Origin of the sequence: Fructobacillus papyriferae, assembly GCF_018437225.1 — a bacterium.
In the GTDB taxonomy this organism is placed as follows: Bacteria; Bacillota; Bacilli; order Lactobacillales; family Lactobacillaceae; genus Fructobacillus; species Fructobacillus papyriferae.
In genome coordinates this window covers 56,418-112,613 of sequence record NZ_JAAMFI010000002.1, presented here as the reverse complement: position 1 = coordinate 112,613, position 56,196 = coordinate 56,418, and the positions used below count along the sequence as shown (strand labels likewise).

Genomic DNA, 56,196 nt, shown 5'->3' with positions numbered 1-56,196 from the left:
TCAGGCGACAACTCGTCTTCGATTCCTTTTTTGAAAGCCTCGACCGTTTGTGCAGTCAAAAAGCCCTGCTTTGCCAACTCCCGGTAGGTAATGCCATGCATCACCAAGTGATGCAAGCGACTTGCAATCGTCACAAGCTGTTGATCCAAGCCGTCATCTTCAAAGGTCAAGCCAAAGAAAATTTGGGGTACGATCCCGTTCAACGAAAGCAACAGTTGGAGTAGTTCATTTCCGATCACGAAGTCGGATTCGGTCGTGTCGGGCAATTCAATCAAAAGTCGGTCAGCCAAAAAAGATTGCTGAACCCGATCCATTCGCAAGAGTCCAGAATGCGCATCCCCCGTTCGAACCATAACGGTTCCAGGGTAGGTCTGATTCACTTGTTCCAATAATTGTTCTAGTTTAGGCGTCATGTTGTCGTTCTTCTCCTAAAATTCGTGTGGCCGTTTTTTCGTCGATCGTTTTTTCTTTTGCTAAGCGGTCAGCGACACGGTTGACTTCGCTGCCGCTTGCCCCAACTTGAATGGCGAGCGCCCGTGCCTGCATGCGCATGTGTCCCTCTTGAATACCTTTACCAGATACCGCCTTTAACGCGGCCAAGTTATTGGCTAAGCCAACTGAAAGCATAATGGCCTTTAGTTCGGCAACCGTGGGATTGCCCATGAGTTCCAAGTTCTTTTGTGCCATCGGCAAAGCACCAATCGCCCCGCCAAGAATTCCGATATTCAACGGCAGGGTTAGCCGCCCCTGCAAAAATTTTTGGTCAGCACTTAGCTGCCAACTCGACAGGGACTGATAGTGACCCGATTGTGAGGCAAAGGCATGTCCAGCCGCTTCCACCGCTCGGTAATCATTACCAGTTGCCAACAAAACCGCGGATAGACCGTTAAAAATGCCTTTGTTCTCAGTGACCGCACGATCCGAATCGACTTTACCAAATTCAGACAAAGAAACGATTCGCTCAGCCGCTTTTATCCCACCGACAATCTCGACTGGCAGTTGGGCAGAAACACTGACTTCGGCACCGTGGCCGGCATTGGTCAAAATGGCGCCAACCAGCTTTTCTGAAAAAGGTGCCATCACGTCTTTTACCGCCTCTAGAATCGTATTGACGGCATTAGCCCCCATGGCCTTTCCAGACTGTACCGAAAGTTCAAGAACACTGTGGCGCTGGTCAATTATTCGAAAATCAACCTTCTTCAGTCCATCGCCACGCGCGACAAGCGAGGGCTTGGCAAGCGCCGCGGTTTCGAAAATGGCTGCTTCGTTGGCTTCAATATATTCGCCCAAGGCATCCAGATCCGCATCCAAAAAAAGCAACTGTCCGCCAACAAGGGCTTGACTTTGCCCTTCTTCTTGAAAGCCACCCCCAAGTGCAACCATTCTGGCTCCGTTGGCAGCCGCGGCCACGACGGATGGTTCCTCAACAACCATGGGCACTCGGTAGTGCTTTTCATTAACAGTTAGGTCAGGCAACACACCTTCCGGTAACTTAAAATCCGCCACGTAGTTTTCGATCAAATCAGGCATTTCAGATGACTGTCGAGCCAAAAAAAAGCGTTGTAGCGACTCGTCGGTGGTCATCTTTTCCAGTCGTTTTTCTGGCGATAATTGATAAAACTTTTCGCTCATATTTAATGAAATTCCTTTTGAATCAACTCAAAAATGAGCCCTTCACGAACACCAGACTCAGAGAAAATAACCTTTGGTGAATGGAGTTGTCGAACCAAATTCAAGACGGGCAACAAACCGGAAATAATAATATCTGCTCGGCTTTTTTCCAGACCAGCGAAATGTTCACGTTCCTGACGGTCCATTTGTGCAATTTCAAAAAAGACCTCTTCGACATGCTCAGCCGTCAAAAAGAGACCGTGCAGGCTCTTTTGGCCTTGTTGTGTCCAGCCCTTTTTTTCCGCCATTTTTGCAAGGGAACGGTTAGCGCCCCCCAACAAAATGATCGGCTGCCCTTGATTGCTTTTGATAAAAGGCAATTGGGCGTAAGAAGTCGCCACTTCCCGGCAAGCCGCCAAAATATCTGCTTGCTTGACCTTGTCGGCCAGGTGGTATTTTTCCGATAAATTCACCGCACCAAAGGGAAGCGACACCTCCGCTTCAGCCTTTCGATCACGATAAGGAACCAATTCAACCGAGGCGCCCCCGGTATCCAAAATAACGGCAGAACGTTCTTCTGGAAGCGAGGTCAAAACACCGAGATAGTCATAGTGTGCTTCCTCTTCTCCGGTTAAAACCCGCAGATCAAAACCAAAGCGCGCTTTGACGCGTTGCAAAAAGTCTGCTTGATTCTTAGCCGTCCGTACTGCCGCTGTGGTAATGGCATAAACCTGATCCACCGAGTAGGTCCGAATCACCTGTTGATACTTTTCTAAGACTGAAAAGGTCTTTTGAATTTGCTCTTCTTTTAACAGTAAGGCAGTCCCCATTCCTTTGGACAAACGGGTATCTTCTTTCACTCGATAAAGTTCCCGGTATGAGCCGTTCTCTTTTAATTTTTCAACGACCAGGCGAGCTGAATTACTGCCCAGGTCAATAATGGCAATCGTTTTTTCACGCATCAGAGGCCTCATTTAGGGATTATTCTCCAGTATAACACGGATTTAAGGCAAAGAAAAAAAGCACGAGAACAAGTCTCGTGCTTCACTTTCTTAATCATCTAGTGCTTCACCGATTTGCGCCATAACATACTTGGCAATGGTTCGACCAGACGTTGGTACCTCACCACCGAACTGCGAACCAGTCTCTTTTTCCTTGAGGTCAAGTTGCGAACGAAGCTTGTTGGTAATTCGTTGCTTTTCTTCCACCTTAACCGCTTGGTAGGAACCGTTGTAATCAACGCCCGTTCCTTGTAAGTGATCGGAGTCTTGATGCTTGGCAGCTGAACGATACTTCTGTGCTACCTTGACGATATCATTAAAGGACAAATCCGTCTGTGCATACTTGGAAAGCGAACGGATAAAGGAAGCGTTCAGCAGCGTCTCGGCATTCACCGCTTTTTTAATCATCGCTTGCATGACCAAACGTTGCCGTTGCTGACGACCATAGTCTCCTTGTGGATCGTCATATCGCATTCTTGAGAAGGCCAAGGCAGCATCACCGGTCAACTTTGTCTTAGAAGAAGACCAGGTAGCCCCATTGTCATCCGAGTATTCCCACTTCGTTGAGCCCTTGTGGAAACGATACAGATCAGAACCATAAGCATGCGCCGTTTCTTGACTGTACTGGAAGTCCATTGGCGATTCAACAGAGACACCACCAACCTTATCAACCAAGGTTGAAAGCCCCTTCATGTTAACCATGGCATAAGAATCAACCGGCACGTTCAAGTAGTTTTGAACGGCTTGCATCGTTGCGCCAACGCCTCCAAAGGCATAGGCTGCGTTTAGCTTTTGTGGGAAAGAATCTTCATGATCGGGAATGGCCGTCATGATATCACGAGGAATCGACACCATCGTGACCTTGTTCGTCTTCGGATTAACCGTTACCAACATCATCGAATCAGTCAAAGCCGTCCGATCACGGTCTAATTCACCGACATCGGCCCCCATAACCAAAATGGAGAAAGGCTTACCCGTTGCAATCAAGTTCGACACGTTCCGCGTCTTATTGATCTTAGCGGACTTTTGAATATCATCGATTGAGCCTTTGTATTGCGCATAGAGATAAGTTCCCCAGCCAGCGACTGCTAGAATAATAACGACAAGAATCGACATGATCCATTTTCGGAGGCGACTCTTTTTCTTTCTCTTTTCTCGAACGCCATCGTACCGCGCTTTCCGCGAGTACTGATTTGGATTCTGTTGCATAAAACTAGTGCTCTTCTTTCTAAAGAATTTTGGTATAGCTCTTAACTTTTCTTATTCTATCACAGCACATGTTAAACAGAAGTTAAAGTCCTGTAAAAATGGGCTTTCTTAGAAAAAGCTTTACTTTTGAAATAAAAAAACGACTAGGAAAACCTAGCCGTTTAGGAAAGTTTTATTCATTAACCTGCGATACCGACGATCGTGTCACCAACCATGGCGAAACCAACGCGAGTAAATGAAGCGTTCATCAACCAGTTGTGGTGAGCAGGAGCGGCAACCATACCAGTTTCGTTGTACCATGCATCAACGACAGCTGATGGTGCCCAACCGATGGCAACAACTTCAGGACCAGCAACTTGTTGGAAGTGTCCTGATGGAAGGCCGCCGTTAGCAACCGCGTTTTGGGCACGTGAATAAGCAGTTGAAGCCAATGAGGCATCGTATGATACAGGTGCCAAACCGGCAGCTGCACGCTTAGCGTTCATTGCGTTCACAACCGTTTGCATTGAGCCTGCACCGGCCGCATATGATGAGTAATCAACAGATGAAGTCGTTGCGGCTTCAGCTTGCGTGTTGACATTTGTCACCGCTGCTTGGTTCGTATCGTCATCAGAAGAAGTTGCTTGAACACCTTCATCCGTTGAAGCCGTTGCCGTAGCAGAAGCATCAACGTTCGCAACACCATCCGTTGAGATCGTGCTTCCTGCGATGATCAAATCAGCGTTGGCGATGTTGTTCTTCGCAACCAATTCTTCAACCGTTGTGTTGTTATCTTCCGCGATTTGTGACAATGTGTCACCATCTTGGATAGTCAATTCGTTAGCAGATGCTTGAGCGCCAGCAGCCGCGAAAGCAGTTGCGGAGGCCAAAGCAGCTAAGATCGTCTTAGTTACATTATTCTTCATGAGAGAGTCTCCATTATATTAATGTCTAGGGATATTTCGCACAAGACACCATGCCAAGTGCTAATCTATAGTACCATTTTAGGCTTCCCGCATTTCTGTGAGATAACCCTCAGGTTACATTCATATTACAATAAAACAGGAATTCGCGCAACTTAAAATGAAAGCAAGAGCGACCCGTAGGTAAAGCCAGCCCCAAAGCCAGTCAGCAGCACCTTCTTTTTCGTCAGGTCGACCGCCGAGTTCAGCTGGTCAAAGGCCATGGCAATTCCAGCAGAAGAGGCATTACCGTACTCTTCGACATTTGTGACAAACTTATCCATTGGTTGTCTTAACGTGTCCGCTACGTTTTCAATCATGCGCAAATTGGCTTGATGCAACAAGAAATAGTCAACGTCGTCCAAAGTCAGCTTCTGCTTTGCCAAAAAATCTTTGATGTGAGCAGGAATTTTGGTTGTCACTTCGTTGAAGACGGACCGTCCCTCTTGGGCAAAAGCATCGATCTTGGGGTAGTTATCCGCAGAAAGGCTTGTCAAGGGGGCAATGCGACCGGAGTGAACCACTTTTTCATCCCCGATTGTGTGCATCTCCTCACCGACCAATTGCCCCTCTTCGCCTAAGCCAAGTAAAACCGCCCCGGCCCCATCACCGAAGAAGACCGTAGACGTCCGATCAGAAAAGTCCATCATCTTGGAATTCACTTCTGCAGAGATCACCAAGCCATACTTATAGCTGCCCGTTTTCATAAATTTGTCAGCCGTTGACAAACCAAAAACAAAGCCTGCACAAGCGGTTGATAAGTCAAATCCCCAGGCGTTTTTGGCCCCCAAATTACGCTGCACCAAAGCGGCCGTCGACGGGGCCAAACCATCTGGCGTAAAGGTCGTCACGATGATGAAGCCGACTTCCTCAGCTACCACACCGGCTCGTTTTAGGGCAATTTCAGCGGCCTTTGTCGCTAAATCCGAGGTATTTTCTCCTCGCAAAGAAACCCGCCGACTTTTAATTCCAGTGTGGGCCACAATCCACTCATCCGAAGTGTCAACCACTTCCGCTAACTCATCGTTAGTTACGATATCTTTTGGCACATAATGGCCAGAGGCCAGTATCTTACTTCCAGTCATAATCATTCCTATACTTGATTGAAGCTTTCGGCCGATGCCTCGAGCTTCAATTTACTGTACTCAACCTATACTAAACTAACATAAAAACCCCACCTGACGGTGAGGAATTTAACCTTTGTTCATTATATGAACTCTTTAAGCCTTCTTCAAGTCGGATAGGCGCTTCTTTGTCGCTTCCGCCTTTTCTTGCCAATCCGAAAGCTTTTCCTTTTCCTTGGCCACAACGGCTGCAGGAGCTGAAGAAACAAACTTTTCGTTTGCAAGCTTGCCCTGACCTCGCTTGACTTCCTTGTCAAACTTGGCGAGTTCCCCTTCCAAACGCTCGATTTCGGCATCGATATCAATCAAGCCCGCAAGGGGTACGTAAACCTCCGCACCCGTGATAACTTGTGACATGGCCAAATCAGGCACGTCCACATCTTTTGCAATCGTCAAAGACTTTGGCTTAACGAAACGATTGATGTAATCCGCGTTATCGTTAAAGATTGCAACCAAATCAGCGTCCTTAACCTTAATCATGACGTCGATTTCCTTAGACATTGGCGCCTTAGCTTCGGCACGAATCGTCCGAACCGCCACGATCAAGTCCTGCAAAGACTTGAAGGAAGCGGCTGCTTCAGCGTTTTCCAGTTCCTTTTGATAAACCGGGTAAGCCTGAATACCCAAGTGCGCATCCTTGCCAGCTTGTTCTGGCATTTCTTGCCAAATGGCTTCGGCCATGAACGGCATGATTGGTTGGAGCAAACGCAAAGTCTGGTCCAAGACGTAAGCCAGCGTTTCTTGCACGGCCGTCTTGTCGCCATCCCCATTCAAGGATTCCTTGGTCATTTCGATGTACCAGTCGGCAAAGTCCGACCAGATGAAGTTGTACAAGTCACGTCCAGCTTCACCGAATTCGAACTTATCAAACATCGCTGTCACATCCTTGACCGTCTTGTTCAAACGATCCAGGATCCACTTGTCAGCCAGTGACAACTTGGAAGCTTCCGGTACACGGGCCACCGTGTCTTCTTCCAAATTCATGATGACGTAACGGGAAGCGTTCCAAATCTTGTTGATAAAGTTCCAGGCCGCGTCCATCTTTTCATAAGTAAAGCGAACGTCTTGACCAGGCGTTGAGCCGGTTGCCAAGAACCAACGCAACGCATCGGCCCCGTACTTTTCGATGACGTCCATTGGGTCGACACCGTTTCCGAGTGACTTGGACATCTTGCGTCCTTCCCCGTCACGGATCAACCCGTGAATCAAAACGTTTTTAAATGGCCGTTCGCCAGTAAATTCCTTACCCTGGAACATCATGCGGGCAACCCAGAAGAAGATGATGTCATAACCCGTTACCAAGGTGTTGGTTGGGTAGTACTTCTTGAAGTCTGCGGCGTCTTCGTTTGGCCAACCCATAGTTGAAAATGGCCAGAGGGCTGATGAGAACCAAGTGTCCAAAACGTCTTCGTCACGAACCCAGTCTTCACCAGGCGCTTCTTCACCAACGAAGATTTCTTCTTGAGCCGTTCCCTTGTTCTTGTACCAAGCAGGGATTTGGTGACCCCACCAGAGTTGACGAGAGATGACCCAATCGCGGATGTTGTCCATCCAACGGGTAAAGGTATCTTCGAAACGACCAGGAACGAAGTTGACTTTCTCATCTTCGTTTTGCTGCATGGCCAAGATTTGCTTCGCCAATGGCGCCATTTTGACAAACCACTGGGTCGACAATCGGGATTCGATGGCTACACCAGTCCGTTCGGAGTGACCAACCGAGTGCGTGTATGGTTCAATGCGGAGCATGTCGCCCGCTGCTTCCATATCAGCAACCATGGCCTTACGGGCTTCGAAACGGTCTAAGCCTTCGTACTTGCCCGCGTTTTCGTTCATGTGGGCGTCTTCGGTCATCGTGTTAATGCGTTCCAAATCATGGCGGTTACCAACTTGGAAATCGTTTGGATCGTGAGCTGGCGTAATCTTCACCATTCCCGTTCCAAAGTCCTTTTCGACGTATTCGTCTGCGATAATTGGAATTTCACGACCAACCAACGGCACCTTGACCGTCTTACCAACGATGTCCTTGTAGCGTTCATCCGAAGGATTGACCGCAACGGCCACGTCACCAAAAATCGTTTCGGGACGGGTTGTGGCGATTTCGATGTAGTCCTTACCATCCAAAGTCGTACCGTCTGTGAATGGGTACTTGACGTGGTAGAAGGCCCCTTCATCGTCTTGGTAGATCACTTCGATATCGGACAAAGCCGTACGAGCCTGTGGATCCCAGTTGATGATGTATTCACCACGGTAAATCAAGCCCTTGTTGTAGAGGTCGATGAAGACTTTGTTCACCGCTTCGTTCAAGCCCTTGTCCAAAGTAAAGCGTTCGCGGCCATAATCCAGTGAGAGGCCCATCTTTCCCCACTGGGTCTTAATGGTCGAAGCGTATTCATTCTTCCAGTCCCAGACTTGTTCCACGAACTTTTCACGACCCAAGTCGTAGCGAGAAATTCCTTCACCACGAAGGCGTTGTTCGACTTTGGCTTGCGTGGCAATTCCGGCGTGATCCATTCCAGGTAACCAGAGTGTATCAAAGCCTTGCATCCGCTTTTGACGGATAATCATGTCTTGCAAGGTCGTATCCCAAGCGTGACCCAAGTGGAGCTTTCCCGTCACGTTTGGTGGTGGAATCACGACTGAGTAGGGTTCTGGTTCATTGCCCTGGATGGCCTTGTTGGCTTCCGGTGCAAAAAGTTGGTTATCCAACCAGTCTTGGTAACGACCGGCCTCGACCGCTGTTGGGTCGTATTTAGTTGACATGTTCACTTCACGCATGCGCTTCTCCTTATTCTTCGCGGCGGTTTTTAAATCAAAAAACGCCCTAATCTCTCGATTAGGACGCCTAACACGTGGTACCACCTAAATTGCGCTTGGCTAGCCAAGCACCACTTCATTATGAACAGTTTTTAACGGCTAGCAACCTTCGGCATTAACTCTCCCGTTTTCCACCAGCCAACGGGTCTCTATCAGTAGCGCTTGCCTACTCCTCTAGTTCACTTCAGTTTACAAAGCTTTTTAAGGATAGTCAAGCTTTTGTTAAGGAGGAGTCGCTCCCGTTTTAATCATCCCAGCAAAAAAGCCAGCTGTATCACAGCTGGCTTTTAAATCGTTATTCTTCAGGATCTTCCGTTGCTTGCTGCGCTTCTTTTTCTTCAGCTTCCTGCTGTTCCTTTAGCGCTTTTTCGCGTTCGGTTCCTTCTTTTACTTGACGCTTGTATTCGTCTTTATACAAATCAACCGTCTTCTTCGATACCCCGATCTGATCCGTGTTAATCTTCAGAACAGGCAACTCATCTGGATTATCTTGGTTTTCATCATAGATACCGTAGGCGTTTCCGGAAATCGTCTCACCAGGCTTCAACGTCCAGCAGAGGTACTTGTAATTAGCCCCGACACCAAGGGTGACACCGCCCTTTTTCTTCAAGCGGTCGGAGATCAAGTTGCTATCCTTCAGATTGCCCTTGTCGTTAGCATACATGCTGACAGAAGACGTCCAGTACTTAGCCGAAATGCTGTCCGTTGCCATCCCCGTCAAATTCCAGTTTTCTGAATTGGCAAAGCCTACATCAAAGGCCCCATGAGGAGCTGCGGCCACCACGTAGAGTTTTGAATCGGTTGTGTTCTTCATTTCCAGTTGAAGTTTCACAACACTGCGTGTATTAAAGGCCTTGTAGTCCGTCTTTTTTAAGGACTTCACATGAATTTTTAGCCCATTGACCGTTTTCGTGTCGCCACTTTTCATGTTTAGCATTGGCTCAACAGTCTTACGTAGCTTCACGGATTTTGATCGTGCAGCTGCCCGCTCTTTACTGCGAGCTTGCGCCTGCTGCAGCAAGACCACCGTCACAGTAAGTGCTGTCAAAAGAATCACAACGGCCGACCAAATGATTTGTTTACGTTTCATACCAATAACCCTATTCAATAGTTCCAATAGATTTTAGTATACTCTTGACGGGGTTTTTGTATACAAAAAAACAGCCATTTTAGACTGTTCTTAAACATTTTAACCGGAATTAAGTTTTTAATCAGTTTTGCTTGTTGTCTTGCTGATTATTGTTTCCGTTATTCGTTTGGTTATTGTTGTTTGTGTTGTTTTGGTTCGCCTTGGCAGCGGCATCTTCAGAAGCCTTTTTAGCAGCATCTTCAGAAGATTTCTTCGCTGCATCTGACGCAGCAGCTGAGGATGCGGCCCGGCGTGATGAATCGGCTGCAGCTTGTGCATCCGAAGCGGCCTTGGCATTTTCTTCTGACTTGGCCTTTGCCTCGGAGCTAGCCTTGGCAGCAGCATCTTCCTCTTCCGTGTCTTCGTCTTCAGTATCATCGTCGCTAGATGATTCGCTGACCTTTGACGTGTGCTTCTTAGCGGAATAAGAGATGTCTGGCGTTGGGGAATCATCTTCTGACTTGGATGATGAAGCGCCAACTGCGTAGAGGGCAATTCCCCCAACAACCAACACGATCAACAACCAAAACCACCACTTCTTATAAAAAGTCAATCCGCGCTTATCGGTTTGACGACGTTTTGAACGTGATAACATATTTCAAAATCCCTTCCATAACAAAAAACAATGATTTAGCGACCGATTCGATTTAAGAGGTCGCGAATCTCTTTACGATAATAAATGATAAAGGCAGCAAAGACAACCGGCCAAGCACTTTTCGTCATAATCGCCATTAAGAGCTCGCCCAGATAGTTAAAGACCGCGTTAAAAAGCGATCCGAACAACAAGCGAATCAAGACCAAAAAGACGATCACTGCAACCACAACCACCACGGGGTTGGACCATTCCGTGCGCCCTTTTACCTTCCCGTATGCGGTCTTTGCAGAATCAACGGCGGAAAGCGCCCCTTTTTGGACATCTTCTTTGGCTTGCGTCAATCGATCCGGCGCGTCTTTTTCTTCGACCGGTTGTGCTGCCTGGTTCTTCTTTTCTGTGTCGTTCGTTTCCTCTGCCATCTGCAAAATCCTTTCAAAACAAACTTGAGTTCACTTCCTATTCTAGCAGGATTCAGATAAAAGAGCCAATGGCAATCAAAAAACCAATGCAGGGGAACATTGGCTTTTTAAAACGCAAAAAACGGCCCGGAGGCCGCCTTTTAATTCAGTTGTTACCAGACGAAAAGGCCAACCATGGCCGCTGAGAAAAGCGAAACCAAAATACCTGACAAGAGCAGGTAGCTAACGTTTTTAGCAATGACCTTGCTCTTTTCATCTGAGACCATTCCCTTAAAACAACCAACGATCATACCGACCGTCGAGAAGTTGGCAAAGGAAGTCAAAAAGACTGTCAAAACCGCCGCATAGTGGTCTGGGAAATGACTCATCTTATTGGTTACCGTTCCCATGACAACGAATTCGTTGGTGACCAACTTCGTTCCCATGAGTTGGGCTAGATCAAAGGCGTGAGATCCAACACCAAGCAACCAAGCAAATGGATACATGATAATACCCAAAATATGTTCAAGAGACAGCCATGGGTTGACAAAGCTCAAGAGCTTATCAACCATTGCCGCCAAGGCGACGAAGGCGATCACGTTGGCCGCAATAATCAAAATCAGCCTTCCAGCGCCAAGGATCGAATCACCCAAGAAAGAGAAGAATGGTTCACGTTCTTCTTTTTGCGCTTCCTTTGCTTCTGATTCGGCCAACTTTTCGGAACCAGAATCAATATCTTCAGCAGCAGCTGGTGCCGCCCCAATGGTTGCAATCGTGTCCTCTTCAGGCGTCACATCAACCGGGTTCAAGATCGCCGTGACGATCAATGCGTTAATCACGTTGATCGGAACCGCCGTTAAAATGTAACGACCAGGCATCATGAGCGTGTAGGAACCAATAACCGAAGCCGTCACACAAGACATGGACATCATGGCCAGCGTTAACATACGATCCGCTTTCATCTTCTTCAATTGCAAAGCAGAGACGGCCAAGGCTTCCGTATTCCCCAAAAACATCATTTCAATAGAGAAGAAAGATTCAAACTTAGGTTGTCCGAAAAGCTTGGACAAGCCCTTCCCCAACCACTTGATAATGAATGGCAAAATACCAAAATACGTCAAGATGTCAAAGAGTGGCACGACCAACAAAATAGGCAGCAAAACAGAAATAAAGAAGTTTCCCGGTAGGCTCATTCCCGTTGGCTTCAAAGCAAAATCGATTCCTTCGCGTGCAACGGAAACCAATTCGGTAAAGCCACCAGCCGCCGCGTCCACCATCTCACGACCAACCGAAAAGGCGGTGAAGAACCAAGCCAAGGCCAAGTTCACCACGACCATCGTTAGAATCGAGCGCCAGCGAATTTTGGACCGATTCTTCGAAAATAGGACTGCTAAACCAATAAAGATTAGCAGTCCTATCGCGTTAACCAATAAGTACATGTCGATACCCCCTGTGTAATTCCGACAACAATACATAAACACTTTAATTATACCTGGTGAAAGTAAAATGCACAGCCAAATTTTATTTTTCTGACGTTTTTTAGCCGAACATTTCATGAAAATCAGTCAAATTGTTCGGAATTCAGCCCTTCCTTTTTTCTGCTTTCCTTATCGTTACTAGCTATTCTTTTCAAAAGAAACGCCTGTCAACTATGCTATAATCGACACGTTTATCAATCCTGATAAGCTTCTAATCCGGTGCGTTGCTTCCGATAACGGCACCTAAAAAACAATAGGAGAAAAACATGAACCAAAAAGAAACCACACTGGCCCTGACCTTCCATCCAAAAGCGATCGCTTCGGACCTTCTCACACTAAAGAAAGCGACCAAAGGCTTGCTATTGATCATGGTTGGCGCCCAGCTTCTCACCTTCGCTCTTTCCGCCGATCGTTCGAATCTCGCTTGGCTCAGCCTTTTTACTGGTTTAGCCGCGGTCACCAACCTTGCCTTAGTCGATCAAGGAAAACAATCCAATTTCTTTTGGGGACTACTTGCTACATCCGCTTGGCTACTGGTCGCCTTCCATTCGAGAACCTTTGGTGATGTCTTTGCCCAGGGCTTTGCCTTCATCATGCAATTTTACGGCATCCATCTCTGGGGAAAGGCCCGCGATGCTTCAAAAGGCGAATTAAAAGTCAAAAAAATGACTAAAGGGCTTGTCTTGACCACCTTGGTCCTCACCGTTTTGACTTATCTGACCGTCTTGATGGTCTCCAAACACCTTCACGGCTTACAAGTTTATTTGGATTCGGCCGTTCTTCCGTTAAACATCGTCGGACAGATTCTTATGACCTACGGCTATCGCTTTCAGTGGTTCTTTTGGATTTTAGTCGACATCGTGCAAGTGATGGTTTGGTCGAAAAATCTCTTTGTCCTCGACGGTTCCTATGCCGTTTCCATGCTCGTCTTGCAACTCGTGATGCTTTCAAACGCCCTCTACGGCACGTGGTATTGGTATCAAAAAACAACTTAATTCATTAAAAAAATCCTGTTCTCAAATCATGAGCGCAGGATTTTTCCTTTTTAGGCTAAAAGACGATCCAGGTGCTTGGCCAAAAGTGATAGCAAATAATTCACGATAAAATAACAAAAAGTCATAAAAATCAAAACTGGCACAATAAAGTGGCTGTTTTGTGCGTAGACCACTTGGCCCCGGAAGGTTAAATCGGCCAACACAACGCCAGAAGCAAGGGACGTGTCCTTCACCAGTGAAATCAATTGTGAAATCAAAGGTGGAATCATTTTCTTGTAGGCCTGGGGTAAGATGATGTGTGTCATCGTCTGCCGGTTAGACAACCCGGTCGATCGCGCCCCTTCAAACTGCCCTTTATCAATGGCATCGAGCCCACCGCGAATGATTTCAGACAACATGGCTGCTTCAAAAAAGGACATCGCAACCACCGTTGACCAAAAAACCGGCAGACGAATACCAATTTGAGGCAGGGCAAAGTAAGAAAAGAAAATAATCAAGAGCAGTGGTAAGTTCCGAACGATATTATTCAACGTCCCAACTAAAGAAGAAAAGTAAGGAATTTTTTCAAACATCACAATTCCAACCACCGAGCCAAGAATAAGCGAAATGATGATCGAAAGCAGGGAAACCGCGACCGTTATCCCTAATCCCTGCAACAGGTAACTCAGGTTATCTTGGGTTAACGCATTGATAAAGTCCGTCATTTTTCTTTCTCCTATCGACTTTCTTGTAAGTGTTCTTCTAAGTATTGCATGACATAGCTTAACGGCAAGGTCAACACAAGATAGAAAAGGCCCACCACAAGGTAAGACGTGAACGTATCAAAGGAACTAGCGGCCACCAGATTCCCCTGATACATCAAATCCAAACCGCCGACAAAGGCAAGGATCGACGAATTCTTAACCAAATTAATCAATTGGTTTCCCAAAGATGGGAGGGCGACTTTGAATGCCTGGGGCAACACGACCCGGCTCATGGCCTGACCATAGGATAGTCCATTGGCCAAAGCCCCTTCCATTTGCCCATGATCAATGGCCAAAATACCTGCACGAACCGATTCGGCAATAAAGGCTGAGGTATAAAGGGATAGCGCCACCGTCCCCGAAACAAAGCCCGTCATCTTGATTACCTTTGCGACGGCCAAATAAAAGAACAGTGTAATGATCAGCAAAGGAACGTTTCTTAAAAACTGAACATAGGCATTGCCAAGCATGGCCAAAAAACGTTTTTTTGACAGCTGTAAAAGGGCAAAAAACGTCCCGAGAATCAGGGAAGCCACGAGCGCAATGAGAGAAGCCAAAATGGTATAACCGAATCCGGAGAAAAAGAGGGCGCTGTAATGATTAAAAAGTGTCATGATTGCACCTCCAGTTGACTAAGATCAAGGCCCGGTACTTGGCTAAACCATTTCTTAATCAAGGTGTTGTAGGTACCGTCTTTTTCCAGAGATTCCAATGCCTGGTTGGCCTGCTTGACCATCCCCGGTTGGTTGTGGTCAAAGGCAATACCATATGGGGCATAACCCATGATGCCACCAACGACTTGGTAATCAGGGTTCTCAGCAACCAAACCATACAAAATGGCGTTATCGGTCACAATGGCTTGTCCTTGACCAGCTTTTAAAGCTTGCATCGCCGAAGCATAATCCTGCAGTGCCAAAACTTTAGCTTTGGGCGCTTCCTTTTTCACGGTATCCGCAGCCGTCGTTCCCAAAGCGATCAGGATAGTCTTAGACGGATCGTTCAGATCTTTAATCGACTGAACACCTGAATCCTTTCGAACCAATAGGGCATTTCCTGCAGGGAAATAAGGATTCGAGAAGTCCACAACTTTTGCCCGCTCCTTGGTAATGGTCATGACAGCCATGACGCCGTCAATGTTGGTGTTTTTTAGCAATTGTACCTTCGATGAAGCGTTCACTGGTGTAAAAGAAGGCGTCAGCTCCAGCCCCAGTTGTTTTCCAATTTGCTTGGTCAAGGCCTTCGCCAAATCAACATCAAAGCCTTCTGATTGGCCAGACTTGGTGTTTACTAAACCAAACAGCTTGGTATCTGTTTTTACTCCCCAATGAATCATCTTGGTTTTTTTAACGCGTTCCAGCGTGTCTTGATGACGTTTATTTTCATGCGCACGGTTGGCGGCCCAAAAACCCAAGAGAAGCAGGAACAATACCAAAAGGAGGGCGGCCACCATGCCAAAAAGACGTTTCTTATTCTTTTCCATCTTGCCTCCTCTCCTAGTGGTTAGCCACTTGGCTCAAAAATTTCTTAGCCCGTTCATTGCTTGGTTCTTGAAAGAACTGTTCCGTTGACGAATCTTCTAAAATCTGTCCGTCGGCCATAAAAATGACACGGTCCGCAACCGCTTTAGCAAAGCCCATTTCATGGGTCACGACCAACATGGTCATGTCGGAGTCTTCGGCAATTTCTTTCATGACCCGTAACACATCGCCGATCATTTCTGGATCCAAAGCAGACGTTGGTTCGTCAAAAAGCAAACACTTTGGCTTCATGGCTAAGGAACGGGCAATCGCGACCCGCTGCTTTTGTCCACCTGACAGAGCAGACGGCCTGTTATTGGCCTTATCCGCTAAGCCCACTCGCTCCAAAAGCGCCATGGCCAATTGCTTGTTTTCTTCTTCATCACGCTTAAGAACTAAGCGCGGAGCCAGCATAATATTCTCCAAAACCGTCTTGTTGTTATACAGATTAAAGTGTTGGAAAACCATGCCGACGTTTTTCCGGATTTTATTCATGTCGGTTTTCGGATCGTGCAAATCAAAGCCGTCGACAAGCAACTGACCTTCTTGAATTTCTTCTAACCCGTTAACCGTTCGAATTAAGGTCGACTTTCCAGACCCCGAAGGACCAATCAACACAACGGTTTCACCAGCATCGATCGTTAAGTTAATATCCTTTAATGCGTGAAAATCACCGTAGTATTTTTCCACGTCTTTAAATTCAATCATTGACATCGCGCTTCCTCCCTATGCGGTTCTCTGCTAAAAGAGACATTTCTTTTATTGTAGCTCGATGAATTGGGGAAATCCTTTCTTTTGTGAACTTTCTTCACATGGATATCAAATAAGCAAACAAAAAGCACCTACCGTTTTCATTCGGTACGTGCTTCCAAAAGACTGTCCCGGCTGGGCTCGAACCAGCGACCTTCGCATTAACAGTGCGGTGTTCTACCAACTGAACTACAAGACAATTAATAATTGTTGTTATTAATATATCCTATATTCAAAGCAAAAACAACCGTTTTATGAAAATATTTTAATTTATTTGTTAGAAAGGATTCCAAAATCGGCCACCATCAACCGATACCAACCAGACAGCCAGTAGCAAAAGAACCCCTCCTACCATTAAAGCGAACCAATCTGGCAACTGCCATTTTTGACTATAATACCAGGTTCTCTTTTGCTTCTTGCCGAAGCGTCGCAACGCCATGGCTTCTGAAATCGTTTCCACTTTCTCCAAAGTTGAAAAAGCCAGTGAAAGCAAGAGGCGGGTCGAAGCCATTATTTTCTTGCCTAAGGATGCTTTTTTACCAAGGGCGAAACCACGGGCTTCCTGCACCTTTTTTGTGGTTTGAAACTCGTTTTGAATCGTCGGCAAATAGCGTAACGTCAACGAAAAGGCGTAAGCAATTTTATAAGAAATCCCCACTCGATTCAGCCCCGCTGCCAATTGAGAAGGTTGGGTCATGAGCAAGAAGGCAAGGGAAAGTGGCACCGAAAAGCAGTACTTTAATAGTACTAGCAGTTCATAGAAGAGTTGCTGACTTGTCAAGGCATAGTAACCCGAACCAAGTAAGACCGTCTTATCCTGGTATAACTCGACACCATATCGAGGTGCAAAAACATAAATCAACACCAAATTAAGTAGCGCAAAAACGACGGTTAAATAAACCAGTATTCGAATCGATCGCCAAGAGATTTTTGATAGATATAAAACAAAACCAGCAAAAACCGTCAACAAAAACAGGAAGCGGATGTCAAAGGAAAGAATCCCCGCGACCGTAAGCAACAAAAAGACGAGCAACTTACTCGTTGCATTTAATCGGTGAATGACCGAATCGCGGTCTTGATAACCAAGAAAATCAGTCATGACTCCCCTCCCTTTCAATGCGCGTCAGCAAAATTTGGTCCGATGGCACAATCAGTGACGTCTGTTCCAATAATGAGCGTTGGCTAAAGAGTTCGACCGGCGTCATTTTCGCCGTTAGGCGCCCCGCTACCAGGGAAACCACCTGATCCGCCCATTTTTCAATCAGGCCCATATCGTGCGTAACCGTCACCAGAGCAATTCCGGAATCTTGCAGCAAACGCAAGTATTCTAGCAATCCCTTGGCGGAAACATCGTCTTGTCCAGCCGTTGGTTCGTCCAAAATTAGGACCTTGGGTTCCAAAATGGCTACTGACAAAACGGATAAACGCCTCTTTTGACCAAAAGACAGCGATTGACTTTGCCAATGACGATAGGGGTAGAGATTCGCCTTTTTTAAAGCAAAATGAACCGTTTCCTCAATGACCTCTTCCGCCACGTGATGTAGACGCAAGCCAGTAGCTACTTCCTCAAAAACCGACAAGCCAATTAGCATCTCATTGGGGTTTTGCGAAACATAGCCCACGTATCGCGCCTGCTCTGCTAAGCTCAGTTCAGCAAGGTCGACCGTTGCGTCATTAACCTCGTCACTCTTTGAAAAAACACGTCCCTGTTGAACAGGTAAGAAACCAGCAATCAAACGGGCTAAGGTCGACTTCCCAGAACCATTTTCACCAATCAGGGCCAACCATTGGTTAGCATCAATAGTCAACGAAACATCGTCTAAAATGGTTCGATGGCCATAGGAATAGGTCAGGTTTTTTGCCTCCAAGGCGGCCGGGAGTCTTTCTTGTGCTCCCTTACCCGCTGTTTTTCTAGCTTTTGGCGCCTGTTGCAGTTGCTGCTTCAGGTTGGGGCCGGTTACCTTTTGAACATCGTCAATGTGCTCAAGATTCTGCATTGAATAACCCGCTTGTTCAATAAGTGACAGATAGGCCGGTTGGGCCAATTGCCAATCGTGAAAACGAGAGTTTTTAAGCAAATCCTCGGCCTGTCCGTCAAAGACCAGTTCCCCGTTTTTCAGAACCAAAACATGATCAACGCCTTGACGCAACACCTCATCCAGACGATGTTCCACCATCATAATGGTAATACCATCTTGATGCAGCTGTTCGATAGTCGCCAGCACCGCTTGACCGGTTTGGGGATCAAGACTTGCCAGGGGCTCATCCAAAACTAAAATGGGACTATTCCCAACCAGCACCCCCGCCATGGCAACCCGTTGCTTTTGTCCACCCGAGAGCGCCTCCGGACCCAACGGCAGCAAGTTAGTCAAGCCTAATTTATCGGCGATGTTAGCGACGGCAGCCCGCAGTTTTTCAACCGCTTCCGCCTCGTTTTCGAGCACGAAAGCAATGTCTTCAGCCACCGTTAGGCCAACAAACTGGCGATCAGTGTCTTGTAAAATAGTTCCAACCAAAAGCGAACGGTCAAAAGAGTCAGTTCCAGCTTGGTCCTCATCGTTAATGATGACTTGTCCGTCGATTTCGCCTTCTTTTTCAGTGACTAAAGCATTGATAAGAGCAATCAGTGTTGACTTTCCTGAACCAGATGGGCCTAAAACGAGTGTTTTACTCCCCCTTTGAATGGTAAAGTTGAGATTCTTCAACGTTTCTTCCGCTTGACTGTGATAACGAAAGGAGAGGTCCTTAAATTGTAAGACAGAATCAGTCATTCAGTTCTCTTTCTAATCTTCTTTGCGCAACAGTTCTTGTTGGCCTTTGTTTTTAATATACAGCGATAACAGAGTCGTTCCAATAATTGCCGTCGAAATGATGTTCACTACAACAGAGAGACCCCCTTGCAAGAAGACTTTGTTAGCTGGTTCGGCATAAATCAAAATGTCTAGGCTGGGTGCTACAACTAACCAAGCAATGACATTGGCAATGGCCTGGCTAATGTTAAACCAGAGCAACTTGAAAGCAGTTAACTTTCCCCGCAACAATTTTACTCGCTTGACCAGCACCCCGAAAATCAAGGCATAGATGCCATCTGCAATGACCCAAGACCACCAAACCGATCCATAAGAAATGGCATCATTTAGGCTGTGCCCAATGATGGCCACAAAGAAACCAACAATTGGTGAAAAGATCACGGAAAGAAGCGATAACCATGATTGAGCCACGTTAATCTGCGTATTTGGTATTCCCGTTGGAATGGCAATAAATTTAAACAAAATCAAGAACACCGCTGCTCCGATTCCAATGGCAACAACATCCTTTGTTGATAATCCCTTTTTCTTCATCTTAGTCCCCCTTTTCAATTTCAATCGTCCAGTGCTGACCGGCTGAAAGATGGTTTTCTGCTGCCATTGAACCCATGCGAATGGCAATACCTACTGTGTAGACTGAGTTGACATAAATTAACGTTTCGCCATTTTTTACGTCGGCAAAAGTCTTATAGTAGGGCAGCTTCGCTTGATAAACTCGTTTCCCTTCATAAAAGACCGATACGTTGAAGACATCCCCATAACGGGCGCCAAAATCTTCCCAAAGATCTTCATCAATGTTAGTCCAAAGCGAGCCAAAGTTAACATCCGTGATGTCGACGTTTCCAAGAATTTTGTTTCCTTCAACCCGGGCCGGGTTCAAAGGCAGGCGGACAATGTCTTGCACCGGTAATTCCTTACCGATTTGGTCAAAAGTCACCTCACCACCAGCCAAACGAGCCCCGTTATAAACGTAAATGTCGCGTCCATGGAAGGTCGCTGACTTCTCAGAACCTGGTAAACGATCGATTGTTTCATCGATTACGCGCACCGCTTCGATTCCGTATAGTCTTTCCAAATGCGTCAACGTGCCATTATCCGGTGTGACAACATAGTGCCCGGTTTTAAGCTTAGCCACTAAGGAAAGCCGCTTGGATCCTACTCCAGGATCGACAACCGAAACAAAAACTGTTCCTGCTGGCCAATACTTAACTGTTTGTGAAAGTCGGAAAGACCCCTCAAAAATATTAAAAGGCGTAATACCATGTGTGAGATCAGCCACAGTCACATCTGCATCGACCTGACGCGCGACACCATACATTGTCGAAACTGCGCCATCATTTAAACCAAAATCTGTTTGTAATACGAGTGCTTCTTTCATTTTTTCTCCCTATTCATTAGGCGTCCCTAATTTTTTGCAACTAAAAAACCCGGATAGGTCAAAAGACCTACCCGGGACGAAATTTCGCGTTACCACCTGGTGTGTTCAGTATTTCCTCACAGAAATACCCTTATTAGGTTCTCCTTTTTGAAAACCATTCGCTATAACGGGCGATTCCCGTTTGAGGCTCACAAAGGCTCACCTCAATAAAAGCTCCAAGACCATTTTTCAGAATTTAAATTGACTGGTTTTCACCAAACACCAGCTCTCTAAGCAATCGCGATTCTTACTTTTTCTTTTCTTCGCTTCAATACCAAAGAGTTTACAACACGAAATGATAAAAAACAACCACTTTTTCATTTATTTTTAATGAAGTTACTTCCCAACCACTTCTTCAAACTTCGTCGCAATAGACTTGGCGGAAGCCGCCAGCTTTTCTTCCTCATTTGCCGTCAAAGTCAGCATCGCTTCAGCGATTACACCCGCCCGTCCAACGATGGCTGGCGTGGACAAGTACGTACCAAAGCGCGCCTGATAGTGGGAAACCGGCAGTTCTTCGTGGGCGTCCGAAACAACGACTTTGGCCAGGCGAACGGCTGCGGAGGCAATCCCGTATGACGTGAAGCCCTTGCCCATGAAGACCGTGTAGCCACCGACAATCGAATCCTTTTCGATTTCAGAAAGGTCAATGCTCCTTGCTTCGGCCAAAGTGGCAGCCGATTGTCCGGCGATTTGGACCGTTGACCAAGCGGTAAACTGCGTGTTGCCGTGTTCTCCTAGGTTGTAGCCCGAAACGGACTTAGGCGACACCTTAAAGGCCGCTCCCGTGGCTCGGCGCATCCGAGCGGTATCGAGCAGCGTTCCCGTGGCGATCACCTTCTCCTTAGGGTAGCCCGTTTCTTTTTGGTAGAGGGCCGCAATAGCATCACAGGGGTTGGTAATGACGATCAGCACACCGGAAAAGTCGGTCTGCTTCAACTTGGAAGCGACGTCTTTCACCTGCTCGACGTTGTAGGGTAGTTCAATGAAGCGATCCTTTGATGGATTGTTGTGCTGCAAGAGAATGTTACCGACAGCCGAAATGACCACATCCGCATCCGCCAAAGCCTGGTAGTCGTTTTCAATAATCTTGTAGGCGGCATCCTGATTGGCCGCGGCGTCTTCCAAATCCAAGACCTCGGCCCGGACTTTTTCAGCCTTTTTGTCAATTAAAACGTATTCGTCAAAGTCGCCTTCTTGCACCATGGCGTGGGCGACGGCTGAACCAACGTGGCCCATGCCAATAATTCCAACTTTTCGCATCACAATCCCCGCTTTCTTTTCCTCAAGGATAGGCGTACTGATCAGCAAAGTCAACCGTTTTATTAAAAAATCCTCATTTAAAATAAAAAGTCGAGCAGCGCTCGACTAATCTTGAAAGTAGCGGTCCTGGTGTAAGACACAGTTTGGGTTAAAGGCTGCCCCGCAGTAGGGGCAAGCCGTTTCTTTGTACTCAGCGTATGTTAAGGTCTTGTGGCAGACCCCACAAAGAACGGGTCGGCCAACCTGCCTGGCAGCTGGCTGAAAGGCATGTTTTCGCATGGCATCATGGCATTGATAGCAAGCAAAATACTGCTGACACTTCTCACAGCGTAAAGCGACCACGTCAACATCAGAATGGTAGTGCCGACAGGTACCGGTTGGCCCGATGTCTTGGCCAAAAATTTTAATCGCTGCCATTTTAGACAAACAACAAAACAACAAGTGTAAGCAAGGCCAAGCCGCCCTGTTTAAAAAACAGGCCAACCTTGCCGGCTGAAAAAGCGCCGTATGCTGCAACCAAGAGAATGTATAGCAACAATGGCAGAAGCCAGGTCAGCTGCCAGAAGGCAGCGACCAGCACGAAAAGGCCAATCAGGCCATTGTAAACGCCCTGATTCTTAAAGAGCAGCTGCACCTTTTCGTGTTTGAGGTCAGCTTGCGACATCGAAAAAACGCGACCAGTCGCTTCCGAGGTTGGCACAACGGTTTCTAAATACATAATATAGAAAAATTCAAGTGCGACCAACACGGCTAAAATCTGAAGCCAAATCATTCCCATCACTCCACTCCTCCTTCTGCTTTCAAATCACGAGCCAACAGATCGACCTGATCCAAATAAGGTGCCAAGAACGCGGCCGTCGCTGCTTTTTCTGCTTCACGGCTAATCTCATCTGGCTTCATTGTCAATTTCAAATTGACGGAAAGTCGCTTCATTTTCAAGCCCTGAAGGACTAATGACAGGGCAAGTTCACCTTGAAAGCCACCATGTGAGCCAATCGCAACGGTGGCCACTGGCATCCCCTGCCATTCCTGATAAAGCGTATCCAAGGCATTTTTCAAAACGGCTGGGTAGCCCCAGTTATACTGCGGAAAGACAATCACCAGCGCATCGAACTCTTGGATCATGGAAGACCAAGTCTTAGTTGCTTCAACCTGATACATCCCCAAGGCCGGCAATTCCGGTTCATCTAACCAAGGCAAATTAATCTCAGCCAAATCAAGAACTTCAGCATCAAGGCCCTTCATTTGTAAGATGGGCGCCAACCAATGGGCAACCTTTCGAGACACCGAATACCGCCGATTCGACCCGACTAAAATGGCAACTTTCATCGTACAACACTTCCTTTCTCTAACCAGTTAAGTCCATTGTACTCTTTTTTAAGAGGGGGCGGGGTAGAGGTGGCAGTCGACTGAAAGGTGCGGACCCTTTTGTTATCCTTGTCAAAGAAACACCCCCGGCCAGCGAATCCAGGTCGCCAAAAAAAATAATGCCAATCGGAAACAGTTTCAACCGTACTAAAAAAACGCACAACACAGGTTGTGCGTTTTTCTTTGTAGTGGAGAAGAAGGGATTCGAACCCTCGCACGCTTTAACACGTCTACACCCTTAGCAAGGGCGCCTCTTCAGCCTCTTGAGTACTTCTCCAATAACAGATAATACTATACCAGATTATCCGCTTGCCGACAAGGACGGCGCTGACTTTGACCAGCCAGTTCATCTTAGTTTAGCGGGCGATCGATTTCATGATCGCCAGGTTAAAGTGATCCCAGACGCCCTGATCGTCTGCTTTAAAATCCTCGATTAACGAATTCTTGATGGGGGTAATCACGCCGGCTTTATTTCCGTATACATCGGTTAAGCTCAGGTTGCCCGCCTCATCCCAAGCAACCCTGTAGTAAGTCCCGTCCATCCGGTAGTCGAGAATTTCTTCAAGGCCACGCTTTAAGGTGCGCTTGATCAACTGATCCTCGGTCACGTCTTCACCACGAGCATTCAAAATGGCCAGTTGGTCTTGTACTTGTTGATAGTCATCTGCAACTTCCAGATTATCCATTATCCCCCTCCTTTTTCCTGTTATTTTTTGGCTTCTATACTATAATAACTATAACTATTATACTAAGGTGGATAACATGACACAACTCGTAACGGGCGATGAAATTCGGGCCATCGAGGCCTACACCATAACAGACGGTGCTTTGTCAGCTGAAGTCTTGACAGAACGCGCCGCCATGGCTGCGTTGAATGTCTTGGCGGCGGGACACTTTGACCTGTCAAAAGTCCTTGTCTTGGCAGGCCTTGGTGGCAACGGCGCCGATGGTATCGCCTTGGCCCGTTTACTGCATCAAGCACATATTCCGGTCACTTTACAGTTTGTTGGCAATTTGAAGCGGGCCAATCAAGCCGTCTTGAACCAGCTGAAAGCCGCCAACGCTGCTGGCGTAAGCCGTTCTGAAAAATCGGATTTCAAAGAACCCTCGCTGATTGTCGATGCCATTTTCGGGGCTGGTTTGAACAAAGACCTACCCGAAGGTTTACAAAAGATGGTCAAAGCCGCCAACCACATCGACAACACCGTGGTGGCCTTGGATCTACCGACCGGAATTGATGCTGACACTGGGGAAGTTCGTGGCGCTGCTTTGAATGCGAAGGCCACGATCGCCTTTGGCTTTGAAAAAGCCGGTTGCGCCCGGGGGCAAGGTAAAAAGATGGCTGGCCGAGTGATGACCCAAAACATCGGTCTGATCACCCCAACGGATTTCACCTTTTCCATTCAATAAATTTACTTCAACCAGACAAAAACGTCTGGTTTTTTTATTTGTGGTAAGGCGACCCGACCGCAATCATTTGGGCCCGATAAATTTGTTCCATCAAAACCAAGCGCATCAGCTGGTGTGGCAAAGTTAGCAAACCAAAAGACAGAAGTAAGTCCGCCCGTTTTTTGATCTGATCGGTTAAACCAAGTGACCCACCGATGACAAAGGTCAGTGTGCCATGGCCAGACAACTTAGCCTGCTCTAAAGTCTTGGATAACTTTTCGGATGGCAGCTGTTTTCCTTCGATCGCCAAAACGACAACATAATCCCTTTCCCCAATCTTAGTCCAGATACGCGCGCCTTCTTTTGCCATGATGGCTTGATTTTCAGCTTCTGAAGCCTTTTCCGGCGTCTTTTCATCGGCCAGTTCGACTAGTTCGACTTTGGCAAAGCGTTGCAGGCGCTTTGCGTACTCCGCGATACCGTCTTTCAGGTATTTTTCCTTTAATTTACCAACTGTTACAACTTTTATTTTCATTTAAATTTCAGCCTTTCTTTTTGGTCTAAGTCAAGAAGTTATCCCCGAAAAGAACACTTATCCACCGACTTATCCACAGTTATCCCCTCTTTTTTGACAAAAAAGTCCGCTTATGACCGCATTTTACTATAGTTATCCACAAAACGGTGGGTTTTCACCATTCTTTTGGCCCAGACTTTTCAAAAGTCAAAAAGGGCTTAAATAGCGGCTTTATCCCCGAAATACCCATTTTATCCACAAGGTTATCCACAGCTGGTGATAAGTACATTTGTTCGGTCACTTTTCGCCTTTTATTCTTCGGTTTTTTGCTAAGTTCTTACTCGAGAAAGCCGATTCTTAGGTTAAACCAATGTTAAAGCAGAATAAAAAAGACGAACGGGTCATTTTCAAAAGTCCCAATGCATAGATTTTACCCCAAAACAACCGAACATGCATTCTTTAATTGGTCTAGTCGAGAATCCATCATTCCCCACTCTTGACTTTTACAAAGCCATAACAAAATAAAAAAAGCAGGACATCTTGTCCTGCTTTTATCGATTAGCGGCCTGCCTCTTGCAAGCCCTTCACGTAGGCTTCGAGCGTCAAATTATGGGCCTTCATGTACTTGGCGTTAGCAACACCAACGTAACGGAAGTGCCATGATTCGTAATCGATACCCGTTTGCTTCATTTGTTCCTTTTCCTTTGGGTAACGAAGGACGAAACCATAATCGGCGGCGTGATCAATCAACCACTTCTGCGAGTCGAACTGATCCATGTTGGCTTCCAAGCTTGGGTACCGTTCGAAAGCATCAGAACCAGCCATATCGATAGCCAAACCGGTTTGGTGTTCGGAAGAACCGGGATACTGGACAACGGCCGCAGTCGCCTTTTCAGCAGCCGCATCGTTCATCCCTTCGGCCAGGTTATTCTTTTTCACACCAGCAAAGACTTCCTTTTGGTACTGGATCGAACGGTAGCCCGAAATCAGATTGGTTTGGTAGCCCGCTGCCCGTGCCCCAGACTGAAAGTCTAAGACGGCCTGCTTGATTCGTTGATCAACCGTCACGCCGGAAACTGTGGCCTTATCAAAGTTAATTTCAGAATCTTTTTTGTGCCATTTGTTGACTAAAATCAAATCCCAATCGGTAGACTTCACGCCCTTTGGCAGATTCGTCAACCGCACGCTTTGGTCGCTTTTCGACGAGTCACTCTTCTGACTGCGTTCTTGCTCAGTCGAACGGCCCGTCTGCCAGTAAACACCAGCACTGACGACAGCGGCCAGTACGACAAGGCTAAGTAAAATAGCCAAGAACTTTTTCTTAGACATTTTATCCTCCTATATACAAAAAAAAGACCGGCAAGGCCGGTCCTAAGATGGTCAGTCAGGGGCTCGAACCCTGGACCCACGGATTAAGAGTCCGTTGCTCTACCAACTGAGCTAACTGACCATGATGTCTCATCAACAAAAGATATCATACCATAGCTTGAAGCGGCTGGCAAGAACTTTTCGTTCAAAAATAAAGCACTTGCAACAAAGAAGTCCAACACTCGGTCGCTTAGTTCAATGGCCCGGATGCTTAGGCGCGTGTCATCGCTGATTTGGCTAAATAAAAACAACCCAAAATGCCGGCATCATCGCCGTTTGCAACCGGCACAAGATAATCATCTAATACCGGCGTTGCCAAGTAACCATTCATTAATTCAGCAAAGCGCTGGCGAACCAATGGCAGCAGCACATCGCGGTGGCTGACCCCACCACCAAAAACAATCCGGTCAGGACGCAAAATCGTCGTATAGGTCATCGCTGCTTGCGCCAGGTAATCAGCTTCGATCATCCAGGCTTCGTGGTCGTCTTTCAATTCTTTGGCAGACATTCCCCAGCGGTCTTCCATAGCAGGCCCGGAAGCCACCCCCTCCAGACAGCGATCATGGTGGAAAGGACAATGTCCTTCGTAGCGATCCCTTGGATTCTTTTGGACCATCATGTGCCCCGCTTCAGGATGGCCAAAGCCTGAAAGCAATTGGCCGTTGACAATAATCCCCGCGCCAACACCAGTACCAACCGTCAAATAAAGTAAGGAGGCCACTTCGGAGTTCGCCCCGTGACGGTATTCGGCCCAGGCCGAACCGTTCACATCCGTCGTCCAATAATAGGGAATGTCGCGCCAGTTCTTCAAGTAACCTAAGAAATCAAAGTTGGCCCAACCAGGCTTTGGCGTGTCCAAGACAAAGCCGTAGGTGGGTGACTGTGGATTCAGATCAATCGGACCAAAGGCCGCCACCCCAATCGCTGCGACGTCAGGAAAGCCATCGAAATAAGCCGTCACTTGGGCCAACGTTGACGGACCATCCGTTGTGTTCAGGACCTTTCGATCAAGAATATTAAAATCTTCATCGCTGACGGCTAAGATAAACTTGGTGCCACCAGCTTCAATTGCGCCGATTAATGACATAAAGACGCCCTTTCTTCTCGTTCTTGCATTTCTATTGTACGGGCTTTCCTTTGGTCAAACAATAGCCGAATCGGCCAATTTGACTAAATGGTCTAGTCCGAAAGATCGCTATTAACAGAGTAAAAGGATTCTTTAGCGCATTTGGTCTATTACACCGGGAAAAGAGCAAAAGAATAGCCCGTTGGCTCCCAAAGAGTTGCTGCCAAACAAAAAAAGCCAACCCGAGCGCTGGCTTTTTTACTTGCTGTTTATTTCTTATCGTCATACCCGTTTGGGTGCTTTTCAACCCAGTTCCAGGCCGTACGGATAATGTCTTCGACGTTATCGTACTTTGGTGCCCAGCCAAGGGTCTCACGGGCAGCTGTTGAGTCGGCAACCAAGATGTCGGGATCACCGGCACGACGTGGGCCAACTTTGGCCGTGATGTCGACACCAGTGGCCTTGCGGGCCGCTTCGACCATTTCCTTAACGGAGAAGCCAGTCGCTGAACCAAGGTTGAACTGCGCCGATGGATTACCGTTTTTCAAGTAGTCCAATGCCAAAAGGTGGGCATCGGCCAGATCAACAACGTGGACGTAGTCACGAACGTTGAAACCGTCAGGCGTGTTGTAGTCATCCCCGAACATTTCGATGTAATCGCGCTTACCAGATGCGGCTTGCAAGATAATTGGCACCAAGTGTGTTTCGGGTCCGTGATCTTCACCGATTGAACCGTCTGGCATGGCACCGGCCACGTTGAAGTAACGCAAAGCAACCCATTTGATGTCGTAAGCTGAATCCGCCCAGGCCATCATCTTTTCCATCATCAACTTGGATTCACCGTAAGGGTTGATGGGATTTTGGGGGTCCGTTTCCTTGATTGGAATGTTGACAGGGTTCCCGTAAGTAGCCGCCGTTGATGAGAAGACGATCTTCTTGACGTCGTGTTCCTTCATCACTTCGAGCAACGTCACCATGCCGGCCGTGTTGTTGTCGAAGTACTTCAACGGTTCAGCAACAGATTCAGGCACGATCGAAAAGGCGGCAAAGTGCACGACGGCTTCGATAGCCTCTTTTTCAAAAACTTCGGACAAGGCCTTCTTGTCACGAATATCCACTTCGTAGAACTTGGCTTCTGGGGCAACCGCTGCCCGGTGGCCCTTGACCAAATTATCGACAACGACAACGTCTTGCCCATCTGCCAAGAGCTGACGAACCATGTGGGAACCGATGTAGCCGGCACCACCCAATACTAATACTGACATGTTGCATCCTCACTTATTGTTCATCTGAAGCAGCCCAAGTAATGATCGCTTCGGCTGCTGTCTGATCCCCGTTTTTCACGCGGTGTTTTGTTTTATTATCCCCCATTACGACCTGAGAATCAACTTGATGGCCATAGTGGACTTCGTTCTCGTAGCGAATGGAAAAGGCCGTCGCCTCATGCTCTTTCAAAAAATCAAGAGGCAAGACATCAACCATCCACTCCAGATACTTAGAGTTGTTGACGTGCCGGTTGCCATCGATGTCTAGGAAACGAACTTGGTAAGGCCTATCAAAGTCAGGCGTCTCATCTTTGATCTTTGGAATCCGAACCATCTTGTCTAAGCGCTTCTTCTGCTCGCCACCGTACGGTTCAACCAAATCAAGAGGCAGCTTGACCATCCGTCGGTCCTCCAGGTCAATCAAGGCCCAAAGGGAATCCATATCGATGATCACTTCACCACTTTCATCCTTAAACAAGAAGCCCCGCTTGGCAAAGTAGGCGCCCCATTCACCAGCCTTGGTTTCAATCGTAATGGTTTCCCCTAGTTCGGGCCGACGCTTAATCACCACGTCGTATTGTAAAATGACCCAACCCAGCCCGCGCTTATCGGTTTCCGCGTATCCGACCTGCAGGTGTTCGCCCTGCTTACGGGAACAGAGAATGGCTAAATTCAGCATCATGGCTAAAGAGAGCTTCCGAGTGAGATCGACCTGGTAGTATTCAATTGGTTGCGTGATGGAGTAAATATCAGCCATTTTCTTCCTCGATGTGGTGGTAGAGTTTGTAGATATCTTGGCGGCTTTGACCGCTCTTCTTTGCGACCTGCTTAATGGCCGCGTTTGGTTTCATGCCTGATTCGACTAAAGCGGTCACGGCAGCGATCGGATCACTTTCGGCCACTTGGGCGGCCTCGACTTCTTCCTGCCCCCGTTCGGCTGCCTGCAGCTCCGGGTTGTCACCCCTTTGTCCTTCGACCAGCAAAACGAATTCGCCACGGATTTCTGAGTTTTCGGCCCACTTTAAAGCCTCGCTTGCTGTTCCACGCAAGAATTCCTCGTAGCGCTTGGTGAGTTCCCGAGCCAAAACAACTTTCCGCTCAGCCCCCAAAGCCTCGACCAAATTAGCCAAGGTCTTCTTCAAACGATGAGGCGCTTCATAAAAGATCATCGTTTCTGCCCGCCAAGAAAGCTTTTGCCATTCAGCCAACTGTTCTTGTTTCTTCCGTGGTAAAAAACCGTGGAAGTAAAAAGGCTGTGGCACCAGTCCGGAAGCAATCAAGGCCGTGATGCCCGCTGAGGCGCCGGGCACCGGCACAACCGGAATGCCGGCTTCGACAGCTTGTGCCACCAGTTCTTTTCCCGGGTCAGAAATGGAAGGCAGTCCGGCATCGGATACTTGCGCAACCGATTTCCCGGCTAGCAATTCGCCAACCAATTCCGGCGCCTTTTCCTGCCAGTTGTGCTCGTGAAGCGAGGTTTTGTTTTGCTTAATCTCAAAATAATTCAAGAGCAGCTGAGTATGCCGCGTGTCTTCAGCGGCAATCAGATCAACCGACGATAAGACGTCAATGGCCCGATTGGAGATGTCCTGCAAATTGCCAATCGGCGTTCCGACCAAATACAAGGTACCCGTTTCATGAGTTGTAAAAGAATGTTGTCTTTGCATGCTTATCCCAATAAAATGGCGCTTTCAAGCGCCAGTTTTTCTAACTTTGATTGGAAGGCCAGTTGAACCTTCTTTAGTTTGTCAACGCTTAAAAATTCTTCCACTAAAGCCTGCAGCTGTTGGCTGCTATAATGCTTGGCTGCTTGTTGATAAAAGCCTGTTAATTGCGGGAAGTAGAGGGTTGGGTTTGAAACTGTCTTTTGCATAAAGACATCTCGTGCAAGCTGTTGCAACCAGAGCAGGACAGTTTCTTCTTGCTCTTTTTCCGACACGTTCTTGATCAATGTCGTCTGAAGATAGGCCATGGACGAGACGTCTCGACTAACCACTTTTTCAAACCACTTAAAGACCGCGGGTTGAACCTCCCGTTCAAAGCTAGCCAGCCCCTCTTTTGCCTTCTCGGCCACTTCTGCACTTGGCTTTAAATGGACAACTTGGGCACGGGAGACAATGGTTGGCAAGACCTCCTCGCTTTTTTCTGCAAGCAAAAGAATTAACTGCGGGCCGGCGGGCTCTTCGATAAACTTCAGCAAGGAGTTAGCCGCGGCTGTCGTCAGCGTCTCCGCCCGATCGATGATAAAGACCTTAACGGGCGCCTCGAGTGCGGTCGTCGTCAGTTCAGGTACGATTGCTCGAATCTGTGCGATCTTAATCGATGCGCCTTTCTTTTCAGGCAAGACCGTCACTAAGTCCGGATGATCGAATTGCCCAATTCGTTCTTCTGTCGTTTCGTCATCCCCTAACACCTGGCTAGCAAAAGCTAAGCTTAAGGCGAGTTTTTCTTCTTGTCCCAGCCCAGAAAGCAAATATAGGTGGGAGCGACGATCTTCTTTTACTGCCTGTTGGAACTGCGCCCAATTATCTGGATAAGCCGCTTCTGCACGTTTTAAAAAATCGGCCATCGTAAAAACGGCCGACTCTTCCAACTTGTTGCCCCCGTTTTTTTTCATCGAGGCAACCATTAAAACTGGTAAAAGTCATCGATGGTTTGCGTGAAGACAGTGGCACCGCCAACCTCGATTTCCACTGGAAAGGCAGCAGCCCGTTCCCCTTCAACACCCATCGGTGGCACCATGAACTGCTTACGCTTCTGAGAGACTTCTTTGATAATATCTAACACCTCTTCGACGCGCTCATCATCGATGGCCACCAAAAAAGTCGTGTTTCCGGATCGCAAGAACCCGCCAGACGTTGACAGACGTGTTGCTTGAATCTTTTCCTTGACCAGGGCGTTGGCCAACTTCGTGGCATCCTTATCTTGCACAATGGCATTGATTAATTTCATGGTTTACCTCCAATTTTTTGCAATAATGGCTTTAACGTCTTCTAGTACCTTTTCTTTGGACTGTGTTGCATCAACGCGTTTGATTCGCTTTGGATTATCTTCAGCTAAAGCCAGGTAGCTTTGCCGAACCTTTTCATGAAAAGCCAGACTTTCTTGGTCGAGTCGGTCAATCTTATCGGTCCGATTTTTAAAAATTCGTTCCAGCCCTTCTGCCACTGGCAGGTCTAAATAGATGGTTAGTTCAGGCATCACCGCTTGGCCGGTTTTCGGATCCATGATCGCAAAATCGTTGATTTTTTGGACTTTTTCTAAGCCCAATCCGCGACCGCCGCCCTGATAGGCCAAAGAAGAATCTAAGTAGCGATCCGAAACCACAACATGCCCGGCTTTCAGGGCTGGCAAAATTGTCTGGATAACGTGCTCCCGTCGTGAGGCCGCCAGGAGAAAAACTTCTGTCCAAGAATCAATTGCCGGCTCGGTCTGTACTTTTAACAGGTTGCGAATGGCTTCGGCCATCGCATTTCCACCTGGTTCTCGAGTCAATAAGACCGGTTTTTGGGTTAATTTTTCGATTTCTGGTAAAACCGACTGAATCACGGTCGTTTTGCCTGCCCCTTCCGGGCCCTCAAATGAAATAAAGTTGGCTTTTGTCATACAAACCCCTTAGTCGTCGTTGGAACCATAAACGCGTAAGCTTTTGGCCACCGTTTTACGGCGCTTAGCTTCTTTATATAGGTACGTAAACCGGGCTTTCTTCAAAGCCGTTTGGGCTTGCACCATATGGCCGTTTACACGAGCATCCACTAATGCGGTCTCAGAGTCTTGGGCTTGATGGTAATCTTGTCTGGCATGATCAACTTCATCTAAGAGAATCTGATCGTATTCCGCCTTCAGATTGCGGTGTTTACCTGCTTTTTTCTTAAACATCACAGTTCATTCCTACCTTCGATAGATTTAATCAACGTGAGTTGGTCGGCATAATCGATATCGGAGCCAACGGCCAAGCCAGAAGCTAATCGAGTCACTTTGATATTGGCTGGCTTAACCAATCGGGCAATGTACATGGCTGTTGCTTCACCATCTGTATTGGCATTCGTACCAACGATGACTTCTTTAATCTCGTCGTCTTTTGACAAACGCCGAATTAAGGATGGTAAGTTGATATCTTCCGGACCGGTTCCAGCAGCAGGAGAGATGACGCCGTTTAAGACGTGATATAGTCCGTGGTACTCCTGAGTCTGTTCCATGGCCATGACATCTTTTGGGTTCTGTAGCACCAGCACCGTAGATCGATCACGCGACGGATCCGTGCAGATACTACATGGATTTTCGTCCCTACTGGTAATGTTACCGCAAATCTCACAAAAAGTAATCGACTCTTTAGCTGAAGAGAGAGCCTTAGAGAAATTTTGCACGTCTTCTTGGTCCATAGATAGCGTGTAAAAAGCCAGTCTTGACGCGGTCTTCGCACCAATTCCCGGTAATTTGGAATAGGAATCAATTAATTTAGCAATCGGTTCAGGATATTGCATCATACTTCCTTATGAATGGTCCTCTTCGACTTGGACAAGTTCATCACCGAAGAGTGCTTGTGCTGCAGCGACGATATCGTCAGTAGCAGCTTTTTCGTTCGTTATCTTTTTTTTAGAGTCAGCGGCTGGTTCAGCGGTGTTTTTGGCAACAATTGTTGGTGTCAGATCCGATAAGGCGATCTTGACCGTTTGGCCCGCCTTCAATGCTTTAACGTAATCCGCACGATCGTTCTTCCACTGATCTTGGCTTCGAAGCACCAACGTTTTTGGCAAATGAAGTGTGTCCAACGCCTTGGCTAGTTGTTCTTGTAAGTGGTTATCCTTTTCGGCTTTATCTTGTAAAGCTGGATAATCAAACGAAAGCACCGTGGCTTCCAGTGAAGCGGCGACCGGCTCAGCTGTTTGAAGAATCGCCTGGTCTTTTACTGGCATTTCAGCAACCAGTCCTGGCCATTCCGACTGAATCTTGTTCAATTGATCGCGCTTAGCCTGAGCCAAAACAGCTTGCACCGGCTCATTGCCCGTATAGAGGTAGAGCTGCCAGTCGGCCATTGTTGGCGCTTCTTTTTCTTTTGGAGAAGCAACTTTGATATGTTGAGCCGGCTGTTCGTGCACCAATTCTTTTGATTCTTGTGCGACCCCTGGTTGGCCAGTTGCCTGATCATGATTTTCATGTGCTTCAGCAACTGCTGCTTTTTCAGCCGGTGCTTTTTCGACCGGTACTTGATCGCCCAGTGTTTCTTTGTTCGGTGCTTGTTCACGCAGCGTTTCTTCTGCCGCCTGCTTTTTTTCAATTGTTGGCTTTGCACTTGCTTCAGGTTCTTGAGCGAACACTTCCTTTGAATTGGATGCCGGCACCTTGTTTTCTATCTTTTTTTTCTGTGCCAACTGAACCGTCAAGATTTCCAGGTAGATGTCCGACTGCAAGGATTGCGTCAGCGCTGTCTTGATTTGATCGATAACCTGTAGCATCTCTTGGATTTGTGCTTGCGAACTTTCAGCCAAAAAAGCTTTCAATTCACTTTCTTTCGATTTCGCCTTAACCAAGTCTGGCGCCAAATCAACTAACATGACATCGCGTAGGGTCGCGATTAAATCAGACAAAAAGCGGTTAGCATCTTTTCCAGAAAGTAAAATCTCTGACAACGTTTCCATGGCAGCGGCCGTATCGCCAGAAAGAACCTGCTGCAAATACGATAGGACCTGATCAATATCAACGGATCCCGTGACGGTCAAAGCATTTTGAACCGTCACTTTGTCAGGACCAAAGGCAATCACTTGATCCATAATGGACAATGCATCACGCATCCCACCTTCGGCAGCTGTCGCAACGATATCCAAAGCCGCTTCTTCATAGGCTTGCTTTTCTTCTTGTAAGATTTCTTCCAACCGCTTCTTAATCGTTTGGTTGGACAAGCGTTTAAATTCGAAGCGCTGCGTACGGGAAAGAATCGTCGCCGGCATCTTTTGAATTTCGGTGGTGGCCAAGATGAACTTCACCTGTGCGGGTGGCTCTTCCAACGTTTTCAATAAAGCGTTGAAAGCCCCGGTTGATAACATATGCGCTTCATCAATAATGTAAATTTTGTAAGGGGCTTTTATCGGCGCATAATTGGCCGAATCGCGGATTGAGCGAATTTCATCGACGCCGTTGTTCGATGCGGCATCAATTTCAATAATGTCGGGTTGGGATTTACCAGCCTGATCGGCACTAATCCCATTAACTTCGCGAGCAAAAATCTTAGCCGCCGAGGTCTTTCCCGTTCCGCGTGGTCCAGCAAAAAGGTAAGCGTGTCCCGTTTGCTTTTTATCGATGGCGTTTTGTAGGGTCTTGGTAATGACCTCTTGGCCAACCATCTCAGAAAAAGTCTTTGGCCGGTAAACCCGGTACAGTGCTTGATACGCCATCGTTTCTCCCTTACAAAAAAAGCCGCCTTTAGGCGGTTTTGCTATGTACACAAGCACAAGGTCAAGCAATCTTAGAGCTGCTACATCTCTGTCCTGACTCGGTTCGAAAGAAAACCCTTGCCTGCTCCTTTATTATATCGAAAATAAGGAAGGGGCGCAAACAAATCACAGAAATTTGACACGACTATTTTTCAGCTTGTGCTCCCTTTTCGAAGCCCCTTGCCGCTGACTCCTTTAAGGCCTTCTTGGCTGCTTTTTGCTTGGCTCGTAGACCTTGAAAAAAGGTCTTTAATAAAGCGGCCGATTCCTCCTTCAACACACCCGGTACTACTTTAACCTGGTGATTCAACCGGTCATCATCAAAGACGGAGTAAAGGGAGGTCACGGCTCCCGCCTTCTTATCTTGGGCACCGAAGTAAACCAAGGGAATGCGAGCGTTCAAAATGGCTCCAGCACACATGAGACAGGGTTCTAAAGTCACAAAAAGCGCCGTTTCTTCCAAACGCCAACTCCCCATTATCTCATTGGCTTTTAAAATCGCGTGCATCTCAGCATGGGCATCCGTTTTTTGATCCTCTTCTCGACGGTTACCAGCAGAAGCAATGATTTGGCCATCCTTCACAATAACGGCCCCAATCGGTACTTCTCCGCGCTTACCGGCTGCTTCAGCCTCTTTTACAGCCGCTTCCATAAAGGTTTTCACTTGCTTGGATGATAAGCTTGGAATGACCGCCATCTTAGCCCTCCTTCGGGTGCTTGGCCATCAAGACAAAATAGCCCTTTTTCTTACCAATCACCGATACATCGTCGAAGACGGCTTCCAGGTTCTTTTGAGCAGATGGCGCCCCCTGCTTTTTTTGCAAGACAGCCACGATAGCCCCGCCAGCAACTAAATGCTTGGTCGCTTCTTGAAGCATCGCCGTCACGACTTTTTTTCCGGCCCGGATCGGGGGATTAACCAGAATTAAGGCGTACCTATCCACAACATTGTCGTAAATGGAGGATTGAAAGACATGGGTCAGGGAAGCGACGCCATTCCGGTCACAGTTTCCCTTCGCTAGTTCAAGGGCCCGGTCGTTCACGTCGACCATGTCGACTTCCCGTCCCCATGCCTTCGCCACGGCGTTACCGACTGGTCCATAGCCACAGCCCAGATCCAAAATTTTACCAGCGACATACTCCTGTTCAGCAGCAGCTGAAAGCATCACCCGGGTTCCAAAATCGATCGTTTTCTTCGAAAAGACCCCAGCATCCGTTTGAAAATGCAGCCTTTGACCTAACAATTCAAAATCAAACTGTTGATAGTCATGTTCGGCCGTTGGGTCAGCAGTAAAATACTGTTGTCCGCCTGTTTTCTCAGTCATCTTCTTCTCCTTCATATACAACGTCATATTTATGTACAAAAAAAGAGCACGATGTGCTCCTCTTTTTTGAATGAATTACTTCAAAGTAACTGAGGCACCAGTTTCTTCCAAAGCTTCCTTCATTGCGTTGGCATCTGCTTCAGGAACAGCTTCCTTGATGACAGAAGGTGCGTTGTCAACCAAGTCCTTTGCTTCCTTCAAACCAAGACCAGTTGCTTCACGAACTGCCTTGATAACCTTAACCTTTGCAGTACCTGCAGAAGTCAATTCAACGTCGAAGTCTGACTTAGCAGCGGCACCAGCAGCACCGTCAGCACCAGCAGCGGCTACTGGAGCAGCAGCTGAAACGTCAAATTCTTCTTCGATAGCTGAAACCAAGTCAGCCAAGTCCAAAATCGTTGCATCCTTCAATGATGCGATAATCGCGTCTTTATCAAAAGCCATGATTAATTTCCTCCAATTTATAAATGTTTCGTAATAAGTATAAGTCAAACTTATTCGGCAGCTTCGGCAGTTTCGCCTTCTGCTTCCTTCTTTTCTTGCAATGCCTTAACAGCATAAGCAAAGCTCCGGATTGGGAACTGGAACTCGGCCATCAATTGACCAAGCAAACCTTCGCGTGAAGGCAATGAAGCATACTTGTAAAGATCATCAAGGGATACGATTGAACCATCAATCACACCACCCTTCAAAACGAGCTTTTCGTTTTCGTCAGCATACTTCTTCAAAATGCGGGCTGGGGCAACGGCATCGTCTTCAGAGAAGGCAACAGCAGTAGGACCAGCAAACAATTCGTTCAATTCTTCAAAGCCAGCATCCTTGGTAGCACGGACAAGAACCTTGTTCTTGATAACTTCCAATACGACACCTTCTTGACGTAATTGGTGACGCAAGTCAGTTGATTCTGCAACCGTCAAACCACGAGGGTTAACAACAACGGCAGAAGTGGAGTTTTTGAACTGATCAGCAACTTCAGCAACTTTTTGCGCCTTTACAGCAATAGCTTGTTCACTCATGTGAAATTCTCCTTCCTCAAGATTTTTTTGCAAAAGAAACCCGCCTGCCAAAAGACAGACGGGTAGTTAGTTTCATAACTTCCTCGGCAGGAGATTAAGGTGCAAGCACCACCTGAGTCTTAGGCAAAATTGATTTCATTTACTTGTTTAGTCTATCAGCTTAACTGACGGCTGTCAATTAAAGAGATGAGACATTCAAGGTAACGGCTGGTGACATCGTTGAAGCCAAGGCCACGTTTGAAACATAAGTTCCCTTAACAGCGGCTGGACGAGCCTTCAAGATAACAGCAGCGATTGCCTTGATGTTTTCTGCCAACTTAGCCTCATCAAATGAGACACGGCCAACAGTAACCGCCACGTTTCCGTCACGATCAGTACGGTAGGTCACTTGACCACCCTTGGCATCAGAAACGGCCTTTGAGACGTCCATCGTCACCGTTCCGGTCTTAGGGTTTGGCATCAAGCCCTTAGGACCCAAGGCACGACCAACACGTCCAACTTGAGCCATCATGTCAGGCGTTGCAATGGCAACATCAAAGTCCAACCAACCGTCTTGGATCTTTTGAACCAAGTCAGCAGCGCCAACAAAGTCAGCACCGGCAGCTTCCGCTTCCTTCGCCTTGTCGCCTTGTGCAAAGACAACAACCTTCTTGTCCTTACCAGAACCGTTAGGCAAAACAACGGCACCACGCAATTGTTGGTCAGCTTGACGCGTATCAACGTTCAACTTGAAAGTCAATTCAACTGACGCGTCAAAGTTGGCGTATGAAACTTCCTTCAACAAGGAAACACCTTCCGTCAAGTTGTAAGCCTTTTCGGCTTCAACCTTGGCTTGGGCTTCTAAATACTTCTTTCCGTGCTTAGTAGTCATTATTCTGCGTCCTCCTTGATTGCTGTACCTTCAACAGTCAAGTCCACACCATCGACCGTAACACCCATTGAACGGGCAGTTCCTTCGATCATCTTCATGGCGGCAGTGACGTCGTTGGCGTTCAAATCGGCCATCTTGTTTTCCGCAATGGCACGAATTTGGTCAAGAGTAACGTTTCCGACCTTGGTCTTGTTAGGTTCACCAGAACCCTTACCAACAAGCTTACGCAATTGGTCAGCTGCTGGTGGCGTCTTCGTTACGAATTCGAATGAACGATCGTCGAAAACAGAGATTTCAACAGGGATCGTTGAACCAACTTGGTCCGCAGTCCGTGCGTTGAATTCCTTAGTAAACTGTGCAATGTTAATACCGGCTTGTCCCAAAGCAGGTCCAACTGGTGGAGCTGGCGTTGCTTTAGCAGCGGCAATTTGCAGTTTCACAACATTGATAACTTTTTTAGCCACGATATTTTCCTCCTCGTGTTGTGGTATCGCGTAGCTTCAGTGCTACTTCCACACATGTCTTTGACATGCCCTATTATCATAACAAAAAAAGCCCCCTTCGTAAAGGGAGCTTTTAAAGATCGTTCGCCGCAGCTTGATCTTTCATTAGATGTTGGTATCGATATCGTTGAAGCCAAGTTCCGTTGGTGTTTCGCGGCCAAAGACTTCGACCGTTGCTTCCACTTCCTGCTTTTCAGGATCGATGGAACGAATGATCCCTTCCATACCGTTAAATGGACCAGCGACAATCTTGATCGTTTGCCCAACTTCAACGTCCAAGTCAACGACCTTTTCACCCGTCATGCCCATGCGCTTCATGAGCAAGTCCACTTCTTCAGGCAAGAGCGAATTTGGCTTTGAACCAGCACCGTGAGAACCAAGGAAGCCGGTCACACCTGGCGTGTTACGAACCACATACCAGGCTTCGTCGGTCATGTTACCGTCTTGCGGGGTGGCCATTTCGACCAGGACATAACCTGGGAAATCGTTTTCAATCGACGTCTTCACTTCACCATCTTGGACCGTTGACACTTCTTGTTCGGGCACCAACACGCGGAAGATCTGGTCCGCCATCCCCATCGTTTGCGTCCGGGATTCCAAGTTCGTTTGAACCTTGTGTTCGTATCCTGAGTAAGTGTGCACGACAAACCATGCTTTTTCGATTGAATCGGTCATATTCCTGCGAGCGCTTGCTTGCTCGCCCTCCTTTAATTTTTTGGTAAATAAAAAAGAGTCGTTCGACTCCTTTTTCGCTGCTTTTAGTATACTACAGCTTTTCTTAGTGTGCCACCAAGAAATTCACACCTTGCTTTAAGACCCAGTCAAAGGCGCCAATAACAATGGCAAAGACAACTGACATCGCAATCACCGCGATCGTCTCACGATTAGTCTGCGCCCAAGATAACCAGGTCACTTTTTTCATTTCCAAAGCGACATTTTTAAAATAAGTAATCATGAAAAGACCTCACTTAGTTTCCCGATGGAAGGTGTGTTTTCCGCAGTGCGGACAGAATTTTTTAACGCCTAGACGTTCTGTGCGTCCCTTTGACAGGGTCACGGTATAGTTTCTTGAACCACAAACGTCACAGGCTAATGATGCTTTTTGACTCGGCATAATGTATCCTCACTTCCTGCTATCATAGCACGATTTGAGTGGAAGGACAAGAAACCCGGTCCCCAAAGTGGCATTAGAAAAGAGCCACTAATCGTAATCTAATGCGTCCTGCAAGAGTTTTTTGAACCGGTACTGCACCTGTTCGAGTTGTCGTTTATCTTGTTTTTTCAAGCAACGGCTCAACGGCTTGACCCCAACTAGCGTCAAAATTCCTTTGGCATACCGCGTATTTTTTCGAATATGAATCGAGCGCAACGCTTCTTTTGCAATTAAAAGTTCTTCTGGATTATCCAAATCAGCTTTCGATTCCACTTCACATGTTAAAAGTTCATAAGGCAGAAGCTGACTATTAAACTGTTCTTTTTTAGACAAGGCCCGGCGCTTCAGGTCAGTCGCTTTATTAATCAAGGCTTGCATATAATAAGTGGAAAAACGAGCCCTTTGTTCAAGTAAGACAAAGCAGCGCACCGAATTAATTAGCACAATCAGCGCTTCGGATTCCCAATCATCAAAACGAGCCCGTCCTGACAGATGATCGTCATAAACACGTTTGACTAAACCCCGCGTTTCCCTTTTCAGGTAATGGTAAGCACATTCGTGCCCCTGCTTTGCCGCACGTACTGCTGGCATTAATGCGTCTTTTCTCATTGCAACCTCCCGAATTTCGGTAGGCCAGAAAAAGACCTACCTAGTTTTTAGGGTGTCTCGTGCCAAAGGCTTGATAGATAAGAAGCGATGCGGCAACAGAAGCGTTCAGTGACTGGACATGGCCGATCATTGGAATGGTCAACATCGCATCCACTTGCTTTTTCAAAAGTGGTGAAATGCCCTTTCCTTCGTTTCCAATAATCAGAGCCGTTGCCCCTTTGGCGTCCCAAGTACGATAGTCTTGCCCGTTCATATCCGTTCCAAAGACCCAAAGCCCACGTTCTTTCAATGTTTTGACTGTCTGGACTAAATTAGTCACCCGGCAGACCGGCACATGCTCAATGGCTCCAGTTGATGCTTTGGCGACCGTACCGGTTAACTGAACGGAACGACGTTTCGGAATGATAATTCCGTGTACACCCGCTGCATCAGCTGTTCGCATGATCGAACCCAAATTATGCGGATCTTCAATTTCGTCAAGAATCAGGAAAAAGGGTTCTTCCCCTGCTTCCTTGGCTTTGTTGAACAGGTCATCCAAATCAGCGTAATCGTAAGCGGCAACCGAAAGCACCAGTCCTTGATGATTTCCCCGATCCGCCAGTTCATCTAATTTTCCTTTAGGTCCCTGCGTAATGACTAAGCCACGTTCTTTGGCCAGTTTGGTTGCTTCTTGAGCCATCCGCGGGTTTAACCCAGTTTGAATCCAGAGTTTATTCAGGCTCTGGCCGCCTTTCAAGGCTTCAATTACGGCGTGGTGACCATAGATAAAGGCTTGTTCACTTTGCTTTGGCATCGTCTGTTCTCCCATCTTCCACCTGCTGATAAATCCAGTCCATCATCTGATCCAGTCGCTTTTCCTGTCCGGATAAATAAAGATAGCCAACCATGGCCTCAACGCCAGTGGAGATACGATAGGCCACCACGTTCGTGTTTTTGGCCTTCGTATAGGACTTCGCATTGCGCCCACGTTTAAAATAGTGTAGCTCCTCTTCAGTCAAGTAATCGGCTTCCTGCATGATGGCAAAAAGAGCCGCATGTGCTTTGGCCGACACGTAATGACGCGATTTTTTCTGAAGATCGTTGACTTTGGTCAACCCAGTCTTCACGAGGTGCGTGCGAACTTTAATTTCGTAGATGGCATCGCCTATATAGGCAAGAGACAGCCCGTTCATTTGTTCGTAATCGAGTTTTTCCATGTTTTTTCCGTTCTGATTACCCGTTCGAACAGCTTCAGTATAATTCCGATTTGGAATAATTGGATGAAAGCTGCCGAATGGCGGTCAATTTTGACCCAGCTAACTGTTGCAAGACTTCCTTATTGGTATCGTCTATCAAAATGCCGACATGTGCGCTGACATAAAAAGAACCCATGCCTGAAAAACGCGCCAGACCGGGCCTTTTAATTGTGATTATTTAGTTGCTTTTTGGGACCTGATTCCCTTATACCAACGCCAAGCCCACATGGCGACAAAGCCCAAAACGACGGATGCAATCACGTGTACCGCAATTTCACTTTGATTTTTTGGCGGAAAGAAGAGCAAAGCCAAGATCAAGAGGACAACTGCACTCATCAAGGCTTGCGCCCACTGTGTCCAAGAAGTCACTTGATATTGGTTATGCGGAATCGCCTTAGGGAAGAGCCGGTATTGAATTTGTTCACCAGCTGGGCTAAAGGCCAAGGCGTAATAAATCGACAGCGCATAAGCAAACCAATTAGCGTCGTACTGCGAGTTACCTGAAAAAACACGCCAGAAAAACAAAATAAGAATCAGGACAGCTGGTCCGAGAGCCAACGCCCAGAGTTGCTTTTTTGAACTCTTTTTTACCCAATCGACCCAGTCAATTTTTACTTGTGCCATAAAGGCCTCCTTCAAATACTACCTCTAGTCTACCCCATTTTAGCCCAATATAAAAGCCAGTCTGCAACACGATATGCGTCACAAACTGGCTTTCTTGTTCCATTAGTCTTCGCTATCCATCTTTTGGGCAACGTCGTCTAATGATTGAATTTCTTCTGTTGGTTGGTCGGGCTGTGCCACGACTTCCCCAACAACTTCCGGCTTAATCTTGCGGTATTCCGTCATACCCGTTCCGGCAGGAATAATCTTACCAATGATAACATTTTCCTTCAATCCAACAAGTGGATCGTTCTTTCCACGGATGGCAGCGTCCGTCAAGACACGCGTCGTTTCTTGGAAGGAAGCGGCTGACAAGAAGGAGTTCGTCTCCAAAGCAGCCTTCGTAATTCCAAGAAGAACTGGGCGGGCTGTGGCAGGTACCTTACCAGCAAAGAGTGCTGGTTCGTTAGCCCGCTTAAAGTCAGCGATATCAAGAAGCGTTCCTGGAAGCAAGTCAGTCTGACCTGGATCCATGACGCGCACCTTACGAAGCATCTGACGAATCATTACTTCGATGTGCTTATCAGACACTTCGATACCCTGCAAACGGTAAACCTTCTGGATTTCAGAAAGCATGTATGATTCCGTCGTCAACGTGTCGGTAACAGCCAACAATTCCTTCGGATCAATTGGTCCTTCATTGATGGCTTGTCCACGCTCGATGAAGTCTCCTTCCCCAAAGCGCATGCGAGCCGTCAATGGCAAAGTGTAAGTCCGAGTATCGGTCTCACCTTCAATTGTGACGTCCTTCGTCCGTTCGGCTGGGTTTTCTTCAATTGACGCAATCTTACCCGTGACTTCAGAAATTTCAGCGCGACCCTTCGGGATACGTGCTTCCACAATTTCTTGCACACGAGGCAAACCTTGCGTGATATCGTTTCCACCGGCAACACCACCCGTGTGGAAGTTACGCATGGTCAACTGAGTACCCGGTTCACCGATTGACTGGGCAGCAACCGTACCAACAGCTTCACCGACTTCAACTTCTTCACCGGTCGCCAAGTTACGACCGTAATCGAGAACAGAAACACCGTGTTCCGTCGTTGACGTGAAGACAGAGCGAATCGTCACTTCTTCAATACCAGCAGCGTCGATCTTCTTAGCAGCGGCTTCATCAATCATTTCGTTACGAGCAACAATCTTTTCGCCAGTTTCTGGATCAAAGACCGTCTTCATGGCGTAACGACCAAGGATACGATCGACCAATGGTTCGACAATTGACGAACCATCCGTAATCGCCGTCACCTTCACACCACGATCCGAACCGTTGTCGTATTCACGCACAATGACGTCTTGGGCAACATCGACCAAACGACGGGTCAAGTAACCTGAGTTGGCCGTCTTCAAGGCCGTATCGGACATACCCTTACGGGCACCGTGGGTTGAAATAAACATTTCCATAACCGTCAACCCGTCACGGAAGTTCGACGTAACTGGCAATTCGATAATCTTACCGCCAGGTCCAGCCATCAAACCACGCATTCCGGCCAACTGAACGAAGTTCGAGATGTTACCACGAGCTCCAGAATCCTGCATCATGTAGATTGGGTTTCGGAGGTCGAAGGTTTCGATCAATTCGTCTTGGATAACATCCTTAGCCTTTGACCAGATATCGATGACACGCTGGTAACGTTCGGCGTCGGTAATCAAACCACGACGGAATTGCTTGGTAACCGTTGACACTTCCTTGTGGGCATTTTCCAAAATCATTGGCTTGTCGGCCAATTCGGTCACGTCCGTCATGGCAACCGTCAAACCAGACTTGGTTGAGATATCGTAACCGATATCCTTCATGCGGTCCAAGAGAAGGGACGTTTCCGTCACCTTGTACTGCTTGTAAACCGCAGCGATGATGTCTGACAAGAAGCCCTTCTTGAAAGGCTTGATGACATCTTGCTTGGCCAAGAAGTCGTGGATGTTTTCACCGGCGTCCATGAAGAAGTCATCAGAGATGCCTTCAAAGTTTTCATCGGATGGTTCATTGATGTATGGGAAATCAACTGGCAAGATTTCGTTGAAGAAGAGCTTACCAACTGAAGTAACCATGATCTTTTCACGTTGCGCATCCGTAAATGGCTTAGCTTCATCAAATGAAGAAGTCTGAATACCAACACGGGTGTGGTAGTGAACCAACTTGTTTTCAAAGGCCAAACGGGCTTCGTCAACAGAAGAGAAGATCATGCCTTCGCCTTCGCGGCCGGCTTCTTCAGTGGTCAAGTAGTAGTTACCGATCACCATATCCTGAGAAGGGGCAACGATTGGCTTTCCATCCTTAGGTGCCAAAATGTGGCCAGCGGCCAACATCAGCAAACGGGCTTCCGCCTGTGCTTCGTCAGACAAAGGCACGTGAATGGCCATCTGATCACCATCGAAATCGGCGTTATAGGCCTCACAGATCAATGGATGCAAACGCATGGCCTTACCTGAAACCAAAACGGGTTCGAAGGCCTGAATTCCAAGACGGTGCAAGGTAGGTGCGCGGTTCAAAAGAACAGGGTGTTCCTTGATCACGTCTTCCAATACGTCCATGACGTCTTCGTCGGCCTTGTCAATCTTACGCTTAGCAGACTTAACGTTGCCAGCCAAACCACGGGCCGTCAATTCCTTCATGATGAACGGACGGAACAATTCGATGGCCATTGGACGTGGCAATCCCATTTGGTTCATCTTCAAGAATGGTCCAACATCGATAACGGAACGACCAGAGTAGTCGACACGCTTACCAAGCAAGTTTTGACGGAAACGTCCTTGCTTTCCCTTCAACATGTGTGAAAGGGACTTCAATGGACGGTTACCAGGACCGGCCACGGGACGGCCACGGCGACCGTTATCCATCAACGCATCGACGGCTTCTTGGAGCATCCGCTTTTCGTTTTGAACAATGATACCAGGAGCGTGCAAGTCGAACAAACGCTTCAAACGGTTGTTACGGTTAATCACACGACGGTACAAGTCGTTCAAATCGGAAGTAGCAAAACGGCCACCTTCCAACTGAACCATTGGACGCAAGTCAGGTGGGATGACAGGAATCACATCCATGACCATCCATTCCGGCTTGTTGTCAGATTGCAAGAAGGCCTCAATGATGTCCAAGCGGCGGACCGCACGAACACGCTTTTGACCCGTTGCTTCTTGCAATTCGGCCTTCAAGGAAGCAGCTTCAGCTGCCAAATCAACGGAAGCCAACAATTCCTTAATGGCTTCGGCACCCATCCCGGCCTTAAAGTTCGCACCGTATTCCTTCTTCAGGTCGCGGTATTCGCGTTCCGTCAAAAGGCGCTTCTTTTCAACAGGGGCATCACCTGGATCAACCACGACATAAGAAGCAAAGTAAATGACTTCTTCCAGAGAACGTGGTGACATGTCCAAGACAAGACCCATCCGTGATGGGATTCCCTTGAAGTACCAGATGTGTGTCACGGGTGCGGCCAATTCAATGTGACCCATCCGTTCACGGCGGACCTTCGCTGACGTGACTTCAACACCACAGCGGTCACAGACGATTCCCTTATACCGGATTCGCTTGTACTTTCCACAGGCACACTCGTAATCCTTGGTTGGCCCAAAGATTCGTTCATCAAACAAGCCGTCTTTTTCAGGCTTTAACGTTCGATAGTTAATCGTTTCTGGCTTCTTAACCTCACCATGAGACCAGTCATGGATTTGGTCGGGAGAAGCAAGACCGATTTGCATAGATTCGAACTTATTAACATCGATTGCCATCTATTCGGTCACCTTTCTAAAATTATTTTTCTTCATCGCTCAAGGTGCTTTGTTCTTGGGTCACTTCTTGACCATCTACCTTATCAAAGGCAACCTTTACTTCGTCGTCTTCGCGGTTAAGCAAGTCAGGGTTCGTGCGCGCCAACTTTTCCAAAGCGTCAACAGGCAAGACAGAATCGTCTTCGTCCATTTGCTTCAATTGAACCGCTTCGCCTTCTTGGTTCAAGACACGCATGTCAAGTCCAAGCGCTTGTAATTCCTTGACCAAAACACGGAATGACTCTGGAACACCTGGCTTAGGAATGGCATCACCCTTGATGATTGATTCATAAACCTTCACACGACCGGCAACGTCATCTGACTTGTACGTCAAGATTTCTTGCAAGGTGTAAGCGGCACCATAAGCTTCCAGTGCCCAAACTTCCATTTCTCCGAAACGCTGTCCACCGAACTGCGCTTTTCCACCAAGTGGTTGTTGCGTAACCAGTGAGTAAGGTCCGATTGAACGGGCGTGGATCTTGTCGTCGACCATGTGGGCCAACTTCAAGTAGTGCATCACACCAACCGCAACACGCTTATCGAAGGCTTCACCAGTTTGTCCGTCATAGACAACGGACTTACCATCGGCTGGCAAACCAGCTTCGGCCAAAGCATCTTCGATTTCGTCATCGGTTGCACCATCAAAGACAGGAGAAGCCACGTGGATGCCAAGCTTCTTAGCGGCATAACCCAAGTGCAATTCCAAAACCTGTCCGATGTTCATACGAGATGGCACACCCATGGGTGACAAACAGATATCAATTGGCGTTCCATCTGGCAAGTATGGCATATCTTCTTCGGGAACAACGACTGAAACAGTACCCTTGTTTCCGTGACGACCGGCCATCTTATCACCGACTTGGATCTTACGCTTCTGTGCGATGTAGACACGAACCATTTGGTTCACGCCAGGAGCCAATTCGTCCCCGTTTTCAGGCGTGAAGACGCGAACGGATTGCACAACTCCGCCACCACCGTGCGGTACCTTCAATGATGTATCGCGAACTTCGCGAGCCTTTTCACCGAAGATGGCGTGCAACAATCGTTCTTCGGCTGACAGATCAGTGACACCCTTAGGCGTGACCTTACCAACCAGGATGTCGCCATCCTTGACTTCTGCACCGACACGGATGATGCCGTTTTCGTCCAAATCACGGAGTTGTTCTTCTCCAGTGTTTGGAATTTCGCGGGTGATTTCTTCAGGGCCAAGCTTCGTATCGCGAGCCTCTGAATCATATTCTTCGATGTGAATTGACGTATAAACGTCTTCACGGACCAAACGTTCGTTCAACACGATGGCATCTTCGAAGTTGTAGCCATGCCAAGTCATGAAGGCAATAACTGGGTTTTGTCCAAGGGCCAATTCACCCTTTTCCATTGATGGACCATCGGCCAAGATTTGGTCTTCGTCGATTTGTTCACCGACTTTGACGATTGGCTTTTGGTTATAGTTTTTACCACCGTTCGAACGGCGGAACTTCATCAACTCATAAGTATCCAACTGACCGTCTTCACGACGAACACGGATTTGCGTTGCATCCACGTATTCGACTTCACCTGCAGCCGTTGAGATCACAGCGGCACCGGAATCGTGGGCAGCCTTGTATTCAACACCAGTACCAACAATTGGGGCGTGTGGGTCGAGCAAAGGAACGGCCTGACGCTGCATGTTGGCACCCATCAAAGCACGGTTGGAATCATCGTTTTCCAAGAAAGGAATAACAGACGTTCCAACCGAAACAACCTGCTTTGGCGAAACGTCGACGTAGTCAATCTTTTCAACTGGCGTTTCGATGTTTTCTTCACCATAACGGGCCATGGCTGTCTTGTGAATGAAGGAACCGTCATCGTTCAATTCCGTGTTGGCCTGAGCGACGATGTAGTTATCTTCTTCATCGGCCGTCAAGTAATCGATCTTTTCGGTAACCTTGTGGGTTCCCCAATCAACACGACGGTATGGCGTTTCGATGAAGCCATACTTGTTGATGCGACCGTAAGTGGCCAAAGAGTTAATCAAACCAATGTTAGGACCTTCGGGCGTTTCGATTGGGTCAATACGGCCGTAGTGCGTGTAGTGAACGTCTCGAACTTCAACGCCGGCACGGTCACGCGTCAAACCACCAGGTCCAAGGGCTGACAGACGACGCTTGTGGTTCATTTCGCCAAGTGGGTTCGTCTGATCCATGAACTGTGACAGCTGTGATGAACCGAAGAATTCCTTAATTGAGGCAACAACCGGACGGATGTTGATCAATTGTTGTGGCGTAACCGTTGCGGCATCTTGGATGGACATGCGTTCACGAACGACACGTTCCATACGAGTCAAACCAATTCGGAATTGGTTTTGCAACAATTCACCAACGGAACGAATCCGACGGTTACCCAAGTGATCGATATCATCAACTTGGCCAACGCCTTCTTGCAAGTTCATGAAGTAGTTCATACCAGCGATAATGTCGGCTGGCCGAACGTTGTGTTCGGATTCTGGCAAGTGACCGTTACCAATCAAGAGCAAGGTCTTGTCTGGGTTTTCAGGTGATTCAATCTTGATCTTTTGCAACACCACTTCGTCTTGCAAAACCGCATCGCCAGATGGCGTGTAGGTCACCGTCTTGAAGTCAGGGTTGTCCAAGAATGGGGCCAACTTGGCCATCACAGCCTTGTCGACAACCGTTCCCTTTTCCGCGATGATTTCACCAGAGTCAGGATCAGCCAACGTTTCGGCCAAAGTCTGGTTCAACAAACGGTTTTTGAGTGACAACTTCTTGTTGATCTTATAGCGACCAACGGGTGCCAAATCGTAACGCTTTGGATCGAAGAAGCGGGCAACCAAAAGGGCACGAGATGAGTCGGCCGTCTTTGGTTCGCCTGGACGCAAACGTTCGTAGATGTCCTTCAATGATTCTTCAACACGGGAATCGGACATGTTCTTGTGAACGTCCTTTTCCAACGTCATGTTCAAGGCGTCGTATTGGTCAGAGAAAATGTCCAAGATGTCAGAATCTGAACCGAACCCGAGGGCGCGAACCAATTCCGTCATCAAGAGCTTACGCGTCCGATCGATTCGAACGTTGGCAATTCCCTTGGCATCCGTTTCATATTCCAACCAAGCACCACGGTTTGGGATCACCGTCGTACCAAAGTGTGGGCGACCGTTCTTGTCCGCTTCCTGGTTGTAATAGATACCAGGTGAGCGCACAAGTTGTGAAACGATAACTCGTTCGGCACCATTAATAATGAAAGTACCTTGCTCCGTCATCAATGGGAAATCACCAAAGAAGACGTCTTGCGACTTGATTTCACCAGTTTCCTTGTTCGTCAAGCGCAACGTCACGTGCAACGGTGCTGAGTAGTTTGCATCATGCTCACGGGCTTCATCGATGTTGTACTTTGGCTCCATCAATTGGTAGTCAACGTACTCCAACGACAGATTGCCTTGGAAGTCCTCAATTGGCATGATATCGTTAAACATCTCTTTGATTCCTTCATCAAGGAACCACTTATAAGATGCTGTTTGCACTTCGATCAAATTAGGGAGATCAAGGACTTCCTTAATCTTCGAATAAGACCGACGGGTACGATATTTACCGTATTTTACTAAATGTCCTGCCACACTTATCACCTCATCTAAAATTCACTGTTCATGCAAAATAAATATAAAATTTTTTGGAAAAATTAACGAAAAAGCCCTCATTTTTGCGTCGAAAGGCACAAAAAAAGCAAGTCTCGCAACTTTAAAAAGCGCGGACCTTGCCTGCTATGAGGGCGCTGATGGACAATAGATCACCAGTCGCCATATTTATTTACAGTGTTACTAAGTACTATTATACGAGTCTTTTCGAAAAATACAAGGAAAATTCTTGACAAATTTGTGGGAAAAGGGTAATAGATGATTGGCTCAAAAATTCTAACTTTTAATAAGATTTTCTAAAACACTCCCTGTGGTAAAATAACCATAGTTTCTCCACCTTTATATATGTAGAAAGGAAAGCCCATGGACAAGCGTCTTTTCATCGTTGAAGACAATCAAGAAATCGTCGACCTTTTGGAAAAGGGCCTCACCGGTTGGGGTTTTTCCACTGCATCCTGCCAGGACTTCCACCAGGTTGCTACCGAAGTGGCGGCCTTTGCGCCAGATCTTGTCTTGATGGACGTGAACCTGCCCTTCTTTAACGGCTTCTATTGGACGCAGGCCATTCGCAAATCCTCTGATCTGCCCATCATTTTCCTGTCTTCACGGACCGAAGATGCCGACCAAATTATGGCGATGAACCTCGGGGCAGACGACTACATGACCAAGCCCTTTAATTTGGATTTGCTAATTGTCAAAATCCAAGCGTTGCTTAAACGAACCGAAGCACAAGGCGGCATCAATTCGGCCACCCTTTCCTTTGCCGGCTTTGCCCTAAACATTTTGGATAACAGCCTGGCCTTTGGCAAGGAGCAAGTCTCACTAAGCAAAAACGAAACCAAACTGCTCTTCCCACTCTTTGAAAACGCCGGCCAGGTCGTTTCCAAAGAAGAGTTAATGAGTGAACTGTGGGACGACGATCTCTTTGTTGACCGCAACACCCTTTCGGTTATGGTCAACCGAATTCGCACCAAGACCAAGTCCATCGCCTTCGACCAACACCTGCAGACCATTAAGGGAGAAGGGCTGGTTCTTCATGATTAAGCATTTTCTGAAGGAGGCCCTTGCCTTTTTAAAAGACTATTTCTACCTATACTGTTTCTTTTTGCTAACGGTAGTCCTCGAGTTCTGGGTGACCATCCTACAGGATCAAGACGAGACCCTTTTGTCGACCTTGCTCATCCCCCAATGCTATCTGCTGCTAATCATCACCTTGATTGTGGCGGTTCGCTGGTGCAAAAAGCGTCGTTTGGCCAAAGCTGCCCTTGCCGAAAAGGAAGTAGACGAGCTCGAGGCCGGCTTGGCTCAAAGCAGTCAGGAAACACTCTTGGCTGAATTACTCGAAAAGCTTGCTGAGCAAAACAAAAAATTGGCCGAAGCCAATTTCGAAGAGAAGCAAAAGTTAGAAGACTACTACGCCCTTTGGGTCCATCAAATTAAAGTGCCCCTATCCGTCTTGGATCTGATGAACCAGACCGAAACAATCAACGTCAAGCAGACCAAAGAACAGCTCTTTTTGATCAACCAGTATCTGGACATGCTCCTATCCTTCATCCGGCTGCAAGACATGAACGCTGACCTCGAGCTGCAGCCGCTGTCTGCCCGAAAGCTTGTCTTAAAAGTCGTCAAAGAATACAAGGTCTTCTTCATCGAAAAGGACTTGTCTTTGCAGATTGAAGACGCCGACTTCACCATGGTTTCCGATAGCAAATGGCTCCGTTTTGCCCTGGAGCAAGTAATTTTTAACGCCATTAAGTACACCAAAGAAGGTGGGTTGCAGATTGCCTGCACCAAGGATCAGCAGATCGTCATCAAAGACAGCGGAATCGGCATCGATGCCGCTGATCTACCCCAGGTCTTCAATCAAGGTTACACCGGTTTCAATGGCCGAGTGGAAGATAACGCCTCCGGACTTGGCCTTTATTTGGTCAAAGAAATTCTGGACCGGCTGGGTCACCCTATCCAGATCGAATCGACCGTTGGCGTCGGAACGACGGTGACCATTGACTGCCGACAACAGCATTTACAGTAAGCTAACAACTTTGTAAGGATGGCGGCCCGGCCTGTAAGCACGGGCGCCGTCCTTTTTACGTTAAGCTAGAGTCATCAATCAATAAAGGAGCCAAAAACATGGCACTATTATCCGTAAATCATCTCAAAAAAGAATACAAATCCAAGCGTTCCACGCAGAAGGTTCAGGCCTTAAAGGACGTCGACTTCCAAGTCGATGAAGGCGAATTCATTGCCATCATGGGCGAGTCCGGTTCCGGTAAGTCGACCTTGCTGAACTGTATCGCCACTTTAGACAAGCCAACGGCTGGTCACATTCTTTTGAACGGCGACGAACTCGCTTCATTGAAGGACAAGAACTTGGCCGAATACCGACGAGACCACTTGGGCTTCGTTTTCCAGGACTTTAATTTGCTGGACACGCTTTCGGTTAAAGACAACATCTACTTACCATTGGTCTTGGCCAAAAATACCAAGGGCAAGGAAGAAAAGTTGGACGTCTTGGCCAAGCAGTTGGGGATCGCCGATTTGCTGAACAAATACCCCTACGAATTGTCCGGAGGACAGCAGCAACGCGTGGCCATCGGTCGCGCCTTGATTACCAAACCAGAGTTGTTGCTCTGTGACGAGCCAACCGGGGCTTTGGATTCCAAGAATGCCGAAGATATTCTAAACGTCTTTGGTGACTGCCACGAAGCCGGCCAGACGATTCTGATGGTGACCCACTCTTCTCTTTCCGCATCGCACGCTGGCCGTGTCCTCTTTATTAAGGACGGAACCGTCTTCCACCAGCTCTACCGCGGTGACAAATCCGAACAGGAAATGTTGGTTGCCATCAACGATGCGATGACCAACATGCTGGGAGGGCAAGCTTAAGATGTTTCATTTCAAACTCGCTTTCGATTCGCTTCGCAAAAATCGGGAAAGCTACCTACCTTTCTTGCTAGCGGCCTCCACCGCCATCGCCTTAAACTTCTTGATGCAGTTGTTGATTGACGCACCGGGCGTTAAAAGTCTGATGATGGCTGACATTGTCCGCCTCCTTTTGGTCCTAGGCCAGGTGGTCATCGGCTTGCTGTCCGTTGTCATTATGATCTACTCCTACTCCTTTTTGCGAAAAGGCAAGCAAAAGGAGTTCGGACTCTATAGCATTCTCGGCTTAAAGAAGAAGGATCTGCTCAAGATTTCCTTCATCCAACAAGGAATTTCCTTTGTAGCCAGCCTCTTGATTGGCCTGGTTTCCGGCTTTGTTTTCGCCAAGTTGATGATTCTGCTCTTGATCAAATTAATCAACGGCGCCTCATTCAAACTGGACTTCTCCATCCCCGCCCTGCTCTTCACGGTAGCCATTTTCACCGCCATCTTCTTCGTCTTGACGATTGTTGACGGTGTGGCAGTTTACCGGACCAAGACCTTGGACTTGATGAAGTCCGAAAAGAAGGCCGCTAACCAGCCAAAGAATCGTTGGCTGCTCTTCTTGCTCGGTTTGACCGCTTTGGTTATTGGTTACGGCCTGTCTTTGACAGTGCCAACACCCGTTAAGGCCATCAAGCAGTTCTTTGTCGCGGCCCTTTTGATCATCATCGCGACCTACCTGCTCTTCATGGCAGCCTCGACCTTGGTTCTAAAAGCACTGCAGAAGAAGGATAGCTACTACTACCAAAGCAAGCACTTCATCACCGTCTCCAACATGCTCTTTCGAATGAAGCAAAATGCAGTCGGATTAGCTTCCATCACCTTGCTCTCGACCATGACCTTGGTGGTGGCCTTGACGACTGCTTCCATGTTCTTTGGAAAAAGCAGCCTCGTGAACAACCTTTTCCCAAGGACGACAATTGTTAGCTCCACTCAGAGTTCAGCAAGTAATCACCCCAGCTTCCAATCCATTCAAGGCAGCGCAAAAAAAGACGGTATCTCGATAACGAATGAATACGATTTCGATACGTCCGTCCCCTTCTATGCTAAGTTCAACGAAAAGGGACAGTTTATTCCTGTTCCGCAATCAGATAATGAAGGTGTTCATCAGGGAACGCTGATGAAGAAAAGTGACTACGAAAAACTGACCAAGCAAAAGGCCAACCTTTCCGATCACGAGATCCTGGTTTACCAAAAGGGTGGCGACAGCAAAGACGCCAAGCAACTAGCTCACAAAAGCAGCCTTTCCGATGGCAAGCAACGCTACCAAATCAAGGATAAGTTGTCTTCCATCAAGAACTACCCAGATGGAACGAACAGTGTCTATCCTGAAATCATTATCGTGACGGCTAACGACGCTGACTACCAAGAGCTGGCCTCAACCTACTTTGATTCAAAGGCAAGCGACCTAGTTGACGAACACATGGCTTCTTGGACCACCCGCCAAATCCTTTTTGACACCGACGCCAACGACGACCAAAAGGACCAATTCTTCGGTGACTTACAGAACAAAAACAGCGCTACTCCTTACAACAAATCGATTATTTCAGTTCAGGATAAATCGATAGTCTTGAAGATGTCCAACGCCCTCTACGGTGGGTTCTTCTTCATCGGCATCCTCTTCTCCCTGTCCTTCATTTTGGCCACGGGGCTGATGATTTACTACAAGCAAATCTCAGAAGGAAAGGCCGATCGCGATCAGTTCGACATTCTTCAGAAGGTCGGCATGTCCAAAAACGAAATCAAGAAAACGATTCGTTCGCAGATTGTTTGGCTTTTCGGCCTACCAATCGTGGTCTCGATTGCCCACCTCGGTTTCGCCTTCCCAATGATTCAAAAACTCTTGCTCGCCTTCGCGGTGCCAATGAGCGTGGCAGTTTACTGGATTATGGCCATCACGATTCTACTGATGATCGTCATCTACTTCGCCATTTACAAGATCACCTCCCGCACTTACTTTAAGCAAGTCACGGAGCTGCAACGTTAAGCAAATCAAAACCGGACGCTACACTAGGTAGCGCCCGGTTTTTGTATTCATTAATCTTTCAAATCCACTTCTTTGAGTGGGACGACATCGAACCCAAGTTCAGGTCTTTGACCTTGTTGACTTGGAATTTTCGGAAAAGGGGTAATAAAGAATTTGAAAAAAGAGACTCTGAATTTTATCAGAATCTCTTTTTCAGATTACTCAGCCCCATTGACCGGCGTCAAAATAATCTTCACTTGTGGATCAGAAACAAACGACATGGTTACATGCACCAAACGGTCTTTTTCAATCGAAAGCAACCCGTCAGCTGGTGCATCGCGACCCGCATCACCTTTATAAAGTGTGACATTATAATGGTCACTCTCCGATGACTCTGGAATCGTTTGCTGATCATAGGTTAGTAAGTTCACCATCAACATCGATCCAGCCTTAGAATTCGGAGTCGCTGATTGAGGTGTCAGCTTCCCTTCATAAGTCACTCTATATTGTCCAGTTGGAATTTGAGTTTCTGGTAAGTATGTCCCAGGATTCGTAATCACATAACTCTCCCCCTGCCTACTTAATGGGGAAAACTTTGCCGGTGTGAAAGTGAGCTTCTTACCTTTTTCCAGATTCATTGGTTCATAGTCAGTTAGTAAATGACCATACTCATCTTTAACAGAGCTAGCACCATCCCAATACTGCGAATTTCCACCTTCCAAGTGAATATCGTAGAACCCTGATTTAAAACCTAATTCTTTGACATTCTTTTTTGTAGAAGGACCAGTTAACGCGAACTCCTTAGCTGGATTGTTTTTCGTACTGATTTTTCCAGGAGCCTTACCACCTTGAGGCACGTAGCGTTTTGCTGAACTTTTACTCATTTGCTTTCCGATATAGTTAGTAAGCAAAGCACCAAAAAGTACAACAACGATGCTTATAAAAATGAGCCGCGTAATTGTTTTGCTATTCCGCATTCGCTACACTCCCTTCTGACATCTCAATAACTTCATCTGCTAAAAGACTCAGATCTTCAGGATTGTGGCTCGCCATCAAAATCGTTGCACCACGCTTTTTTTCCTCTTCAAAAAGCTCTCTAATCGACTTAACACCCTCGATATCAATGGCATTAGTTGGTTCATCTAGTAAAATGACTCTTGGTCGTTCAAAAATAGCCTGAGCAATGGCAGCACGTTGTTTCATTCCCAATGAATACTCACGGACTTTCCGTCGATCACCTGGTTCTAACCCAACTCTCCTAATCGCCTCATCAATCATTTCATCTGTTGCCACTTTTTTAATCTTTGCAAGCATCTGTAGATTTTTTCTAAGTGTAAAATCCGG

59 protein-coding genes, 3 tRNA genes, 1 other RNA gene and 2 other annotated features (2 of these 65 running past the window's edge) are annotated in these 56,196 nt (G+C 47.3%); of the genes, 6 read left to right on the top strand and 57 right to left on the bottom strand.

Annotation, left to right across the window (positions count from 1 at the left end; all coding sequences use genetic code 11):
- The 11 genes from G6R27_RS04230 to G6R27_RS04180 all read right to left on the bottom strand — a co-directional run.
- A protein-coding gene (locus tag G6R27_RS04230) for a nitrate ABC transporter ATPase (RefSeq protein ID WP_213819832.1) crosses the window boundary here: on the bottom strand, window positions 1–413 show its 5' portion. It extends 559 nt beyond the left edge of the window; only the first 413 of its 972 coding nucleotides appear in the window; the start codon lies at window positions 411–413; its stop codon lies off the left edge, out of view.
- The gene (locus G6R27_RS04225; protein ID WP_213819831.1) at window positions 403–1,632 is read right to left on the bottom strand and encodes a hydroxymethylglutaryl-CoA reductase; all 1,230 of its coding nucleotides are present in this window, start codon (window positions 1,630–1,632) and stop codon (window positions 403–405) included. The genes G6R27_RS04230 and G6R27_RS04225 overlap by 11 nt, the downstream gene beginning before the upstream one ends.
- A 2-nt stretch (window positions 1,633–1,634) precedes the next feature.
- On the bottom strand, window positions 1,635–2,573 hold the full coding sequence (locus G6R27_RS04220; protein ID WP_213819830.1) for a Ppx/GppA phosphatase family protein: 939 nt from the start codon (window positions 2,571–2,573) through the stop codon (window positions 1,635–1,637).
- A gap of 90 nt (window positions 2,574–2,663) precedes the next feature.
- The gene (locus G6R27_RS04215; protein WP_213819829.1) at window positions 2,664–3,821 is read right to left on the bottom strand and encodes an LCP family protein; all 1,158 of its coding nucleotides are present in this window, start codon (window positions 3,819–3,821) and stop codon (window positions 2,664–2,666) included.
- 179 nt (window positions 3,822–4,000) lie between these two features.
- Window positions 4,001–4,726, bottom strand: a complete 726-nt coding sequence (locus G6R27_RS04210; protein WP_213819828.1) for a CAP domain-containing protein — start codon at window positions 4,724–4,726, stop codon at window positions 4,001–4,003.
- Between the two features lie 152 nt (window positions 4,727–4,878).
- Window positions 4,879–5,847: a beta-ketoacyl-ACP synthase III gene (locus G6R27_RS04205; RefSeq protein WP_213819827.1), complete on the bottom strand. Its 969-nt coding sequence runs from the start codon at window positions 5,845–5,847 to the stop codon at window positions 4,879–4,881.
- Window positions 5,848–5,982: 135 nt separating this feature from the next.
- A complete protein-coding gene (locus tag G6R27_RS04200; RefSeq protein WP_213819826.1) occupies window positions 5,983–8,661 on the bottom strand; it encodes a valine--tRNA ligase in 2,679 nt (892 codons plus the stop codon).
- A 334-nt stretch (window positions 8,662–8,995) separates the two neighbouring features.
- A complete protein-coding gene (locus tag G6R27_RS04195; RefSeq protein ID WP_213819825.1) occupies window positions 8,996–9,790 on the bottom strand; it encodes a hypothetical protein in 795 nt (264 codons plus the stop codon).
- Between the two features lie 121 nt (window positions 9,791–9,911).
- Window positions 9,912–10,424, bottom strand: coding sequence for a hypothetical protein (locus G6R27_RS04190; protein ID WP_213819824.1), 513 nt, complete (start codon window positions 10,422–10,424; stop codon window positions 9,912–9,914).
- A gap of 35 nt (window positions 10,425–10,459) precedes the next feature.
- Window positions 10,460–10,843 carry a hypothetical protein gene (locus G6R27_RS04185; protein ID WP_213819823.1) on the bottom strand — a complete coding sequence of 128 codons (384 nt, stop codon included), beginning with the start codon at window positions 10,841–10,843 and terminating at the stop codon, window positions 10,460–10,462.
- Between the two features lie 152 nt (window positions 10,844–10,995).
- Window positions 10,996–12,261: a NupC/NupG family nucleoside CNT transporter gene (locus G6R27_RS04180; protein WP_213819822.1), complete on the bottom strand. Its 1,266-nt coding sequence runs from the start codon at window positions 12,259–12,261 to the stop codon at window positions 10,996–10,998.
- 305 nt (window positions 12,262–12,566) lie between these two features.
- Between G6R27_RS04180 and pnuC the strand changes: the two genes are divergently transcribed.
- On the top strand, window positions 12,567–13,295 hold the full coding sequence (gene pnuC, locus G6R27_RS04175; protein ID WP_213819821.1) for a nicotinamide riboside transporter PnuC: 729 nt from the start codon (window positions 12,567–12,569) through the stop codon (window positions 13,293–13,295).
- A gap of 50 nt (window positions 13,296–13,345) precedes the next feature.
- Here pnuC and G6R27_RS04170 read toward each other — a convergent pair whose 3' ends face one another.
- From G6R27_RS04170 to G6R27_RS04100, 15 genes are all read right to left on the bottom strand, one after another.
- Complete coding sequence (locus G6R27_RS04170) at window positions 13,346–13,999, bottom strand: amino acid ABC transporter permease (RefSeq protein ID WP_213819820.1); 654 nt, start codon at window positions 13,997–13,999, stop codon at window positions 13,346–13,348.
- Window positions 14,000–14,010: 11 nt separating this feature from the next.
- A complete protein-coding gene (locus tag G6R27_RS04165; protein WP_213819819.1) occupies window positions 14,011–14,652 on the bottom strand; it encodes an amino acid ABC transporter permease in 642 nt (213 codons plus the stop codon).
- Complete coding sequence (locus G6R27_RS04160) at window positions 14,649–15,518, bottom strand: transporter substrate-binding domain-containing protein (protein ID WP_213819818.1); 870 nt, start codon at window positions 15,516–15,518, stop codon at window positions 14,649–14,651. The genes G6R27_RS04165 and G6R27_RS04160 overlap by 4 nt, the downstream gene beginning before the upstream one ends.
- A 13-nt stretch (window positions 15,519–15,531) precedes the next feature.
- A complete protein-coding gene (locus tag G6R27_RS04155; RefSeq protein ID WP_274381126.1) occupies window positions 15,532–16,269 on the bottom strand; it encodes an amino acid ABC transporter ATP-binding protein in 738 nt (245 codons plus the stop codon).
- A gap of 162 nt (window positions 16,270–16,431) precedes the next feature.
- Window positions 16,432–16,504: transfer RNA gene (locus G6R27_RS04150), tRNA-Asn, on the bottom strand.
- Window positions 16,505–16,582: 78 nt separating this feature from the next.
- The gene (locus tag G6R27_RS04145) at window positions 16,583–17,404 is read right to left on the bottom strand and encodes an energy-coupling factor transporter transmembrane component T family protein (protein ID WP_213819817.1); all 822 of its coding nucleotides are present in this window, start codon (window positions 17,402–17,404) and stop codon (window positions 16,583–16,585) included.
- Window positions 17,397–19,076: an ABC transporter ATP-binding protein gene (locus G6R27_RS04140; RefSeq protein WP_213819816.1), complete on the bottom strand. Its 1,680-nt coding sequence runs from the start codon at window positions 19,074–19,076 to the stop codon at window positions 17,397–17,399. The genes G6R27_RS04145 and G6R27_RS04140 overlap by 8 nt, the downstream gene beginning before the upstream one ends.
- 12 nt (window positions 19,077–19,088) lie before the next feature.
- Window positions 19,089–19,646, bottom strand: coding sequence for an ECF-type riboflavin transporter substrate-binding protein (locus G6R27_RS04135; protein ID WP_213819815.1), 558 nt, complete (start codon window positions 19,644–19,646; stop codon window positions 19,089–19,091).
- A 1-nt stretch (window position 19,647) separates the two neighbouring features.
- Window positions 19,648–20,490, bottom strand: coding sequence for an SAM hydrolase/SAM-dependent halogenase family protein (locus G6R27_RS04130; protein WP_213819814.1), 843 nt, complete (start codon window positions 20,488–20,490; stop codon window positions 19,648–19,650).
- A 69-nt stretch (window positions 20,491–20,559) separates the two neighbouring features.
- Window positions 20,560–20,802, bottom strand: a binding site (T-box leader).
- 63 nt (window positions 20,803–20,865) lie between these two features.
- Window positions 20,866–21,795, bottom strand: coding sequence for a lactate/malate family dehydrogenase (locus tag G6R27_RS04125; RefSeq protein ID WP_213819813.1), 930 nt, complete (start codon window positions 21,793–21,795; stop codon window positions 20,866–20,868).
- Between the two features lie 102 nt (window positions 21,796–21,897).
- Window positions 21,898–22,209 (bottom strand): CHY zinc finger protein, encoded by a 312-nt coding sequence (locus G6R27_RS04120; protein WP_213819812.1) that lies wholly within the window; start codon window positions 22,207–22,209, stop codon window positions 21,898–21,900.
- A 1-nt stretch (window position 22,210) separates the two neighbouring features.
- Complete coding sequence (locus tag G6R27_RS04115) at window positions 22,211–22,564, bottom strand: DUF1304 family protein (protein ID WP_420798191.1); 354 nt, start codon at window positions 22,562–22,564, stop codon at window positions 22,211–22,213.
- A gap of 5 nt (window positions 22,565–22,569) precedes the next feature.
- Window positions 22,570–23,121: an NADPH-dependent FMN reductase gene (locus G6R27_RS04110; RefSeq protein WP_213819810.1), complete on the bottom strand. Its 552-nt coding sequence runs from the start codon at window positions 23,119–23,121 to the stop codon at window positions 22,570–22,572.
- A gap of 228 nt (window positions 23,122–23,349) precedes the next feature.
- A tRNA-Ser gene (locus G6R27_RS04105) sits at window positions 23,350–23,437 on the bottom strand.
- Window positions 23,438–23,516: 79 nt separating this feature from the next.
- Window positions 23,517–23,846, bottom strand: coding sequence for a hypothetical protein (locus tag G6R27_RS04100; protein ID WP_213819809.1), 330 nt, complete (start codon window positions 23,844–23,846; stop codon window positions 23,517–23,519).
- A 76-nt stretch (window positions 23,847–23,922) separates the two neighbouring features.
- Between G6R27_RS04100 and G6R27_RS04095 the strand changes: the two genes are divergently transcribed.
- On the top strand, window positions 23,923–24,570 hold the full coding sequence (locus G6R27_RS04095; protein ID WP_213819808.1) for an NAD(P)H-hydrate epimerase: 648 nt from the start codon (window positions 23,923–23,925) through the stop codon (window positions 24,568–24,570).
- A 34-nt stretch (window positions 24,571–24,604) separates the two neighbouring features.
- On the opposite strand, the gene rlmH is transcribed toward G6R27_RS04095, so the two are convergent.
- The 29 genes from rlmH to rpoB form a co-directional block, all read right to left on the bottom strand.
- Window positions 24,605–25,084, bottom strand: coding sequence for a 23S rRNA (pseudouridine(1915)-N(3))-methyltransferase RlmH (gene rlmH / locus G6R27_RS04090; protein ID WP_213819807.1), 480 nt, complete (start codon window positions 25,082–25,084; stop codon window positions 24,605–24,607).
- 537 nt (window positions 25,085–25,621) lie between these two features.
- Entirely contained in the window at window positions 25,622–26,392 is a 771-nt protein-coding gene (locus G6R27_RS04085; RefSeq protein ID WP_213819806.1) for a M15 family metallopeptidase, read from the bottom strand.
- 48 nt (window positions 26,393–26,440) lie between these two features.
- A tRNA-Lys gene (locus tag G6R27_RS04080) sits at window positions 26,441–26,513 on the bottom strand.
- Window positions 26,514–26,642: 129 nt separating this feature from the next.
- Window positions 26,643–27,518, bottom strand: a complete 876-nt coding sequence (locus tag G6R27_RS04075) for an ROK family protein (RefSeq protein WP_213819805.1) — start codon at window positions 27,516–27,518, stop codon at window positions 26,643–26,645.
- Between the two features lie 248 nt (window positions 27,519–27,766).
- Window positions 27,767–28,762 (bottom strand): UDP-glucose 4-epimerase GalE, encoded by a 996-nt coding sequence (gene galE / locus G6R27_RS04070; protein WP_213819804.1) that lies wholly within the window; start codon window positions 28,760–28,762, stop codon window positions 27,767–27,769.
- Window positions 28,763–28,775: 13 nt separating this feature from the next.
- Window positions 28,776–29,519 carry an acyl-[acyl-carrier-protein] thioesterase gene (locus G6R27_RS04065; RefSeq protein ID WP_213819803.1) on the bottom strand — a complete coding sequence of 248 codons (744 nt, stop codon included), beginning with the start codon at window positions 29,517–29,519 and terminating at the stop codon, window positions 28,776–28,778.
- Complete coding sequence (gene rsmI, locus G6R27_RS04060; RefSeq protein WP_213819802.1) at window positions 29,512–30,429, bottom strand: 16S rRNA (cytidine(1402)-2'-O)-methyltransferase; 918 nt, start codon at window positions 30,427–30,429, stop codon at window positions 29,512–29,514. The genes G6R27_RS04065 and rsmI overlap by 8 nt, the downstream gene beginning before the upstream one ends.
- 2 nt (window positions 30,430–30,431) lie before the next feature.
- Complete coding sequence (locus G6R27_RS04055) at window positions 30,432–31,379, bottom strand: DNA polymerase III subunit delta (protein WP_213819801.1); 948 nt, start codon at window positions 31,377–31,379, stop codon at window positions 30,432–30,434.
- Window positions 31,380–31,390: 11 nt separating this feature from the next.
- Complete coding sequence (locus G6R27_RS04050) at window positions 31,391–31,714, bottom strand: cyclic-di-AMP receptor (protein ID WP_213819800.1); 324 nt, start codon at window positions 31,712–31,714, stop codon at window positions 31,391–31,393.
- Window positions 31,715–31,717: 3 nt separating this feature from the next.
- Window positions 31,718–32,368 carry a dTMP kinase gene (gene tmk / locus G6R27_RS04045; RefSeq protein ID WP_213819799.1) on the bottom strand — a complete coding sequence of 217 codons (651 nt, stop codon included), beginning with the start codon at window positions 32,366–32,368 and terminating at the stop codon, window positions 31,718–31,720.
- Window positions 32,369–32,377: 9 nt separating this feature from the next.
- The gene (locus tag G6R27_RS04040) at window positions 32,378–32,641 is read right to left on the bottom strand and encodes a YaaL family protein (protein WP_213819798.1); all 264 of its coding nucleotides are present in this window, start codon (window positions 32,639–32,641) and stop codon (window positions 32,378–32,380) included.
- The gene (gene recR / locus G6R27_RS04035) at window positions 32,641–33,246 is read right to left on the bottom strand and encodes a recombination mediator RecR (protein WP_213819797.1); all 606 of its coding nucleotides are present in this window, start codon (window positions 33,244–33,246) and stop codon (window positions 32,641–32,643) included. Before recR ends, G6R27_RS04040 begins: the two co-directional genes overlap by 1 nt.
- Before the next feature lie 9 nt (window positions 33,247–33,255).
- The gene (gene dnaX / locus G6R27_RS04030; RefSeq protein WP_213819796.1) at window positions 33,256–35,154 is read right to left on the bottom strand and encodes a DNA polymerase III subunit gamma/tau; all 1,899 of its coding nucleotides are present in this window, start codon (window positions 35,152–35,154) and stop codon (window positions 33,256–33,258) included.
- Window positions 35,155–35,196: 42 nt separating this feature from the next.
- An RNA gene (ffs, locus tag G6R27_RS04025) (signal recognition particle sRNA small type) lies at window positions 35,197–35,283 on the bottom strand.
- 55 nt (window positions 35,284–35,338) lie between these two features.
- On the bottom strand, window positions 35,339–35,890 hold the full coding sequence (locus G6R27_RS04020; protein ID WP_213819795.1) for a nucleoside deaminase: 552 nt from the start codon (window positions 35,888–35,890) through the stop codon (window positions 35,339–35,341).
- A 1-nt stretch (window position 35,891) separates the two neighbouring features.
- Window positions 35,892–36,518, bottom strand: a complete 627-nt coding sequence (locus tag G6R27_RS04015; protein ID WP_213819794.1) for a class I SAM-dependent methyltransferase — start codon at window positions 36,516–36,518, stop codon at window positions 35,892–35,894.
- A 75-nt stretch (window positions 36,519–36,593) separates the two neighbouring features.
- The gene (gene rplL / locus G6R27_RS04010) at window positions 36,594–36,962 is read right to left on the bottom strand and encodes a 50S ribosomal protein L7/L12 (protein ID WP_213819793.1); all 369 of its coding nucleotides are present in this window, start codon (window positions 36,960–36,962) and stop codon (window positions 36,594–36,596) included.
- A 50-nt stretch (window positions 36,963–37,012) separates the two neighbouring features.
- Window positions 37,013–37,534, bottom strand: a complete 522-nt coding sequence (gene rplJ, locus G6R27_RS04005) for a 50S ribosomal protein L10 (RefSeq protein ID WP_213819792.1) — start codon at window positions 37,532–37,534, stop codon at window positions 37,013–37,015.
- Between the two features lie 24 nt (window positions 37,535–37,558).
- Window positions 37,559–37,676, bottom strand: a sequence feature (ribosomal protein L10 leader region).
- Window positions 37,677–37,712: 36 nt separating this feature from the next.
- Complete coding sequence (gene rplA, locus G6R27_RS04000) at window positions 37,713–38,405, bottom strand: 50S ribosomal protein L1 (RefSeq protein ID WP_213819791.1); 693 nt, start codon at window positions 38,403–38,405, stop codon at window positions 37,713–37,715.
- Window positions 38,405–38,869, bottom strand: coding sequence for a 50S ribosomal protein L11 (gene rplK / locus G6R27_RS03995; RefSeq protein WP_213819790.1), 465 nt, complete (start codon window positions 38,867–38,869; stop codon window positions 38,405–38,407). The genes rplA and rplK overlap by 1 nt, the downstream gene beginning before the upstream one ends.
- Window positions 38,870–39,013: 144 nt before the next feature.
- On the bottom strand, window positions 39,014–39,583 hold the full coding sequence (nusG, locus tag G6R27_RS03990) for a transcription termination/antitermination protein NusG (protein WP_213819789.1): 570 nt from the start codon (window positions 39,581–39,583) through the stop codon (window positions 39,014–39,016).
- A gap of 103 nt (window positions 39,584–39,686) precedes the next feature.
- A complete protein-coding gene (gene secE, locus G6R27_RS03985) occupies window positions 39,687–39,863 on the bottom strand; it encodes a preprotein translocase subunit SecE (RefSeq protein WP_213819788.1) in 177 nt (58 codons plus the stop codon).
- A gap of 9 nt (window positions 39,864–39,872) precedes the next feature.
- Complete coding sequence (gene rpmG, locus G6R27_RS03980; protein ID WP_091503101.1) at window positions 39,873–40,022, bottom strand: 50S ribosomal protein L33; 150 nt, start codon at window positions 40,020–40,022, stop codon at window positions 39,873–39,875.
- Window positions 40,023–40,109: 87 nt separating this feature from the next.
- The gene (locus tag G6R27_RS03975; RefSeq protein ID WP_213819787.1) at window positions 40,110–40,670 is read right to left on the bottom strand and encodes a hypothetical protein; all 561 of its coding nucleotides are present in this window, start codon (window positions 40,668–40,670) and stop codon (window positions 40,110–40,112) included.
- Window positions 40,671–40,710: 40 nt separating this feature from the next.
- Window positions 40,711–41,478 carry a 23S rRNA (guanosine(2251)-2'-O)-methyltransferase RlmB gene (rlmB, locus tag G6R27_RS03970; RefSeq protein WP_213819786.1) on the bottom strand — a complete coding sequence of 256 codons (768 nt, stop codon included), beginning with the start codon at window positions 41,476–41,478 and terminating at the stop codon, window positions 40,711–40,713.
- Window positions 41,447–41,866, bottom strand: a complete 420-nt coding sequence (locus tag G6R27_RS03965) for a Mini-ribonuclease 3 (RefSeq protein ID WP_213819785.1) — start codon at window positions 41,864–41,866, stop codon at window positions 41,447–41,449. The genes rlmB and G6R27_RS03965 overlap by 32 nt, the downstream gene beginning before the upstream one ends.
- 213 nt (window positions 41,867–42,079) lie before the next feature.
- The gene (locus G6R27_RS03960) at window positions 42,080–42,529 is read right to left on the bottom strand and encodes a hypothetical protein (protein WP_213819784.1); all 450 of its coding nucleotides are present in this window, start codon (window positions 42,527–42,529) and stop codon (window positions 42,080–42,082) included.
- 102 nt (window positions 42,530–42,631) lie between these two features.
- On the bottom strand, window positions 42,632–46,291 hold the full coding sequence (gene rpoC / locus G6R27_RS03955; protein WP_213819783.1) for a DNA-directed RNA polymerase subunit beta': 3,660 nt from the start codon (window positions 46,289–46,291) through the stop codon (window positions 42,632–42,634).
- Window positions 46,292–46,313: 22 nt separating this feature from the next.
- Window positions 46,314–49,943 (bottom strand): DNA-directed RNA polymerase subunit beta, encoded by a 3,630-nt coding sequence (rpoB, locus tag G6R27_RS03950; protein WP_213819782.1) that lies wholly within the window; start codon window positions 49,941–49,943, stop codon window positions 46,314–46,316.
- A gap of 381 nt (window positions 49,944–50,324) precedes the next feature.
- Between rpoB and G6R27_RS03945 the strand changes: the two genes are divergently transcribed.
- The 4 genes from G6R27_RS03945 (at window position 50,325) to G6R27_RS03930 (ending at window position 54,873) form a co-directional block, all read left to right on the top strand.
- Entirely contained in the window at window positions 50,325–51,005 is a 681-nt protein-coding gene (locus tag G6R27_RS03945) for a response regulator transcription factor (protein WP_213819781.1), read from the top strand.
- On the top strand, window positions 50,998–51,993 hold the full coding sequence (locus G6R27_RS03940; RefSeq protein ID WP_213819780.1) for a sensor histidine kinase: 996 nt from the start codon (window positions 50,998–51,000) through the stop codon (window positions 51,991–51,993). Before G6R27_RS03945 ends, G6R27_RS03940 begins: the two co-directional genes overlap by 8 nt.
- 98 nt (window positions 51,994–52,091) lie before the next feature.
- Window positions 52,092–52,847 carry an ABC transporter ATP-binding protein gene (locus G6R27_RS03935; protein ID WP_213819779.1) on the top strand — a complete coding sequence of 252 codons (756 nt, stop codon included), beginning with the start codon at window positions 52,092–52,094 and terminating at the stop codon, window positions 52,845–52,847.
- Between the two features lies 1 nt (window position 52,848).
- The gene (locus G6R27_RS03930; protein ID WP_213819778.1) at window positions 52,849–54,873 is read left to right on the top strand and encodes an ABC transporter permease; all 2,025 of its coding nucleotides are present in this window, start codon (window positions 52,849–52,851) and stop codon (window positions 54,871–54,873) included.
- A 197-nt stretch (window positions 54,874–55,070) separates the two neighbouring features.
- Here the strand turns inward: G6R27_RS03930 and G6R27_RS03925 are convergent, their stop codons facing one another.
- On the bottom strand, window positions 55,071–55,829 hold the full coding sequence (locus tag G6R27_RS03925) for a hypothetical protein (RefSeq protein ID WP_213819777.1): 759 nt from the start codon (window positions 55,827–55,829) through the stop codon (window positions 55,071–55,073).
- Window positions 55,819–56,196, bottom strand: the 3' portion of a protein-coding gene (locus tag G6R27_RS03920; protein WP_213819776.1) for an ABC transporter ATP-binding protein. Its footprint extends 255 nt past the window's final position; only the last 378 of its 633 coding nucleotides appear in the window; its start codon lies off the right edge, out of view; it ends in the stop codon at window positions 55,819–55,821. Before G6R27_RS03920 ends, G6R27_RS03925 begins: the two co-directional genes overlap by 11 nt.

What these genes read in the sequence shown, in the direction of transcription:
- G6R27_RS04155 (WP_274381126.1), bottom strand. Translation starts at nt 16,269, where the DNA reads ATGTCAATGATTGAATTTAAAGACGTGGAAAAATACTACGGTGATTTT.
- rlmB (WP_213819786.1), bottom strand. Translation starts at nt 41,478, where the DNA reads ATGGGAGAACAGACGATGCCAAAGCAAAGTGAACAAGCCTTTATCTAT.
- G6R27_RS04135 (WP_213819815.1), bottom strand. Translation starts at nt 19,646, where the DNA reads ATGAAGAAAAAGGGATTATCAACAAAGGATGTTGTTGCCATTGGAATC.
- rlmH (WP_213819807.1), bottom strand. Translation starts at nt 25,084, where the DNA reads ATGAAAATAAAAGTTGTAACAGTTGGTAAATTAAAGGAAAAATACCTG.
- rplA (WP_213819791.1), bottom strand. Translation starts at nt 38,405, where the DNA reads ATGACTACTAAGCACGGAAAGAAGTATTTAGAAGCCCAAGCCAAGGTT.
- G6R27_RS04100 (WP_213819809.1), bottom strand. Translation starts at nt 23,846, where the DNA reads ATGGATAATCTGGAAGTTGCAGATGACTATCAACAAGTACAAGACCAA.
- G6R27_RS04020 (WP_213819795.1), bottom strand. Translation starts at nt 35,890, where the DNA reads ATGGCGGTCATTCCAAGCTTATCATCCAAGCAAGTGAAAACCTTTATG.
- rpoC (WP_213819783.1), bottom strand. Translation starts at nt 46,291, where the DNA reads ATGGCAATCGATGTTAATAAGTTCGAATCTATGCAAATCGGTCTTGCT.
- G6R27_RS04140 (WP_213819816.1), bottom strand. Translation starts at nt 19,076, where the DNA reads ATGACTGATTCTGTCTTACAATTTAAGGACCTCTCCTTTCGTTATCAC.
- G6R27_RS04065 (WP_213819803.1), bottom strand. Translation starts at nt 29,519, where the DNA reads ATGGCTGATATTTACTCCATCACGCAACCAATTGAATACTACCAGGTC.
- G6R27_RS04205 (WP_213819827.1), bottom strand. Translation starts at nt 5,847, where the DNA reads ATGACTGGAAGTAAGATACTGGCCTCTGGCCATTATGTGCCAAAAGAT.
- G6R27_RS04190 (WP_213819824.1), bottom strand. Translation starts at nt 10,424, where the DNA reads ATGTTATCACGTTCAAAACGTCGTCAAACCGATAAGCGCGGATTGACT.
- G6R27_RS03960 (WP_213819784.1), bottom strand. Translation starts at nt 42,529, where the DNA reads ATGGCACAAGTAAAAATTGACTGGGTCGATTGGGTAAAAAAGAGTTCA.
- G6R27_RS03925 (WP_213819777.1), bottom strand. Translation starts at nt 55,829, where the DNA reads ATGCGGAATAGCAAAACAATTACGCGGCTCATTTTTATAAGCATCGTT.
- rplL (WP_213819793.1), bottom strand. Translation starts at nt 36,962, where the DNA reads ATGGCTTTTGATAAAGACGCGATTATCGCATCATTGAAGGATGCAACG.
- G6R27_RS04160 (WP_213819818.1), bottom strand. Translation starts at nt 15,518, where the DNA reads ATGGAAAAGAATAAGAAACGTCTTTTTGGCATGGTGGCCGCCCTCCTT.
- dnaX (WP_213819796.1), bottom strand. Translation starts at nt 35,154, where the DNA reads ATGGCGTATCAAGCACTGTACCGGGTTTACCGGCCAAAGACTTTTTCT.
- G6R27_RS04200 (WP_213819826.1), bottom strand. Translation starts at nt 8,661, where the DNA reads ATGCGTGAAGTGAACATGTCAACTAAATACGACCCAACAGCGGTCGAG.
- G6R27_RS04195 (WP_213819825.1), bottom strand. Translation starts at nt 9,790, where the DNA reads ATGAAACGTAAACAAATCATTTGGTCGGCCGTTGTGATTCTTTTGACA.
- G6R27_RS03965 (WP_213819785.1), bottom strand. Translation starts at nt 41,866, where the DNA reads ATGGAAAAACTCGATTACGAACAAATGAACGGGCTGTCTCTTGCCTAT.
- galE (WP_213819804.1), bottom strand. Translation starts at nt 28,762, where the DNA reads ATGTCAGTATTAGTATTGGGTGGTGCCGGCTACATCGGTTCCCACATG.
- rsmI (WP_213819802.1), bottom strand. Translation starts at nt 30,429, where the DNA reads ATGCAAAGACAACATTCTTTTACAACTCATGAAACGGGTACCTTGTAT.
- G6R27_RS03940 (WP_213819780.1), top strand. Translation starts at nt 50,998, where the DNA reads ATGATTAAGCATTTTCTGAAGGAGGCCCTTGCCTTTTTAAAAGACTAT.
- rpmG (WP_091503101.1), bottom strand. Translation starts at nt 40,022, where the DNA reads ATGCCGAGTCAAAAAGCATCATTAGCCTGTGACGTTTGTGGTTCAAGA.
- G6R27_RS04095 (WP_213819808.1), top strand. Translation starts at nt 23,923, where the DNA reads ATGACACAACTCGTAACGGGCGATGAAATTCGGGCCATCGAGGCCTAC.
- nusG (WP_213819789.1), bottom strand. Translation starts at nt 39,583, where the DNA reads ATGACCGATTCAATCGAAAAAGCATGGTTTGTCGTGCACACTTACTCA.
- secE (WP_213819788.1), bottom strand. Translation starts at nt 39,863, where the DNA reads ATGATTACTTATTTTAAAAATGTCGCTTTGGAAATGAAAAAAGTGACC.
- G6R27_RS04050 (WP_213819800.1), bottom strand. Translation starts at nt 31,714, where the DNA reads ATGAAATTAATCAATGCCATTGTGCAAGATAAGGATGCCACGAAGTTG.
- G6R27_RS04075 (WP_213819805.1), bottom strand. Translation starts at nt 27,518, where the DNA reads ATGTCATTAATCGGCGCAATTGAAGCTGGTGGCACCAAGTTTATCTTA.
- G6R27_RS04220 (WP_213819830.1), bottom strand. Translation starts at nt 2,573, where the DNA reads ATGCGTGAAAAAACGATTGCCATTATTGACCTGGGCAGTAATTCAGCT.
- G6R27_RS04180 (WP_213819822.1), bottom strand. Translation starts at nt 12,261, where the DNA reads ATGTACTTATTGGTTAACGCGATAGGACTGCTAATCTTTATTGGTTTA.
- G6R27_RS04120 (WP_213819812.1), bottom strand. Translation starts at nt 22,209, where the DNA reads ATGGCAGCGATTAAAATTTTTGGCCAAGACATCGGGCCAACCGGTACC.
- tmk (WP_213819799.1), bottom strand. Translation starts at nt 32,368, where the DNA reads ATGACAAAAGCCAACTTTATTTCATTTGAGGGCCCGGAAGGGGCAGGC.
- G6R27_RS03975 (WP_213819787.1), bottom strand. Translation starts at nt 40,670, where the DNA reads ATGAGAAAAGACGCATTAATGCCAGCAGTACGTGCGGCAAAGCAGGGG.
- rplJ (WP_213819792.1), bottom strand. Translation starts at nt 37,534, where the DNA reads ATGAGTGAACAAGCTATTGCTGTAAAGGCGCAAAAAGTTGCTGAAGTT.
- G6R27_RS04185 (WP_213819823.1), bottom strand. Translation starts at nt 10,843, where the DNA reads ATGGCAGAGGAAACGAACGACACAGAAAAGAAGAACCAGGCAGCACAA.
- G6R27_RS04115 (WP_420798191.1), bottom strand. Translation starts at nt 22,564, where the DNA reads ATGATTTGGCTTCAGATTTTAGCCGTGTTGGTCGCACTTGAATTTTTC.
- G6R27_RS04015 (WP_213819794.1), bottom strand. Translation starts at nt 36,518, where the DNA reads ATGACTGAGAAAACAGGCGGACAACAGTATTTTACTGCTGACCCAACG.
- G6R27_RS04110 (WP_213819810.1), bottom strand. Translation starts at nt 23,121, where the DNA reads ATGAAAGTTGCCATTTTAGTCGGGTCGAATCGGCGGTATTCGGTGTCT.
- G6R27_RS04170 (WP_213819820.1), bottom strand. Translation starts at nt 13,999, where the DNA reads ATGACGGACTTTATCAATGCGTTAACCCAAGATAACCTGAGTTACCTG.
- G6R27_RS04215 (WP_213819829.1), bottom strand. Translation starts at nt 3,821, where the DNA reads ATGCAACAGAATCCAAATCAGTACTCGCGGAAAGCGCGGTACGATGGC.
- G6R27_RS04040 (WP_213819798.1), bottom strand. Translation starts at nt 32,641, where the DNA reads ATGTTTAAGAAAAAAGCAGGTAAACACCGCAATCTGAAGGCGGAATAC.
- G6R27_RS03945 (WP_213819781.1), top strand. Translation starts at nt 50,325, where the DNA reads ATGGACAAGCGTCTTTTCATCGTTGAAGACAATCAAGAAATCGTCGAC.
- recR (WP_213819797.1), bottom strand. Translation starts at nt 33,246, where the DNA reads ATGCAATATCCTGAACCGATTGCTAAATTAATTGATTCCTATTCCAAA.
- pnuC (WP_213819821.1), top strand. Translation starts at nt 12,567, where the DNA reads ATGAACCAAAAAGAAACCACACTGGCCCTGACCTTCCATCCAAAAGCG.
- G6R27_RS04210 (WP_213819828.1), bottom strand. Translation starts at nt 4,726, where the DNA reads ATGAAGAATAATGTAACTAAGACGATCTTAGCTGCTTTGGCCTCCGCA.
- G6R27_RS04085 (WP_213819806.1), bottom strand. Translation starts at nt 26,392, where the DNA reads ATGTCTAAGAAAAAGTTCTTGGCTATTTTACTTAGCCTTGTCGTACTG.
- G6R27_RS04225 (WP_213819831.1), bottom strand. Translation starts at nt 1,632, where the DNA reads ATGAGCGAAAAGTTTTATCAATTATCGCCAGAAAAACGACTGGAAAAG.
- G6R27_RS04145 (WP_213819817.1), bottom strand. Translation starts at nt 17,404, where the DNA reads ATGACTGATTTTCTTGGTTATCAAGACCGCGATTCGGTCATTCACCGA.
- G6R27_RS04130 (WP_213819814.1), bottom strand. Translation starts at nt 20,490, where the DNA reads ATGAAAGAAGCACTCGTATTACAAACAGATTTTGGTTTAAATGATGGC.
- G6R27_RS03935 (WP_213819779.1), top strand. Translation starts at nt 52,092, where the DNA reads ATGGCACTATTATCCGTAAATCATCTCAAAAAAGAATACAAATCCAAG.
- G6R27_RS03930 (WP_213819778.1), top strand. Translation starts at nt 52,849, where the DNA reads ATGTTTCATTTCAAACTCGCTTTCGATTCGCTTCGCAAAAATCGGGAA.
- G6R27_RS04165 (WP_213819819.1), bottom strand. Translation starts at nt 14,652, where the DNA reads ATGACACTTTTTAATCATTACAGCGCCCTCTTTTTCTCCGGATTCGGT.
- G6R27_RS04055 (WP_213819801.1), bottom strand. Translation starts at nt 31,379, where the DNA reads ATGAAAAAAAACGGGGGCAACAAGTTGGAAGAGTCGGCCGTTTTTACG.